Source organism: Candidatus Kuenenia sp., assembly GCF_027493735.1.
GTDB classification, from domain to species: domain Bacteria; phylum Planctomycetota; class Brocadiia; order Brocadiales; family Brocadiaceae; genus Kuenenia; species Kuenenia stuttgartiensis_A.
In genome coordinates this window covers 173,015-230,685 of the sequence record NZ_JAOSKF010000022.1, presented here as the reverse complement: position 1 = coordinate 230,685, position 57,671 = coordinate 173,015, and the positions used below count along the sequence as shown (strand labels likewise).

The following is a 57,671-nucleotide window of genomic DNA, read 5'->3' as shown; positions in this document are numbered from 1 at the left end:
TACCTTGCTTTAAAATATGCGGTTTCTCTGGCATTAAAAGATGAAGCAAAGTTGTATATTATGCATGTAATCGATACCCGTGCATATGATACGGAAATATACAAATTTAGTCCGTACAACCTTGATGAGGCAACGATGGCAAAAATTCACGCCGATCTGTTAAAAAGTCTTCCGGAGGGCACTACCGATTTGTTAGAAGTGGAAACAATTGTTGAAAAGGGGATACCTTTTAACGAAATTGTCAATAAGGGCGAAAAGCTGGAGATGGATATCATTGTAATTGGTACTCACGGCAGGAGCGGCCTCGCCCATGTTATGATGGGAAGTGTGGCGGAAAAGGTTGTACGCAAGGCGCCATGCCCCGTGCTTACGGTAAGAATTCGTCCATCCGCCAACGTTGTCTGAAAAAGCATGCCTACTGTGGCAGGATCTTGTGAATAAAAAAACCATTGCAGCACATGAACATGAATACGTTCTTTGCCGCAATGGTTTTTAAAAAATGATGCCTTTCAAGAGGAAGATTTAACACTTTTGCTTAACGTCATTAAACTTCCTTCCCGTTTGGGGATGCCAGCGAATGCCAGGATAATACTTATACAGAATAACTTCCCGTATGCCTGTCGTGTAATTCACTGATTTTGGATTTATTCCAATTGGATACACGGCTGTAATACCCCACAATTCTTGTTATTCCGTAAAGGCGCGTGGTATTTCCTGTTTCGAGTGAATCTATTACATAGCCCAAATCTTGTCTGATAACCGCATCGATACTGATTGAATATGCACATTCTGCCCTGTGGTTGATAATCTTTATCGAATGTTCTTCCGGTGAATCGCCTTCTATGTCGCCATCTATTTCCAGGAAGTCATGCTGCTCAATCGCCTTATCAAAAGCACTCAGTTTTTCTTCTATTATTAATTGTACCTCTTCTCCATCGCATATAACATGCTTTGCTTCAGGTATTTCTAATACTGCTGTTGTCATTTATCCCTCTTTCTTTTGTTCATAGCCAGAATTTGTCGTTTTCCAATCATACCATACATTTAAACTCACTTATTCCCCCTCCCCCAAAATAACAAATTTCTTATTTTGCCCGCTACACCTCCTCTCATTTGAAGATTCCTGAAATAAAAATACGATAAAACCCTCTTCAATAGCATACTGAATCTTTCTGCGTGCAGTACACAGACAGATAGAAGGATATTTGTACCAAAAAAAAAGGCATTGTCAAGCGAAAACACAATACATTGTATTGTGTTTTCGGTGTTATACAATATATTGAAAAAATAAGCTTTTTTTTAACAGGGACTTACGATTTTTTTTAAGATTTCAAAGAAATCAATTTATTGTGGCGGTTAAACCGACATTTTATGCAATCAACTCAATAGACAGGAAGAAATAACAAAAGACAACCGCAACAAATTGTCGTAACTGCAATTGATAAAATAATTAAGTACTAAAATGGGGTTTTGCCGTGGCTGTCTTCAGCTAGTCAGCATTTTATATTTCGCCGAGAGTATTCCGGTAATTTCCCCGGGAAGAGCATCTCCGAAGACATTTCCGTTTATTGATGAAACAGGCATGATCTCCATAAGAGAGTTTGTAATAAAGACTTCATCTGCCGTGGCTATTTCATGGAGATCAAAGAGTTTTTCTGTCAACTGAATGCCGGTTTCCTTGCATAAATCAATAACAACCCGCCTGGTAATGCCCGGCAAAATATTTGCATTAGTTGAGGGAGTAAAGACTGCCTGGTCTTTCACACAAAAAACATTGCTGACGGAACATTCCGCCACGTTGCCTTCTGTGGTTAAAATCAGTGCGTCATGCGCCCCCGCTTCCAATGCCTCTTTCCTGATGAGATAATGTGTTAAATAATTGAGTGTTTTATGCCTTGAAATAGGACAACTGGCATTTTTTCGTGTCTGTGAAACAATGAGTTTTAACCCTGTTTTATACCATAGTGCCGGATAAGGGACCAAGTGTTTTGTATGAATTACAAAAGTAGGGTTGGTCTCGCGCACGGGGATAAATCCATTGGCATTATAACCGCGGGAGAGTGTTAAGCGTATATACGTGTCGGATAAATGATTTTTTGCAAGAAGCTGACCGATAATATGCCTTATTTGATCGCAGGTGTATCGGAAAGGTATGCAAAGAAATTGCGCCGAATCTGAAAGGCGGGCTATGTGCTCTTCCAGTTTAAAGGGGTTTTTATTATACGCCCTAATGGTCTCGAAGAGGCCATCACCGTAAAGAAACCCCCGGTCAAAGGTGCTGAGAACACCTTTCGTCGCATCAACTATTGTATCGTTTAAGAAGATAGCGTCAGGCATGGGTTAAGTGATTCAATCAAGGCTTTGGCCTTGTGCAATGTTTCTTCATATTCATCTTCTGCGTCAGAGTCTGCAACAATGCCGCTGCCAACCTGGAAATACACTGTTTCTCCTTTCATAATAAAGGTACGTATTGCAATATTCAGGTCTAAATTTCCATTAAACCCAATATACCCTATAGAGCCTGTATATACACTTCTCTGGTATGGTTCAAGTTCATCAATAATTTGCATGGCGCGGATCTTAGGGGCTCCGGTAATAGATCCCCCGGGAAAAGTCGCCCTGAGCAGGTCTATTATGTCGTATCTCTCGTGCAATTCTCCTATTACCGTTGATACCAGATGATGAACAGTAGGATATGTTTCCAACGCTTTTTCTTCTATGACCTTAATAGACCCATAATTGCAGACCCGTCCGAGATCATTACGTTCAAGGTCTGTTATCATGGTAAGCTCCGCATTGTCTTTTTGGCTGGACAGCAAGGCCTGTTTCATCTCTTCATCTTCCAATGCGTTCTTACCTCTTGGCCGTGTGCCTTTTATCGGGCGTGTTTGTACCTGACGATTACAAACACGAAGAAATCTTTCCGGAGAAGAGCTGATTATAGAAACGTCATCAAAGCCAAGATAACATGCAAACGGAGCAGGGTTGATTTTGCGCAATCTTTTGTATAATTCATACGCAGGCATGTCTATACGCGCCTCAATCCTTTGTGATAAGTTTACCTGATACACATCTCCCGCCGAAATATACTTTTTTATTTGCCGGAGGGCTTTCATATAGGAGTCTTTCGTAAAGTTAGACCTTAATTCCGTAGCAACAACCCTGTCCGTATCCCGGTCATTAAACATTTCTCCAGGCTCTTCAGATTTTCCGCACAATACTTCCGTTATCTGCCCTATCCTGTCATTCAATGTATTATCCATGCCAAAGTCAATTACTACCACAAAGCACTTTTCAAGAAGATTATCATAGGAGATAATAATATCGTAAAACCCCATATATATATCAGGCAATTCAAGGTCATCCACAGAGTTATTGGGCAATTTCTCTATGTAATGACAGAGGTCATACCCAAAATATCCTACAGCCCCACCCTGAAAAGGCAGGGAATTACTGATATTTCCCAAAGAATACCGGTTCAATATTTTTCGAAGATATTCAAATGGACTTCCCTCGCACTCCTGACTTCCATCTGTGTCTTTTATAAGTATTTTATGGTGTTTCGTTTTTATTGTTAAAAACGGGCTAAAACCAAGGAAGGAATACCTTGAAATCTCACCGTTAGGCAATGCGCTGTCGAGGAAGAAAACATTTGGGTTTTTTAAAAACCGGCAAAACGCTTCCAGAGGAGCGCATGCCTCCTTCACCTCAAAGGCAGTAACTTTGCCAGTAACGCATGTATCCAACTTCATGATAATTATCTTTGAACCTCATGAGTAATATTTTTTGCAGCTATTGCAGAATACGGGTGACAACACGATATTTCACCGGAAAAGCAATTCTAGGGGGGTTGGAAATTTTTGTCAAGGCAATTCACAGACATAATACGGCGTCACTTTTGCCCTTGTTATTCAATTCTGACTTTGCTAACATCGCCGCTATCTCGAACAATTTTTTTTAACGGAAATGAAAATGTTGCCATCAAACGATAACATACAAAGATTTATCGACAGATATCTTGCCTATATTGAGAATGACAGGAACTATTCGCCGCAAACACTGCGGGCTTACCGAAACGATCTTGGCCAATATCTTTCATTTCTTAAAGGCGAGGGGTGTACAGACCTTGCCGGTGTTACCCGCCTGCAATTACGGAAGTATCTTGCTTTTTTAAAAAAAAAGAATCCTTCCAAAACTACTGTAGCAAGAAAACTGGCCTCCATACGTTCTCTGTACAAATTTTTATGTCAACACGGAATTTTAGAATATAATCCGGTCGAACAGATTAAGACTCCGAAGACAGATAAAAAACTTCCCGGTTTTATGAGTGTTAACGACACAGAGATACTCCTGAATCAGCCAGACACTTGCAATTTATCAGGCTTGCGTGATAAAGCAATCATGGAAACCCTTTACAGCACAGGTATGCGGGTTAGCGAACTCGTGGGAATTAATATTGCGGACATAGATTTTCACAGCGGGATAGTAAAGGTGCGTGGCAAGGGAAGTAAAGAACGCATACTCCCGGTTGGAAATCACGCTTTAAATGCAATACAATTGTATTTGGAGAAAAGAAAGGCGGATAACGAGGCGTTGTTTTTAAATAAATTTCACGGACGTCTTACAGAACGTAGTGTTGCAAGAATGATCGAAAAGTACATGAAAAAAGCCGCCATGCATCTTCGCGTTTCTCCGCACACTTTCCGGCACAGCTTTGCCACCCATCTGCTGGATAACGGCGCAGACTTGCGGGCGGTACAGGAATTTTTAGGGCACAGCAGCCTCTCTACAACACAAATTTACACCCATGTAACCACGGAGCGCCTGAAACAGGTGTATGATAAAACCCATCCAAGGGCATAAATATAATGTATATACCCAATCAAACTGAAACCACTGGCTTCAGTCTGATTGGGTATGGTACCTTTAATTGTGGAATCCGAAACACGAAATACAAAAGATGCACTTGTTTAGAATTTCAAATCATTTTGTCATTAGAATTTGTTTCAGATTTCGTGCATCGTATTTTTTATCTCAGACTTGTTTGGTCCTGGCTAAGTCATGTTAGGTAGTCGGTAGTGCGGTACTACCTCATTCCTCCTGCATTTGGCAGGGTGTTGTCTCTACCATACAATTCCTATACGCGTATACTGCAAAGCTTGTTTAAATAATAATCTTCTTCCCTTCTCCCAGTTTTGCATTGGTTAATTCTTCAAGGAGTTCATTTACCCGTGGTACCATCGCTGTGGGGTCAAAGACTACGCCGTCCTGCATCAGCGCGTTTTCGTATAACTGTGTGATTATTTTACCGACGATCTGCTGATTGTCCGGTATCTCGTTCATCCTTGCCAGGTTTTGAATCATCTTGTTTTTTCTGTTAATTTCCATAATCTTTTTTGGCATTTGATAATTTTTGTCCATCATGTGGATGAGTTTCTGGACGTGAACGCTTGGCGAAGTATCAGGACTTACCAGACAACATGGGCTTTCGCTCAACCGGTGTGATTCCGTGACGTCTGTTACATTGTCTGCCAGGCAGACCTTCATGGTCTTTAAAAGATGGTTAAATATCGCGTCATAGTTTTGCGGTTCTGAAGACGTATCGACAATTCCCTTATCGGCATCTTTCAATACGTCTAAATTTGCCTGATCTGCTGAACGGATGGGTCTTTTTTCGAATTCTCCGAGGCCTGAAAGGAGGAATTCATCGTTGGGGTCGGTTAAGTACAACACCTCGACGCCTTTCTTCCGGAATATTTCCAGATGAGGGCTTTTCTCGATAGTGTCCCGGCTTACGGCGGTAATATAGTATATTTCTTTTTGTTCGGGTTTCATTCTTTCCGTGTATTCTCCCAGCGAAACAAGCTCACCGGCATCTTTGCACTGCGAAGAATTAAACCGCATTAATTGCGCAATTGTTTCCCTGTTCTCAAAATCAAAGTGCACCCCTTCCTTTAATATTCTTCCGAATTGCTTCCAGAAGATTTCATACTTTTCCTTATCGTTTTTTGCGATATCCTGCAAAAGACCCAGAACCTGTTTGATAAGTATGTTCTTCATCTTCTGGATAACCCGGTTGTCCTGAAATGTTTCCCTCGAAATATTCAATGGAATATCGGAAGAGTCCACTACGCCGCGAATAAATCTCATGTATTCCGGCAAAAGCGCCTTGCAGTCTGCCTGTATGAGGATTTTATTGCAATACAGTTGAATGCCGTGTTCCAGTTTTTTTAAAATAACAGATTCATAATTTACCTTCGGGCAATATAGTATACTGTAAAACTGAATAGGCGCCTCGGCGGAGGTATGCAAATGGAAAAGAGGCGCTTCTTCAACGTTCGCAATGAATTTGTAAAACTCCTCGTATTGTTCCGCGGTAACATCTTTTTTTGGCTCTTTCCACAGGGCGGTGACCTGATTTGCCTTTTCGCCGCAGACCATTATCGGAAAACTTACAAAGTTTGAATATTTCCTGATGATGGAGGAAATCCTTGTTTTGTCAGTGTACTCTTTTTCTTCCTCCTTTAAATGGACGATTATTTCCGTACCGCGCCTTTCCTTTTCAATCTGATGCAGAAAATATTTCCCGGTACCGTCAGATCTCCATTCATAAGCAGGTTCTCCCTTTTTATAGGACTTTGTTCTGATCCGTACTTCATCGGCAACCATAAAAACAGAGTAGAAACCCACTCCAAACTGTCCGATTACGTTTGAATCTTTTTTTGCCTCCTCGGATAAATTGGTAATAAATTCCAGTGACCCTGATTTTGCAATGGTTCCCACGTTCTTTACCACTTCATCCTTCGTCATTCCAATGCCGGTATCGATTATGGTAAGGGTTTTGTTTTGTTCGTCCATCTCAATATTGATTTCGAGTGGCAGCTCTTTTCCTTCGTAATCTTCATTGGTAAGCGAATGAAAGCGCTGCTTCGTAAGTGCGTCTGACGCATTGGAAATGAGTTCCCGCAGGAATATTTCTTTGTGCGTGTATAAAGAATGTGAAAGTATGTTAAGTAATTTTTTTATTTCCGCCTGAAATTCAAAGCCTTCTTCTTTTTTCGACTCTTCTGCCATATACCTCTCCTATAAAGAATAAACTATCTGACTAATTATTTAATGCGTAATAATGTTGTTTTTTGAAAAAATCCAATAATAGCGATGTTTGCCGCACGTTGTAGGGGCGAAGCATTTGCTGTAAATTGCCATAAATAAGTTCATACCTAAACGGGCAAATGCTTCGCCCCTACTTTTGATAGTAATAAAAGCTAACACATGCTGTTCAGATTGTCAAGCAAACCGTAACTTATTGTACGATTTAATGATATGGTAATTTCCCGACAATGAAAATATGTGGTGGAAAACTCAAAAAATTGCTTAGTACCTTGAAAATTATCTCTTTGCAATTTGTAACTATTAAGCGTAAACATTACAGCCGAACACTGGCTTGTCCCCTTTTTTCTTCATAATACCGAATTGATTGTTGATCTTGTGGGATATTCCTGTTGTAAAAAGTAAATTGTGCTCTAAGGGAAAAAGATTACAATATAAAGCAATGGACTCATTTCTTAAGGCAACGCTAAGTTAATTTTTGATAGTTTCTGTTATCCCTCAAGCATCTTGATATTGGGGAAAATTCGCGAAAAAAATATTAATAGGGGAGATTTTGTGAAAGTTAATGTGATATTTTTCATTTTATTTGTTGCTCTCGTTTACCTTACGATACCTATATTTGCAATTAGACCCGCAATTGGGCAAACTGCTAAACTGGAAAAGGCAAAAACATATAAGACCGGGGATACGCTGGGTATAGTGATCAAAGACATTTCAACCTCTGTTGACTATGGGAAAGAAGTTGGCTTTGGTTCTGATGATTTTTATAAGAATACCGGAAAACACGCCGCAATCGTAAGGGTTTGGCTTATTAACAAGACTGACAAGACAATAAAAGTAGACCCGGCACATTTCAAGGCAATTACCAATAATGGATTTACCCTGTCGATTGACGATTATATCTGCAAGACCAGAGACCCGTTCCAAATTACAGAACTGGAACCAAAAGAAGAAGTGCAAGGGTTGATTGTTTTTGCACTAAACACGTCGGACGCGGCGTATCGCATAAAAAACATTCTTTACGATGACCAGGATGGAAACAGGATAACAAGGGACTATGATGATGCGGTTCTTTATGGTTTATATGATCACGCAGAAAAAAGAGGAAGATAGTAGACTGAAATATTGTAACATTTTAGTCTTTTGAAACCGGAAATTGCCATTTGTAGTGCGACGAACCTCGTCGCACTGCATGATTTAGTGGCTTAGATATCAAGAGAGGAACGAGCAGCAACTGTTTATTGCAAATGCTTCGTCCCTGCGTATAGTATTCCCCAGTAAAAACTTCTTTTTTTTGTAAGTTTTTCTTTGTGGTTAAAGTAGAGACGCACGGCCTCTTCATTTTCGGTTACGGCTTTGCTGCGCTATGAATTTGATGTTGAATATCATTCTACCCACCGCTTTACATCCTCATGAAGGTGTTACCATTCAATTAAATATTTTTTGACAAAAAAAGTACTTCAGGAGTTTTGGAATTACTGTAAAATTCGGTGATAGGGTAATTTCTTGACAAGGAAAACGTGTGGTGATAGACTCCGAAAACTGTTTATGCAGGGAGAAGTTTCAATAATTTTCATCACTTAAAAATATGCGTGAACGCAATGACATTTCAAGAGATTATTTTAACGTTACAAAAATACTGGGCTGATTATGGGTGTATACTTTGGCAGCCATATGATACGGAAAAGGGGGCGGGAACCTTTAATCCCGCAACGTTCCTTAAGGTACTAGGTCCGGAACCATGGAAATGCGCCTATGTCGAACCTTCCCGCCGCCCGACAGACGGCAGATATGGAGAGAACCCAAACAGATTACAACACTACTACCAATTTCAGGTAATTGTAAAACCCGCCCCCGACGATTCGCAGGGGATATATTTAAACAGTTTGCGGGCACTGGGGATAGACCTCGTAAAACATGACGTGCGATTTGTTGAGGACGATTGGGAGTCTCCTTCCCTGGGTGCGACAGGTCTCGGATGGGAGATATGGCTGGACGGCATGGAAATTACACAATTTACCTATTTTCAACAGGTAGGCGGATTTGAACTTGAACCGATTACCCTTGAACTTACCTACGGACTCGAACGTATTGCAATGTTTATTCAGGAAAAGGAATCTGTGTTTGACCTGGAATGGGTGGAAGGATATACCTATGGCGATATCCATAAGCAGGATGAAGAGCAATTCTCCACTTACAACTTCAAAGTTGCGGACACGTCAATGCTTTTTAAACTCTTTGAATTCTACGAAATTGAATGCCAGAGGTTATTAAAAGAGGACCTTCCGTTGCCTGCGTATGACTATGTTATGAAGTGTTCTCACACTTTCAATTTGCTGGACGCGCGGGGGGCAATTGGCGTTACGCAAAGAACGGGTTATATTAAAAGGGTAAGAAATCTGGCAAGAGGCTGCGCGGAAGGGTACATCCGGCTGCGCGAATCATTGCAGTGGCCTCTTTTGAAGCATACCTCTGCCGCAATCCGGTAATTGTGAAATCCGAAACAAATTCTAATGACAAAATGATTTGAAATTCTAAAAAAGTGCATCTTTCGCATTTCGTGCTTAGTGCTTAGTATTTTTTATCTCATGCTTGTTTGGTTCTGGCTATACCATGTGAGCATTCCCCGATTTTTTGTAATAAAGCGTATTAATTTATGTAGGATGGGTCAAGCGAAGTGCGACCATTCATATATTTTTCTGATGGGTGCGCTAACGTTTCGGTCATCCTGCTCAAAAATGACACGTTACAAAAAATCGGGCATGGCCCCTTTTAGGTATTCAATTGAGTACTGCCATTGTCGTTTGGTTAATCAACAGATTTTGTGAATCGAAAAGCTCCCTGGTGCGGGAAAGGAAATCATCTGTGATTGCTGCAGAATATTGGCTGGAGGTTTTGATTTGGACGCTTCCGTTGTTTGGAGTGGCAATTTCAATGAAAAACGGACACGCGCCCCTGTGTTTTTTAATAAGGTCTTTTAACTGTATCAGTTTGGTTTCGTCAAAATGAGCAGCTTCAAGGCGCAATCCAAAAGATTTTACCAGGCGCTGGAAAGCGTTTTTCCCCGCGATTAGTTCATTTATTTTTACACTCGGCGTTGAGCCTTTATACCCCACATTACCGCAGATAAAAACGACGGCGTCTATTTTTGCCAATGGCTCATATTCCTTCAGTTCTTTGCTAAAGGCGATACATTTGATCGCGCCTTCCATATCATCAAGTGTAATGTACATCATCGGGTCACCTTTTTTGGTGGTGCTTTTTTTGATATCGGTGATAATACCGCCAATAATCACATCAGTCCCCTCCGGCAGTTCAGATATTTCCGAGGAAGAATTGGTGGCCAATAGCTTGATTTTTTCTTCATACTCGCTCAGCGGGCTTGAGCTGAAGTAAAATCCGAGGCTTTCCTTTTCCGCCTGGCGAATTTCATTTTCGTTCCATGGCGTAGTGTTGCTTATTGCGGTGTTTCCTGTTTCAATAACATCCATAGCGCTTCCGATATCGAATAATGCTCTTTGTCCCTTACGCTTCCCCTTGTTTACTGCGCTTCCCAGTTCCATTGCCGAGTCAAGAGAGGCGAGCAGTCTTGCCCTGTCGTCAGACAGAGAGTCGAAGCTTCCTGATTTAACAAGGCTCTCGATGACTTGTTTGTTTACGGTGCGCAGGTCAACTCTCTTGCAGAAATCCAGTATTGAAGAAAATTTACCGCCTTTTTCCCTTGCAGAAACAATAGATTCAATTGCCTTATCGCCGGCATTCTTGACAGAGCCAAGACCGAAACGTATTTTATTTCCTTCAGAGATGATGAAATCGCTGAGGCTCTCATTGACATCCGGTTTGAGTATTTCGATATTCATCCGGCGGCAGTCTTCAATATAATCAATGATTTTTTCTGTATTTTGTTTTTCACAGCTCAATTGGGCAGTCATATACTGTAGGGGATAATTGGTTTTTAAATAAGCGGTTTGGTAAGTAATTACGGCATATGCCGCTGAATGGGATTTGTTGAAGCCATATCCGGCGAAAAATTCCATGAGTTCAAATATTTTTATCGCTGTTTTTTTCGGGATGTCGTTTGAAATTGCTCCGTTTACAAACTGGTCCTTGAATTTTGCCATAATTTCAGGCTTTTTTTTCCCCATCGCCTTGCGCAAATTATCGGCTTCGTTCAGTGTGAATCCTGCCAGGCGATTGGCGATCCTCATTACCTGTTCCTGGTATAAAATGACGCCGTATGTTTCTTTCAGTATCAATTCGAGGGTTGGGTGGATATATTCAACAGCCTCTTTCCCGTGTTTTCTGTTGATGAATGAATCAACCATGCCGCTTTGTAATGGTCCGGGGCGGTAGAGTGCCACTAAAGGCAGGATGTCAGCGAATGTGTCCGGTTTCAGTTTTTTAAGTAACTCCTTAAACCCTTTGCTGGTTTCTACCTGAAAGACCCCTTTTACGTTGCCGCTGGAAAGCATCTGATAGGTTGCTTTGTCGTCTACGGGTATTTTTGCGAGATCAATAATCTCTCTTGTTGTTTCGTGAATCAATTGAAGAGCCCTTTTTATTACCGTTAATTTCCGGACACCCAGGAAGTCGGCCTTTAGCAACCCTATTTTATCTACCAGTATTTCATCGTAATATTGAGTGGTGACGGCATCCCCTTTTTTAGCAAGTGGAACATATTCTGTTAATGGTTCATCGGAAATAACGATGCCTGCCGCATGTACTGAGGCATGACGGCATAATCCTTCCAGTTTCTTTGAAATGTCGAATAATTCCTTAAACTGTTTTTCGGCCTGACAGATCGCTTTTAAAGCCGGTTCCTGTTCCAGGGCTTCTTCTAAGGTGATATTGAGGGTATTGGGAATCAGTTTTGCTATCTTGTCGACTTCAGAAAGAGGAATGTCAAGCACCCGCCCAACATCCCGGATGACAGCCTTTGCTTTCATCGTACCGAATGTAATGATCTGTGCAACGTTGCTATCGCCGCCATATTTTTCCCTTACGTACCGGATAATTTCTTCACGGCCTTCTGCGCAGAAGTCAATATCCAGATCAGGCATTGATATTCTTTCAGCATTCAAAAATCGTTCAAACAATAAATCGTTTTCTATAGGGTCTATGTTGGTGATGTTCAATACATAGGCGACAATACTGCCCGCCCCTGATCCTCTTCCCGTTGCGGGGATGTTGAGGGTATTTGCATAATGAATAAAATCCCATACAATTAAAAAATATTCGACAAAACCCGTTTTTTCTATAACTTTAAGTTCATGGTCCAGTCGTTCGCTGATATGGGGGAGTATGGCGCCGTATTTTCTTATCACCCCTTCTTCGCAGAGTTTTCTCAGATATGCCTTGTTGCTTATTCCTTCGGGAGGCGTAAATTTTGGGAGATGCAGCTTCCCGAAATCCATTTTTACATCGCAGCGTTCTGCAATGTGCAAGGTGTTTTCAAGAGCGTGAGGTATTTCCTTAAACAAGGCGTGCATTTCCTGGTAATTTTTAAAGTAGAATTCGTTCGTATCGAAACGAAGCCTTTGTCTGTCAGATACGCGCTTGCCGGTATTTATGCATAACAATGCGTCATGGGCAACTGCGTCGTCGATATTCATATAATGCACGTCGTTGGTTGCGACGAGGGGAATGTTTAGTGTTTTCCCTATTTTGAACGCCGCGGACACCAATTTTTCCTGTAGTGGGATTTTGTTGTTTTGTATTTCAAGGTAAAAATGGTTTTCGCCAAAGAGTTCCAGGTATTCTATGGCAAGATTCATGGCATCGTCATGGCGGTCAAAGGACAAGTGGCGATTGATTTCAGAAGCCATGCATCCGCTAAGGCAGATAATCCCGGCTGAATGGGATTTCAATAGTTCTTTATCGATTCTCGGTTTGTAGTAAAAGCCTTCCAGATATGCAGAGGTGGAAAGTTTTAGTAAATTTCGGTATCCTTCATAGTTTTCCGCCAGGAGTGTTATATGGCTAAGTGTTTCCTTCCCGTTTTTTGATTCCTTGTCAAGGCGACCGCCTTGCGCAACGTATGCTTCGTAACCTATAATAGGTTTTATTCCAGCGGATTGCGCGGCTTCGTAAAATTCGATTGCGCCGTACATATTACCATGGTCTGTAAGAGCAAGGGCAGGCATTTTAAAATGCAATGCCTTGCTAACGAGGTCTTTTATTTTGCAGGCGCCATCAAGAAGGCTGTATTCACTGTGGACATGGAGATGAACGAAGTTGTTTGTGTCCATAAATTACACCCGATTGAATTTGATGTGGAACGTTGGAAAAGCCTTATAATTCGAGCATGAATATTTCATTGTAAACGCAAGATGTTGTACCCTAACCGATATAAGAATTCAATTTATAGCCATACAACTGAAAAGTCAATATGAAATTCGATTAGTTAGCAACATCATTATGAAAACAGACATCCAAATTTTAATGACAAATTTACTTGAAACTTGTTTTATATTTTGCTAGCATAACCCTCGCCGCATTTTTCGTTTCGTGGAGAAGGGTAATTGGGCGATATTCATTAATATTTCTCTATATTTCTCTGGTAGATGTATCATTTTATATTTATATAACATCAAATGGGTTTTAGAATAAATGCAGAATAAGGGGGTTTTCTATGGCTAGTTGTAGTAAATCTAAGGCGATAATGGTTGTGCTTGTAGGGCTTTTCGGTTTATTGTGCGTTGGCTTTGCGGTTTCTGTCACTGAAAAGTACCGGCTGCAGAAGGAAAGAGTACACGGTCTTGAGAGACAGCTTCGGGCAGGGCGTACGGAGGTATTAAAAGTTCCCGATTTGATGCAAAAATTAGATAAGGTTGAGGCATCTAAGAAGGAAATAGAGGGTACTTTTGCGGAATGTTCAGAAGAAAAAGAAGAGTTGTCCGAAAAGCTTAGCGAACTAGAGGTTGAGGTGGGGTCTTTTGGTGCAGTGAAGGCCGCGGTTGGAATTCAGATTGCAGGACTAGAAACCGTAATAAAGGAGCAGCAACAAAAGGTATCTGAGGCGGAAAAGAACAGCGAGGATCTTGCGGGACAGATTGCCGCCCTTCAGGAAATGCACAGTGCCACCGAAGAGAAATTTAAGTTGCAGATAGACGATATAAAGCGCGGACAGGAAGAGGTAAAAAACCAGCTTATTTACTATACTGAAGCAAAGAAGATTTCTGATATAGAAGTTGAGGAAAAGAAGAAAATTATTCAGGAGTTGGAAGCGGAGTTGGCAAGGTTGAAAAGCGGTGAAGAAACATCTTCAGCGCCGGTAGAAACACGCACGGCAAGCCAAACACAGTGGGATCTGAATCTAACGGGAGAACTTGACAAGACGTTTACATTACTCCGCGAAAGGATATCTTCTCCGACCATGTCGCTCTCCGAAGTCAGCACATTGATTTCCAGAGCGGAACACACCTTAAAAAGGCTGAAGTAACGCTTTAATGTGTGTTTAGAGACAAAATATGATCTACATTAAAAGGGAAATGGATAATTGATTATCTGTTTCCCTTTTTTATTTAGACTTACTGAAAAAACAACACTCTTTCTTAAAGATAATTCAGGTTATGACATTACCAGCGTATCTTCCTATTTTAATTACCGGGGTAAATGGCGTTCCAGGTTACAATGCATTTCGGCATTTTCATTCTCAATATCCTGAGCATGTAGTTGCAATTCGTCCCACCCGATATTGGCCATTGCGCGGGGAGGGAATAATTCCGCTTGACATAGAAGATGTACAAGGACTTGCTGCCTTAATGAAGACGTGGAAGTTTAATTCTATACTGCATGCGGCTGGGTCATGTGCATTGAAATCCTGCGAGTTGAATCCTGAAATGGCGTACCGGGTGAATGTTCAATCGGCGAAGAACATACTAAAGATAATCGGAGACCGTACCATTCGTCTTCTATTTCTTTCCACCGATTTAGTATTTCCTGGGAAATCATCGGGCTGTTACACGGAAAGTGACGCCGTTTCTCCTGTCACGGTATATGGGAAAACCATGGTTATGGCAGAAGAAATTATAGCGCACGAATACCCTTCTGCGGTGATTTTCAGGATATCGCTCCCCATGGGAATTAGTGTTAATGGGCATGCTGGAGCAATAGACTGGATATTGTCACGTTTTAAAAAAAATAATCCGGCAACGTTATATTACGATGAAATCCGGTCTCCTTTTTATTGCGAAGATTTTAATAGCATTGCAGAAATTGCTTTAGAGAACAAAATATGCGGAATATACCACCTTGGCTCTCATCGTTACCTCAGCCTCTATCAAATTGGACAGATAGTCAATAAGGTGGGAGGCTATTCTCCCCGCTTGCTGAAAGGGTGTATGCGCATAGAAGCGGGACCTATGCCTCCCCGGGCAGGGAATGTCGCCATGAGTAATAAAAAACTTCTTGCTGCGTTAGGCTTTGATCCCTTTCGCAAATGGCCATATCATGAAAATCATGTTCCGGACAAACATGACTGGCATTATGACCGTCCAGACCATAAGGTTTTTTACCCGGAACAGATTCATAAATATCTTTATCGAATCCCCATTGCATGTTGAATTGAAATCATGAAAACCCTTCGGGTGATTCATCTGAGGGTAAGGTTGATGTCGGGGCGAAGCATTTGCCATAAATTGTTATAAATGTATTCATACCCAAGCTGGCGATTTCTCGGACAAATGACAACTACAGTGGCCATATCCAAAGGATCACAGGGACAGCGGTTGCCACGACCAGTACAGACAGGGGCAGCCCCATCCGCCAGTAGTCGCCAAACTTGTATCCTCCAGGCGCCATCACAAGAGTGTTAGATTGGTGTCCAATCGGGGTAAGAAATGCACAGGAAGACCCTATGGCTACTGCCATCAGGAAAGGGTCGACAGATAACTCCATACCCTTCGCAAGATTAATCGCTATCGGTGCTGCCAGAATTGCGGCAGCAGCATTGTTGACCAAATTAGACAGAAGCATCGTAGCCGTCATCAGGATAACGAGCGTCATTGCCGGCGATGCGGAACGGCCTACTGCCAGTAATTTGTAAGCAATTAACTGGGAACCGCCTGTACTTTCCAATGCATGGCCTATGGGCAGCATTGCCGCCAGCAACAGGATGATTGACATATCAATGCTTTTGTAGATTTCTCCAGGAGAAATGAGTCCGGCAAGCACCATGGCGGCTGCGCCTCCAGCCAGTGCGGTAGCCGCAGGAAGGAGTTTACAGGCGATCAATGCCAGCGAGACGGCAAAGATGCAGATTGCCAGGAGAACGTTACGCGGTTTGCCGATACGCAATCCACGCGATGCAAGTGGCAGGCATCCCAGGTCGTTCAGCGTGGACGGAAGAGATTCTTCGCGTCCCTGTATCAACAGGATATCTCCGGTGACAAAACGAATCTTGCCTAGCCGCTCCCTCAGGCGGCGCCCCTGACGTGCAACTGCAAGTACATTGATGCCATAACGCTCTCGCAAATCGAGACTCCTCGCCGTTTTTCCGGCGAGCATTGATCCGGGGGCAACCGTAGCCTCAACCAGATTAGGCCCACCCTCGCGGGCCTTTTCTTTATCCTCATTACCGCTGGCTTCAGCGAGCTTAAGTCCGGTAACATCAATCAACGTCTTGAGGCTGTCTGAATCGGCTTCGACCAGCAGTATGTCATTTTCCTTTATGACTTCATACGTTGATGGCATCTGCTGTCTTCGTCCTGTGCGAACCAGGCCTATTACCACAACATCGGCGTCATTCCTGACAGCCGCAATCAGATCGTATAGCGTCCGGCCTGCAAATTTGCAGCCTTCCGGAACAATAAGCTCGGTCAGGTAACTGCTGATCTCGAACAGATCCTCGGCAGAATCCTGTTCCTTGCGCTGTGGCGTCAGTCGCCAGCCGATGATTGAAATAAAGAAGAGGCCGCACATCGTTATGGCTGCACCTACCGGAATAAAGTCAAACATGCCGAATGGCAATGCGCCAGATTGTTCGCGATACGCGGCAATGATAATATTTGGAGGAGTACCGATCAATGTGAGCGTACCTCCAAACAACGACCCGAAGGCAAGTGGCATAAGCAGGAATGAAGGTGAACGACCGCCCCGGCGCGACATCCATATGGCAACTGGCATGAGTAGCGCCAAAGCGCCTACGTTGTTCATAAATCCGGAACACAGGGCTACAATCCCTGTAAGGGTTGCCACCTGGATCATGGGCTGGTTACCCACACGCGTCAATTGGCGTGCAAGTGAATCCACCACAACATCGGCGTCATTCCTGACAGCCGCAATCAGATCGTATAGCGTCCGGCCTGCAAATTTGCAGCCTTCCGGAACAAGAAGCTCGGTCAGGTAACTGCTGATCTCGAACAGATCCTCGGCAGAATCCTGTTCCTTGCGCTGCGGCGTCAGTCGCCAGCCGATGATTGAAATAAAGATGATACCGCACATCGTTATGGCTGCACCTACCGGAATAAAGTCAAACATGCAGAATGGTAATGCGCCAGATTGTTCGCGATACGCGGCAATGATAATATTTGGAGGAGTACCGATCAATGTGAGCGTACCTCCAAACAATGACCCGAAGGCAAGTGGCATAAGCAGGAATGAAGGTGAACGACCGCCCCGGCGCGACATCCATATGGCAACCGGCATGAGTAGCGCCAAAGCACCTACGTTGTTCATAAATCCGGAACTCAGGGCTACAATCCCTGTAAGGGTTGCCACCTGGATCATGGGCTGGTTACCCACACGCGTCAATTGGCGTGCAAGTGAATCCACCACGCCGGCATTGAGCAAGCCGCGACTGAGCACCAGGACTGCTGCCACAGTAATGACTGCAGGGTGCCCAAAACCAGCAAACACCTGGCTAGGCGGTACGAGTCCTGCAACCGCAACAACCAGCAGGGCAACCAGCGCAACTATATCATAGCGCCATCGGTTCCATACGAACAAAACCAGCATTGCCACAAGAACAATAAATAAAATCAACAGTTTTGTATTTACACCAAGCATTTTAAATTCCACAAACTGAAAGATTTAACTTGAAAGAATTATTTGGCGTTCAGGAATTTTACGAAACATGTCCCACATAAACGGCGATGCCCAGACATATACCCAGAACTGCTACGATAGTGTTTATCGCAAGCCCGCATTTTGTCCCATAGCCCATTGGGTACTCTTCGGGTGTGAGCGTTTTAAGAACAACGATGTACTGACGGGAAGAGCAAAAAGCGGCAAACGTACCCAATGCAATAAAGGCAAGCCCCACCCAGAATACCACCCCGGTTTTATCGGCAGTCGTTCTTCCATGGGTAACCGCCTGTATAAGGACACTGGCTCGCTCTATCCCAAAACCAGATGCGATCATGACAATACTGGTTCTACTCCATGCTAACAATGTCCTTTCTGCCGCAAAAAAAACCCGTGGATCTTTGAGTTCAGACATAACCACTCCTTGTCGCTTAACGACCTATATCGGATTTATTCCCGATTTTTGCATAGGCAAAAACTATTTTGCCATTGTTTTGTTGTGCGCTTTGCTCAATAATCCACTTGGTACCAATGGGGCGGCAGGGGAAAACTCCTGCAGCAACGGAATATAAAAAATTAGCCGTTTCCTATCGTGGTCACGATATTAATTATGGGCTTAAAATTGAAAGCCTGAAGTTGCAAGCGTGCCGGATATCTCATTAAGCATGGACAAACATTATTTTTTGCCCGCGATACCCCGAAACCCTCTTAAGCAAAAATATCAATGAGCGTTACCCCCATAAGCCCCAGGCTTATAATGCCATTTACGGTAAAAAAGGCCGTGTTGATTTTTGAAAGGTCTTTTGGTTTTACCAGTAAATGTTCATAAAAAAGCAAAACAGCGGCGAGGCATACGCCTATCAAATAAATAATCCCCAGGTCTGAGTATCTGGGAACGATAAACAACAGTAAGACCATAAAAAATGTAAAATACCGGAGAGTACCAGTGCCCATCGAAGCCCGATTTTTTTGGCAGTGAATACAAGTCCAATTTTTTATCATGCTCAATATCCTGGCACGCGTAAATAATGTCGAAACCTGCCGTCCATAAAACCACGGCAAATGCCAGCAGGAAAGGTGTAATGCCGAATCTCCCCTGAATTCCTATCCATGCCCCTACAGGGGAAAGAGCTAATGCCAGACCAAGCACAAAATGCGATAGATTGGTAAACCGTTTGGTAAAAGAATAACCAAAAATAATAAGTATTGCCAGTGGAGACATGTAAAGGGCAAGACGACTAAGCAGCCCCGCAAATAGAATAAAAAGGCCCGTACATACCAGCGTAAATATCCATACGTTTTTTTTGCCAATTTTCTTCTGCAATTCAACACGATATGCCGTTCGGGGATTTTTGATATCGTAATCAACATCAACAATGCGGTTAAAAGACATTGCGGCGCTGCGCGCCATCGCCAACGCCCCGGCAATCAGAAGTAATTGCCTCAAAGTAGGCATCCCGCCGGCAGCAATAAATGCACTCATTATGGCAAAAGGGAAGGAAAAAATAGTGTGTGAAAATTTAATTAACTCCAGTAGAGAAGAAATTTTTTTGTAGGGAAGAGAAAAATTCATAGTGTTTAATATTTCCTGTATCTTTTGTTGTTATTTAAAAAGTGCCATCGAACCCGGAAGAAAACGGGTACACAGTATCATTAAGGAGCGGGGAAATAATGCCTGGCCTTGTCCATATTTATCGGAGCAAATCTGTCTGTCTGGCCGTTTGTTCATAGGCTTTTGCGTTGCATTGCAAGATTTAGCACCTTATCAGTAATTTGTTTGGCTATATCTTTGACGTAGTCCCATGATTGACAAAAAAAGCCGTTAGCCTGAGATACTCACTTTTGTACCCTCTCTAACGCCAACAGAAATCCGTATATAATAGCCTGTGGTCTTGGAGGACAGCCAGGAATATAAACATCTACGGGAACGACTTTGTCGATCCCGTTTTTAGTGGCGTAGGAATTACTGAAAATACCGCCGCTACACGCACACGTACCCAAGGCTATGACCATCTTTGGTTCCGGGGTGGCATGATACCCCTTGATGAGGGCGGTTTCCAGATTCCTTGTCGGAGGTCCCGTCACAAGCAGGCAGTCTGCGTGGCGCGGAGAGGCAACAATGTCAATTCCGAACCTTTGGAGGTCATGCACAGGATTTAATAAAGCAACGACCTCCCATTCGCATCCGTTGCAAGAACCGGCATCAATCTCCCGTACATGCAATGAGCGTCTGAACATTTTAAATATGTTTTTTTGAGTTTATTACCTAATGTTTCAACGGATTCTTCAGTATTAAACCCTGCCTTAACTAAAAGGTCTTCCTTATTTGTTGCCGCAAGCTCAAAATCATTCGTAATCCTGATAGCTTTGTAAGGGCATACTTCCTCGCACATGCCGCAAAATACGCATTTTGCGTGAGAGAGTTGCAGATATCGTTTTCCCTGTTCTTCTATCCATGTATAAGCATTTGTTGGACATGTCTCCACGCAGACGTTACATGCCTTACATTTTTCGCTATCTATCTCAATCCTGCCCCGGAAATGCAAAGGAGCAGGTTCTTTTTTCCATGGATATCCCGAGGTTGCTATACCAGTTTGAAAACTTTTCTGAAATTTTGTAAACATTTTATGTTCGCCCACGAAATGCTTGGCGCGGCCTTTGGCCGCAACCAAATTCGAAATACGAATGTCGAAATATGAAACAAGTTCAAATGACAAAAACCCAATACTCCAAACTTTACGTAAGCCTCATCTAATCAATGTCTTACGGTTGTGTAGTTTGAAAAACTAGCATAAAAAACAAGAAGTTGATGGATAGTAGTTATGGGCTTAAAATTGAAAGCCTGAAGTTGCAAGCGTGCCGGATATCTCATTAAGCATGGACAAACATTATTTTTTGCCCGCGATACCCCGAAACCCTCTTAAGCAAAAATATCAATGAGCGTTACCCCCATAAGCCCCAGGCTTATAATGCCATTTACGGTAAAAAAAGGCCGTGTTGATTTTTGAAAGGTCTTTTGGTTTTACCAGTAAATGTTCATAAAAAAGCAAAACAGCGGCGAGGCATACGCCTATCAAATAAATAATCCCCAGGTCTGAGTATCTGGGAACGATAAACAACAGTAAGACCATAAAAAAATGTAAAATACCGGAGAGTACCAGTGCCCATCGAAGCCCGATTTTTTTTGGCAGTGAATACAAGTCCAATTTTTTATCATGCTCAATATCCTGGCACGCGTAAATAATGTCGAAACCTGCCGTCCATAAAACCACGGCAAATGCCAGCAGGAAAGGTGTAATGCCGAATCTCCCCTGAATTCCTATCCATGCCCCTACAGGGGAAAGAGCTAATGCCAGACCAAGCACAAAATGCGATAGATTGGTAAACCGTTTGGTAAAAGAATAACCAAAAATAATAAGTATTGCCAGTGGAGACATGTAAAGGGCAAGACGACTAAGCAGCCCCGCAAATAGAATAAAAAGGCCCGTACATACCAGCGTAAATATCCATACGTTTTTTTTGCCAATTTTCTTCTGCAATTCAACACGATATGCCGTTCGGGGATTTTTGATATCGTAATCAACATCAACAATGCGGTTAAAAGACATTGCGGCGCTGCGCGCCATCGCCAACGCCCCGGCAATCAGAAGTAATTGCCTCAAAGTAGGCATCCCGCCGGCAGCAATAAATGCACTCATTATGGCAAAAGGGAAGGAAAAAATAGTGTGTGAAAATTTAATTAACTCCAGTAGAGAAGAAATTTTTTTGTAGGGAAGAGAAAAATTCATAGTGTTTAATATTTCCTGTATCTTTTGTTGTTATTTAAAAAGTGCCATCGAACCCGGAAGAAAACGGGTACACAGTATCATTAAGGGAGCGGGGAAATAATGCCTGGCCTTGTCCATATTTATCGGAGCAAATCTGTCTGTCTGGCCGTTTGTTCATAGGCTTTTGCGTTGCATTGCAAGATTTAGCACCTTATCAGTAATTTGTTTGGCTATATCTTTGACGTAGTCCCATGATTGACAAAAAAAGCCGTTAGCCTGAGATACTCACTTTTGTACCCTCTCTAACGCCAACAGAAATCCGTATATAATAGCCTGTGGTCTTGGAGGACAGCCAGGAATATAAACATCTACGGGAACGACTTTGTCGATCCCGTTTTTAGTGGCGTAGGAATTACTGAAAATACCGCCGCTACACGCACACGTACCCAAGGCTATGACCATCTTTGGTTCCGGGGTGGCATGATACCCCTTGATGAGGGCGGTTTCCAGATTCCTTGTCGGAGGTCCCGTCACAAGCAGGCAGTCTGCGTGGCGCGGAGAGGCAACAATGTCAATTCCGAACCTTTGGAGGTCATGCACAGGATTTAATAAAGCAACGACCTCCCATTCGCATCCGTTGCAAGAACCGGCATCAATCTCCCGTACATGCAATGAGCGTCTGAACATTTTAAATATGTTTTTTTTGAGTTTATTACCTAATGTTTCAACGGATTCTTCAGTATTAAACCCTGCCTTAACTAAAAGGTCTTCCTTATTTGTTGCCGCAAGCTCAAAATCATTCGTAATCCTGATAGCTTTGTAAGGGCATACTTCCTCGCACATGCCGCAAAATACGCATTTTGCGTGAGAGAGTTGCAGATATCGTTTTCCCTGTTCTTCTATCCATGTATAAGCATTTGTTGGACATGTCTCCACGCAGACGTTACATGCCTTACATTTTTCGCTATCTATCTCAATCCTGCCCCGGAAATGCAAAGGAGCAGGTTCTTTTTTCCATGGATATCCCGAGGTTGCTATACCAGTTTGAAAACTTTTCTGAAATTTTGTAAACATTTTATGTTCGCCCACGAAATGCACAAAAAAGTGAGAAAATGGATTTGAGTCTTTGTAACAAATAATTCTTTACAAATCAGTACAGGAATAACATAACTCGAAACTCTTGTTAATCAATGGAAAATCAGGCACAATGTTGCCAGGGACTGCAAAAGGAATTGCCGGCCAGTTACAGAAAGAAGGCGACCTTACTTTATACCTGAACAATTTATTGCCAGGAGCCGTCATGATCCAGTAAATATTCTCACCCCGAGGTGATTCCACATAACTCAAGGCTTGTTTGTAAGGCGGTAGTTCCTTAATCGGGGTTTTCAGAGGGCCTGGCCTCATCTTTTCAAAACATTGCTCGATAATATAGATCGACTGATACACCTCATCGACCCTGACGCGTATCCTTGCAAGTACATCGCCTTCGTAATGGAAAACAGGGATATCAAAATCCACCTCTTCGTAAGCAGCGTAAGGGTGATTAACCCTGGTGTCCTGAACAATGCCGGATGCCCTTGCCGCAACGCCAACGACCCCCAACCCCCGTGCAATCTCCTCGGAAAGTCTTCCTGTAGTTTCAAGCCTGTCTAATAAAGAGGAGGATTTAAACATCATTTTGGTAAGATCTTTGAAGTCCTTTTTAACATGATTGAGTAATGATAAAATATGTTTTTCCAGATCGTCGTTGATATCAAACCGTACTCCGCCGATGGCGAGCATACCTCTTAAATATCGATTCCCCGTAATGGTTTCATTGAGTTGCTGTAAATACTCGCGTATCCTGAATCCATGCGCAATCCCCAGAAGAAAGGCAGTGCCTGCGCATATATTTCCCACATCGCCGATATGATTATAGATCCTTTCCAATTCCATGACAATGGTTCGAATAAATCTTGCGCGTGGCGGTATTTCGATCTCTGCCACCTTCTCTATTGCCTGGCAATAGCCTGTTGCGTGCGAAGCGGCACAAACGCCGCAAATCCTCTCCGCAAGAAATAATGCCTTCGTATATGGCATTGTTTCGAAAATTTTCTCTGTGCCCTTGTGTGTGAAAAATAATTTTGCATCAAGATAAAATATACTATCACCTACAGCGCTAAACCTGAAATGCCCAGGTTCAATGACACCCGCGTGAATGGGTCCTACGGGTATTTCAAAAACACCTTCTCCTTCTACCCTGAAAAACGGCAGCTTTGATTCGAGGTGAGGTATTCGGGTTTGAATATCAAAGTCCTTCCGCAATGGATAAGTATTTTCAGGGAAATTGCCGTGTAATACCAGTGTCTCGGGTCTTGGGTGTCCTACGGGGATAAGACCAAACATGTCCTTAATCTCCCGTTCATACCAATGAGCGGCAGGTATTTGGGGTGTAATCGACGGAAATTCCGGCTGCTGTTCACTGACCGGTATAGTGACAATTAAGAATGTGTCTTCTCTCTGAAGAGAAAAGACGTAGTAAATTTTAAAGTGCTTATCCAGAGTTCTCTCATCGTTACAAATCATGGAAGAAAGCACGGCATTGAAAATATCTTTAATATACAGACATACATTTAAAAGATTTTCCTTTTTCGTTGAGACATATATCTCGTTTTCAAGGAAACTTCTGCTAATAGTAATATTCCCTTTAAATTGACCGGACAGTTTATCAATATGAAGTTGCCTGTTGGTACTCATCATACATTCCTTACAATATTATAAATATTAGTCAGTATTTCGCGCAGGAATGGCGGTACATAGAAGCTGACAACCAGTACGAAAATCAAAAGAAAGCCCATGGACGCAATGGTAAGCTTACTCACCTCACCCTTAGGAACAGATGTTGTGGGTTCACCCAAAACCATCTTGAATATATTGTTTATGAATCCAATAAAAATGAGGGTAATGCATACAACAAGCAATGAACTGAATATAATGATAAATACATTTCCACTTGAAAAGCCGTCTGCAAGCACCAGGAACTCGCTAACAAATATACCAAACGGCGGTGTGCCTGTAATGGCAAAGACAGCAATTATCAAAAAGACACCGGTAACCGGCGTAGTCTTAATAACCCCTTTAATACTGTCCATATCCCTTGTCTTGTATTTCAAAAACAGATTGCCAGCACAAAAAAACAATAGGGATTTTGCTACGGCGTGGTTGAAGGTATGCAGCTCTGCGCCGTAAACACTATACATTCCACCAAAACCTATTCCAAGCGTAATAAAACCAATATGCTCTATACTGCTATAGGCGAACAGACGTTTATAATCCCTTTGCACCAGGATAAAAGGTATTGAAGCAATGACGGAAATAAGGCCAAACACCATGAGGAGTGTACATGAATAATGCGGGCCTACACATTTAGAGGTAATGATGTGGTATCGGATGATGCCATACAGGGAACAATTTAGCAGTACACCGGAAAACAGGGCGCTAATAGGCGAAGGCGCCTGGCTATGTGCATCAGGCAGCCATGTGTGCATTGGGGCAAGACCAGCCTTTGTACCATATCCGATTAGGATAAAAATGAATGCCAGTTTTATGAGATGAGGATCAAACCTGTCCGCTACGGTAAGCAGGCTCGTCCAGTTCAGCATATGCCCAATTTCTCCAAATACGCTTTTTGATGAATAATAGGTGAGTATAACGCCAAACAATGCCAACGTAATTCCCACAGTACAAATGACGATATACTTCCATGCCGCTTCCTGATGCTGTTTTTTATTATAAAAGCCTACCAAAAATGTAGTAGACAACGTAGTCGCTTCAATTGCTACCCACATGATCCCCAGGTTATTTGTTACGCATACCAATAACATGGAGAAGATAAACATATGAAAAAGGAAGTAATACAAGCGTAGCTTCTTTTCCGTAACCACACCTTCGCGAACTTCTTCTTCCATATAGCCAACCGAGTATAATGCCGCTGCAAAACCAACAATGGTAATAATCTGGGTGGTAAGGATACTCAGGGCATCCATATAAAAGAATTCATTTAGCCCATAGAGCGACTGATGCAGATAAATATTGTAGTTAAGAAATATGCTATAGAGTAAAACGAGAAAACTGCCTGCAATGCTGACATATTTTGATATGCTGTGTGTCTTTATAAAAACGCACGCAATGGCGGTTATTACGGGGATGATTAAAAGTAAGAGTATTATCATATTATTCCCGGAGTTCCCTGAAGAAGCCTACATCAATGGAATCGAAGGATTCTTTGATTCTGTAAACATAAACTCCCATAATGATAACACTCACGAGGATATCGAAAAACACCCCCAATTCTACGATGAGTGGCATGCCGTAAGAGGTAGATAAGGCAGCAAAAAAAAGACCATCTTCCATGGTAATAAGTCCAAGTATCTGGGTAATGGCCTTCTTCCTCGTTATCATTGCAAAGAATCCCAAAAGGGTAATAGCGAGTGAAACGGGCAGGCAATGCCGCATAAAGACATTTTCAAATTGGATGATAGGTAAGGTTGCATAGTATGCAATAAGAATGATACCGCAAGAGATCAGCAGCGATAGCGTATAACTAATATAAGACTCTACTTCTTTTTTAATCCTGACCTTGTCAACGATGTAAAAAAGAAATCCAGGGATGACAAAAACCTTAAGTACCAGTGAGATACCCGTAGTAATATAAATGTGATGGATACCGGACAAATAGGCTATAAGACCGCTGGTCAATGTCAGGAGAAAAGACCGAATGGCACTTGCCCATATACAGGTCTTTAAACGACTCGTGCCGATGAGTATAATTGTTGTCATGAGCATTAAAACTGCCAGTACATCAATAATCTGGGAATTTACGATGATGTGTTGTTTCATGATAATTAACTCACCACATAAAATGAAATAATCGCCAAGACAGACAAAACAAATGATGTTCCCAACAGGTTCGGTATGCGGAATAATCGGAGCTTCGAAAATGACAATTCCAGGATAACGATTGCAAAGGCAAAAAATCCGATCTTAACAAGATACCATGCAAAAGAAATAATCATTCCCGGGAAGGTAAGGTCAGTAGCAATCCCCCAGGGTAAGAAGGTATTCACTAAGATAGTCAGTAACAACAGTAGTTTCATAGAAGACGCCCATTCTATCAGGGCCAGATAACGCCCTGAGAATTCAAGTATCATGCCCTCATGAATCATTGTCAATTCCAGATGGGTAAACGGATTATCGACCGGAATCCTTCCTGTTTCTGCAACAATAACGATGGCAAGTGCTGCAAATGCCAAAAGGAGAGACGGATTCAATGATTTGTAATTAAGCAACGTACCGGTGATACTGCTGAGATTCGTGGAGCCAGCCGTTAAGGAAACCGTAAATATAGAAAGCATCATGGCCGGTTCTGCCATGGAAGATATTGTCATCTCCCTGCTCCCGCCCATTCCCCCAAAGGCGCTCCCGGTATCAAGGGAAGATAATGCCAGGAAAAATCTCCCCAGGGCAAACAGGTATACAATCAGGATAATGTCGCCAGTGAAATCCAGCGGAACCTGTGCGGACAAAACAGGTATTAACAATGCTATTACCAGGATCGAAACAAACACTACATAAGGAGTCGCGCTGAAAATCCACGAGGCCGTTTCTGAAACCACGACATCCTTTTGGAGCAGTTTGATGAGGTTATAATAAGGCTGAAACATGCTGGGACCCCTCCTGCACTGCCAATATGCCTCCATCTTATTGATAAACCCTTTAACGAGTGGCGCTAGTCCTGCAATAACGAGAATTTGCAGGGTGGTAAGTATAATGTTTGTAATCATTGTTGCTATATATCTTTGTTAAGACCGAATGTCACATTTAATGCCCTATCCGCGGTATCCAACCGGGCAATCTCCCCGATAGCTTTTTCAATATCTATGAATCTCACAGTTGCAAGATTATCAGTCATTATTATGGAATCTGTAAGGATACATGCTGTTTTACCATCTTCTGAATCCTTGTTTATCCGAATACGGCTTGGATGTCCTTCTTTGGACAGATTGCTTGTAATCATGGCGACAATTATCTATTATCTGTTCTATTGCTTTTATATCAGTATATAACAGACAATATGGCAATCAACAATGTTACAAATATATAGGCAAGGTACACATGAATACTCCCGGTATGCACCCACCGTATCTTATTTGATATATTTAAAACATAGCTGGAAACAGGATTATAAAAATATTTTTCGAATATAGGCGTTATCTCGCCAAGATAGGTTATAGATTTAGCGAAATATTTAGGGACTGAATATGTTGTGCTAATCTCAAACCGGGGTCTGTACAGATTACCAAAGATGACCTTGAACGGTTTTGTGAAGGCCGTTGCCGTATAACCAAACCTGGGCTCCGGTGTTATGCCACAAGTCCATGTCTCATAGATCCTCTTTGTGAAGCCCGGCCTTAACATGGTCAAAAACCCGAAGGTGATCACTAAAAGGATTAAGCCAAATATCGGCGCGCTTTTTGGAGATAAATCTGTAAAATTAGTATGGATTGACTTTGTTTGCAACCAATCATATGAAGTAATAATATTTATAATATTTGTGCCCAGCAGATGTGTATTTACCTGATTAATGGTTGCCATAATCGTTGCCGGGAAAAGACCCATAAACACACACATCGAGGCCAAAATGCCCATACTTACAAGCATAACCAGGGGAACCTCCTTTGCCTTTCGCGTATGCTCAGAACGTGGCAGGGCAAGAAATGAAACCCCAAAGGCCTTGACAAAACACATAGCCACTAGTGCCCCGGTCAAGGCAACAATTGCCCCACAAATAACCGTCATTACTTTGAAAAACACCGATGGGATGTAAAAGCCATTCAGTAGGGATTGGAATATAAGCCACTCACTCATAAATCCATTCAGCGGCGGGATAGCAGAAATGGACAAGGCGCCCACAAGAAATAATGGGGCAGTAACCCGCAGCCGTTTAATCAGGCCGCCTAATTCTTCAATGTTTTTTGTGTGGGTTGAATAATAGATATTTCCCGCACAACCAAAGAGCAGACACTTAAATACTGCATGATTAATCAGGTGATAAAGTCCTGCCATCATAGCAAGGGAAGACAATGTCATGAGATTGTAGGACTTAAAAATCATCGACAATCCGATCCCTATAAGGATGATGCCGATATTTTCCACACTGCTGTAAGCAAGCAACGTTTTGATGTCCCTTTCCATAAGGGCGTAGAGTATTCCCAAAATAGCAGAAGAAGCGCCCGCGACAAGAACGATAAACCCCCACCAGGGCGGACAAGGCGTTAGAAATTCGAAATAAAATCGTATAAAGCCATAGATAGCCGTTTTGATCATCACGCCCGACATGACCATCGAGACGTTACTCGGCGCTGCAGGATGTGCCATAGGAAGCCAAAGATGGAGGGGGAAGATGCCTGCCTTTATTCCAAAACCAATAATTATTAAAAAGAATACAATATTTTTGTATATAGGGGGCATATGCGCACCAATATGCCTGAAATCGTCAAAGCTGAATGTAAATGCCTCACCTGCATAGGCAAACATGATAAAAAAGGCTACAGCTATAAGCCCTGCGCCAATGTGAGACATCACGAGATAGACATAACCTGCTTTTCTGTTGGTAGGATTCTCATGTTCAAAGATGACGAGGAAAAAGGAGACCAATGTCATAAGCTCCCACACTATCATAAATACTAATGCGTTATTGGCAGTTACCACCAGAAGCATAGATACAAGAAGGAGATTATAGGCAAATCCCAGAAACCGGGTATCGCGTTTATTTACGTATAATTTGGTATATCCCATCGAATAGATCGAGGCTACAAAACCAATGACAGATATGACAAGCATAAAAAATGAGGATAGAGGGTCTAATAAAAAATTGTATCTTATAATGGCATGGTATATTAAGAAATCAAAATGTATTATTAGGCCGTTAGTCAACACAGAGATAGACAGGACAATGCTAAAGCAGGAAGCAATAGCTGCACAAATAAGCGAAATATAATTCCCCACCGCTTGCCACTTGAAAAAACATAAGGCAAACAGGGCGCCTATCGCATACAAGATTATCGATATTACAAATAAATGCTCAGCCATGGTTTATTGTATCTGCATCTAAAAATGCATTAAATGCAGCGTGAATCATATGAGTAATAGTAAAATTACAACCTAAAATTCTACAAAAATAATTTTCGCACAGTGAAAAATTGACTTTCTACCATGCTTTTGCTTTACAAAATACATCAATAACATTCGTTTGTTTAAAAATCTACACAAAAATACTTTTAAGTTGTAAATTCACAATGATACAATTTGTGATTTGTCAATGCGTTGAGGCCAATTATTTTCCAGAACATTTCTCTTTACGCCTAAACAAAAAGATCTTTACCGAGAGTCCGGAAAATACCACTGCCATAGTGACAGCAATAATAATTTCTCATCAGTAAAAATGTCAAAATGACAATAATGAAAATTATTGACGAGTTTAATCATTTTTTTATAAAATATTACCAACTCTAAAATAACAACATACGTATAAGTGCCCTATCTAATAAACGATATGATTATGCTGCACCATAGTTAATCAAACAAATAAACCCAAAACACGCAACATTTCAGCCTGTGAAAACAGCGAACAACCTTATTCCGAGATTGAGGCATAATATTTGCGTAACCGTCTTGCTATCTATTCTTTAAAAAATATTTTAAGAGGATAATAGGGTCATGGTGGCATTATATCATCCTGATGCAGATAGTTTTTCGCTTCTTATTACGGACGATGATAAATCGTGCCGCGATAGTTTGCGGGAAATACTGGAACTAAAAGGCTACACCACTTACCTTGCAAGTTGTGGCAGAGAAGCGATAAAAATAGCCCGGTCTGAAGAATTGCACGTGTTGATTTTAGACGCACATCTTCCCGACTATAGCGGCCTGGAGACATTTAATATCATTAAGAAGGAAATAAGCATTTCCATTCCCTGTATATTTATCTCGGGAGATATATCAAAAGAACTGCAGATAAATCTTATTAACGCTAACGCTTATACACTGATACCGAAGCCCATCAATGTTAATATCTTCAGGGACTCCGTAGAACAGGTTATAGAGAAATACTACTGGAAATAATTTTTTAGTAGCACCATTTCACGCATTAAAACAGACAAAAAGCACTATTCTATTTTTTTAGGGATAATTTTAAGCGAGAGGAGATCTAAGTTATGAATGTAAAACCTTTGGGAGAAAAAATCTTATTAAAACGCCTTGAAGCGGAAGGAAAGACCGCCGGAGGAATCTTACTGCCGGAAACGGCAAAAGAAAAACCGAAGCAGGGAACAGTAATCGCTTTGGGAGACGGTAAACTGCTAGAAAATGGTGAACGGGCACGCTTCCAGGTGAAAAATGGCGATAAGGTGTTGTTTAATTCATATGGCAGCACGGAAGTAAAGATTGATGGCGATGAATATTTATTAATGTCAGAGGATGATATCCTTGCAGTGATTGATTAATTTTAGGGAGGAAGAAATGGCAGCAAAAAAGATTATTTACGGGCATGAAGCCATGGAATCGGTGAGACAAGGAGTCAGAAAACTGGCGCATGCCGTCAAGGTTACGTTGGGTCCTAAAGGCAGGAATGTTATTATTGAAAAAAGTTTCGGGTCGCCAGTGGTAATCAACGATGGCGTTACCGTTGCAAAAGAAGTAGAGCTGGAAGACCCATACGAAGACATGGGTGCAAAACTGGTAAGAGAAGCTGCTTCAAAAACAAATGACATGGTAGGAGATGGCACTTCTACCGCCACTATTCTGGCGGAAGCTATTTTTGAAGAAGGTTTAAAAAATATCACTGCGGGCGCAAATCCTGTTGACGTTAAACATGGCATTGAAAAATCTGTTGACGCCCTGTGTAATGAACTTTCCCGGATGAGTATCAAGATTTCAGGAAGGAAAGAGATATCTCAAATAGCGACAATTGCCGCAAATAATGACAGCGAAATTGGCAATCAAATAGCCGATGCCATGGAAAAGGTGGGGAAAGATGGCGTTATAACCGTCGAGGAAGGTAAAAGCCTGGAAACAACGGTAAAGCTTGTCGAGGGCATGCAATTCGACAGGGGATATCTCTCCCCCTATTTTGTCACATCGCCCGACACAATGGAGGTAGTATTTGAAAACCCTTATATCTTAATACACGAAAAGAAGATATCGAATATAAAAGAACTGGTGCCATTATTAGAAAAGATTGCCAAGTCCGGTAAGCCGTTATTAGTAATAGCAGAAGACGTTGAAGGAGAAGCGCTTAGTACGCTCGTAGTAAACAAGCTCCGCGGAACCTTTCATTCTGCTGCAGTGAAAGCGCCCGGCTTTGGCGATAGAAGAAAGGCGATGATGGGAGACATTGCGGCACTTGTCGGCGCAAGGGCAATTTTTGAAGATTTGGGAATACCGCTTTCCAGCATAGAACTTGCCGATCTAGGCACTGCAAAAAAAGTGGTTATTGACAAGGAAAATACCACCATCACAGAGGGCGGGGGAGATACAAAAGAGATACAGAGCAGAATTTCTCAGATAAAGGCAGAAATAGAAACAACAACCTCCGATTACGACAAGGAAAAACTGCAGGAAAGACTGGCAAAACTCTCCGGCGGTATCGCACAAATCAATGTAGGCGCCGCAACGGAAGCAGAAATGAAGGAGAAAAAATCGAGGGTAGAAGATGCAATGCATGCCACCAGAGCCGCAGCGGAAGAAGGTATTTTGCCCGGGGGTGGCGTAGGGTTAATAAGGGCGTCCAGCGTTTTAGATGGGCTCTCTGTGAAAGGTGACGAGCAGATTGGAGTAAACATCGTTCGCGCTGCTATTGAAGCGCCTATCAAACAAATTGCAAAAAATGCCGGACTGGAAGGAGAGGTTATACTGCAAAAGGTAAAGGAAGGTACGGGGAACTTTGGATACGATGCCTTTCAGGGTAAATTTGCAGACATGGTCAAAATAGGCGTTGTTGATGCAACAAAGGTTATAAAAGTTGCCCTAAAAAATGGAGCAAGTATCGCCGCCTTACTGCTTACTACAAATGCGATAATTGGAGAAGTACCGGAAGAGAAAGAAGGTGCCGGAGCATCAACTCATAAGCATTAATTGACATAGTTAACATGAAGGAAAAGGCGTTGCGTGCAAACATGCAACGCCTTTTTTTATTTTAATAAATTGCATTTTCATAATCATTCATTATCATGGACGCTAAAATAACGTCCTATTGATAGCGCATGTAATCCACGTAAGCCCACAACCAAAGATAACCTCTCCTTTTTTCTCCCTGACAAGGAAGAGGGATAAAGAGGTGGCAAATACTTGCAGGAAAATACGTTTTTACCAGGTAATACGATAGCTACTAAACTTCGGAGCAACTGCCTGCCGGGTAACTTTCGGGAAATGATATCAATGAAGAAAAAATACTCACACTTCTCAAATAACTAATTTGCGTGACATTTTTATGACAACAGATAGCCGCTATAAGCAATATCAATCTCCTCTTTCTGAAAGGTATGCAAGTAAAGAGATGTGCTATATCTTCTCAGACCATTACAAGTTCAGCACGTGGAGAAAACTCTGGATAGCGCTCGCCGAAGCACAGCATGAACTAGGATTGCAGACTGTTACAGAAGCGCAAATCAGTGAAATGAAACGTTTTCAGGATACCATTAATTTTGAGATGGCAAGAGAATACGAAAAGACCCTGCGACACGACGTAATGTCTCACATTCACGCATACGGAGAACAGTGTCCTGCGGCAAAGCCCATTATCCACCTTGGTGCGACGAGTGCTTATGTACAGGACAACACAGACCTGATCCAAATGAGGGACGCACTAAACCTTCTCCTTGCAAAACTAATTAATATAATAAAAATCCTCTCTGACCAGGCAATAGCCTATAAAGAAGTTGCGGCTTTAAGTTTTACCCATTTCCAATCTGCACAGCCAACAACTCTGGGAAAACGTTTTTGCCTGTGGCTGCAGGATTACCTTTTCGATATCGAAGAGATTGAAACCAGGGTTGAGAAACTGCGTTTTCTTGGCGCAAAGGGAACGACCGGTACGCAAGCAAGTTTTATGTTGCTTTTTAATAATGATACCGAAAAGGTCAGGAAACTAGACGAACTTGTAACAAAAAAAATGGGATTCGACCGCTTTTACCCGGTGACGGGGCAAACTTACCCGCGCAAAATTGATAGTCAGATAATGTTTTGCCTGGCAGGCATTGCACAATCATCATACAAATTTTCCAATGATATCCGGTTGTTGCAGCATATGAAGGAAGCGGAAGAACCGTTTGAGAAAGACCAGGTTGGGTCTTCCGCAATGGCGTACAAAAGAAATCCCATGCGCTGTGAACGAATAGCGGCTCTTGCTCGTTATGTTCTTTGTAACTGCTTAAACCCGGCATTTACCGCGGCTTCACAATGGTTTGAAAGGACATTGGACGATTCTGCCAATAAGCGAATTTCAATCCCGGAGGCATTTCTTGCAGTTGACGGCATCTTAAATATTGTGCTAAACGTTGCTGCAGGATTGAACATCTATCCACAGGTTATTGCCGGCAATCTTCAAAATGAATTGCCTTTTATGGTCACGGAAAATATACTTATGGAAATAGTAAACGCCGGAGGTGACCGACAGGAGTATCACGAAAGGATTCGAAAACACGCAATAGCATCCGCAGAGAGGATGAAAAAAGAGGGCGTCGAAAACGACCTGCTGGAAAGAATCGCAGAAGACCCTGCCTTTTTCAGAATACGGGCAAAGATGGGGGAGATTTCTGACCCTCACAGGCTTACCGGAAGATCCGTACAGCAAGTGGAAGAGTTTATAACACAGGTAGTTTCACCCATTTTAAAACAAAATAGCCAGCGTATTGATAAAAAATTGATACCAACGCTGCACGTATAAAACAATACCGCTATTACAAAACATGCCTCTTCAGAGAAAACAATCGGCATACTCGCCCGCTTTCGTGTTGATCACGGACAGAAAGCAGAGCCGGCTGCCATTAATCAACGCTGTAAAACTAGCGCTAAAAGGTGGCGTTAACACAATACAACTGAGAGAAAAAGACTTGCCAACCAAAGATATTTATTCCCTGGCATGCGAACTAAGAACGATAACGCATGGTCTTAATGCAAGTTTGATTATTAATGACAGGGTTGATATTGTTCTTGCGGCAAATGCGGATGGTGTTCATTTGGGATGGCAGTCCATGCCGGTTAGCAGAGTAAGAAATCTCATTGGTTTTGAAAGAATAATTGGCATATCCGCACATAATATGCAGGAGGCCCTGCAGGCGCGGGATTCCGGTGCGGATTATATAACCTACGGCCCTATATTCAAGACGCCTTCTAAAGAAGGGGTAGTAGAACCAACAGGCACAGAATCGCTCAGGAAATTAAAAGAAAAAATCAGAATCCCCGTAATTGCGCTGGGCGGCATTACTGTAGATAATGCAGAAAGTGTTATGGAAAGCGGGGCAAACGGCATTGCCGTTGTATCAAGCATACTGAAATCGGATAATCCGGAAAATACCGCACTGAGACTGTACTCCATAATACAGCATCATAGTAAAATGTCGGGCTGAAATTAAAAAATAACCCAAGCTGGCATAGCCATAATCAAACAAGCAAAAGGCACGAAACACGAAATACGAAACAAATTCTAATGACAACTGGAAATTGCCATTTTTTTTGTTTGTTGGTGTGGGAGGTTTGGTCTCTTTTTTTTTTTTTTTTTTTTTTTTTTATTTTTTTTTTTTTTTTTTTTTTTTTTTTTTTTTTTTTTTTTTTTTTTTTATTTTTTTTTTTTTTTTTTTTTATTATTTTTTTTTTATTTTTTATTTTTTATATAAATATATTTAAGTAACAAAAAGGAAAGAAGAAAGGGATGAAAGTGCAAAGAATTTTTGGTATTAAAAGAAAAAAAGAAAGAATTGGAATATTAATTATATTTGAAAAAAAATTATACTATAAAAAAAAAAAGACCCAGCACGCAGACAACGCAAACCCGAGGCAAAGAAAGTGCAGTACAGGCGAAAAAGAAGCGAAAAGCAAAAGAAAAACCAAAGAGAAAAGGATCCAAACTGGTAATAACTCCCGAAACGATGAAACCTAAAGAAGAAAAAGAGCAGGAAGAAAAAAATATATTGTAAGAATGCATAAAAAAAAAGAGCTAAATTTTTGGAGATGGAGCTGGATGTAAGGGGGGAGGCACACCAAGGAACCACGAGGGGATAAAATTCAAAAGATTCAATTCAGAAGAAGAAAAAGGAAGAAGTAAGGAATAAGAATATGGAATGAAAGTGATTATATATAAAAAGATGATGAGTATACACCATCATGCGAATAGCACCAACCAACTACAACACCACCCTACAGATTCTAATTTTAGTGTTTGTGGTTGTTGTAGCTTCGGGGAGTGGCGGGGACAACCCAAAAAAAAAAAAAAAAAAAATAATATTTAATTTTATTTTTTTTATTTTTTTTTTTTTTATTATTTTTTATTTATCTATACCTATAATAAAAAAAATAAAAAAAAAAAAAAAGAGAAAAAAATTTAGAATAAAGGTATAATTTTATATTTTGTGTTGTTATTATTGGGGAGATGGGAGGGAGGAGAGTGGAGGAGGAAGGGGAGTAAGGAGAAGGGGAGGAAGGAAAACAAAAGGAAACAGCAAAAGAAACAAGCACCAACCAACAGAACAGAAACGCAACAAAAAAAAACAGAAGCACCGAAAGGAAAAGAAAAAAGGCAGAAACAAAAACGAGTAGATTGAGTTGTTGGGGTGTTTTTTATGAGCGTCTTTCATTTGCCCCTCCAATCATCTCTCAGTATATATCTATTAATAACAATGAAGCCAGAAGGGAAAAAGGAGAGAAGGAAGAAAGAGGGAGGAAGAGAGGAAAGTAGAGGGAGACCCCACCAACCCCCAACAGACACCCCCCCACCAAAACAACAAAAAAACAACAAAAAAAAAAAAATAAAACTAACATCTCTCATCCCGCTCTGCGTCTTTTCATTTTTATTATATAAAATAAAAAAAAAAAAAAGAAAAGAAAGGGGAAAGCTTACAGATTTCAGACTCAAACTAACCAACAACACAAAACAAAAAAAAAAAAAAAAAGGAAAAAAAGAGGAGAATTTTAATTTAATTTATCACCACAACAAGCACACAAACAAAAAAAGAACCTTTTGTGCGACACGAGCGACCAGGAGGAAAAAGAGAAAAAAAACAAAGAAGCACGCATTCGAAGGGATCCTTATTTTTATTTTAGTTTATTAAGGTATATTTTATATTGTAAGGGATTTTTGTTTTTTTTGTGTTTATTTCCACACTACAGCCGAACCATCACCTCTTTCCTTTTCTAAAAAAATTTTTCTCTATAACATAAACAAAAACAAAAAAGCAAAGAACAAAATCTTCTCACTAAAAATAATTTATTTTTTTTTTTTTTTTTTTGTGATCTGTGTTTGTTTTTTTTTTTTTTTTTTTTAATTTAAATAATTAAAATAAAGGGAGTGTGTTTTTATTTTTTGGGGGGGGGGGAAAAAAAATGCCCGTCATTTTTTTAAATAAAACCCAAAAATTATATTTCAAAAAAAAGGAAAAATTTTCGTTAATAAAAAATTTTTTTTTTTTTTTTGGTTTAATTTTTAAAAAAATTTATTTATAGGTTCTTATAATAATGGAAAGTAGTAAAGGGAAATCGACGCGTGTTAAAATGGATTTTTTCTGCTCGGTCAAACTAGCCGTAATAATTATCCTGTTAATGGCCGTTGCATGTGTGCTGGGAACATTCATTGTTCAGGGAAGGTCATTTGAAGAATATACGGCACGGTATGGATATGGACTTGCTACGGTTGTTCGAATAACACAATTAAATAATGTTTTTTATTCACATTGGTTTTCGTTACTTTTGGTAATGCTGTGCGCAAATCTCATATGTTGTACTATAAGGAGATGGCGGAACACCTTTCTGCAAACTGGTTTTGTGCTTACGCATCTCAGTTTGATCTTGATATTGTTGGGTGGGGTGATTAAGTTTCAGATGGGGGTTAAGGGAGGTGTAAATGTTTATATCGGGAAATCGGTTGATTACTTTTTAACGCAAAAAATAGACAGTATGGGCCGGACGGATTATATTAAAAAACCTCTGCCCTTTACAATTGCGCTCGACAACTTCATCCTCGAAAAAAATGAACCAAAATTTCAACTTACAACGTATGTTAAAGATAAAGATAAACAGAAGATATTAGAGGTAAAGGTTGGTAAAAGACAGCGGATACCCGGCTCAGAGTATAATGTGGTCATTAATGACTATGTTCCGGACGCAGAGTTACGACAGGAACCTGTTAATGAATCAGACAGGCCGGATAACCCGGCTGTCTTTATTAAACTCCTCGGGTCGGAAAGAGCCCTTGCGGAAGGTTGGCTACTGGCGCACGCAAATAATTATCATGATGAAAAGAAGCAAGACTTGCGGCTGGAATATATCTGGTTGCCTTCTAAGCAGGAATTTGATAACGCAGTAACTACGGTACAAAATGTTGATGCAAAAATAACGGCTTCTGTTCCTGATCTCGGAATTCTTCAGGATTATTCGCTGGAATTGAATAAGACATTTAAACTAGGTGCATCGGAGTACTCACTGCGAATATTGGAATATGTGCTTAATTACGGAGACAAAAGGCCTGTTAGCGAACAGCCGGCAAACAATCCTGCCGTACACGTTGAAATAGAAGGGCCTGACGGCTTAGAAAAACGCTGGATATTTGAAAGTTTTCCTGATTGGGATAAGATGCATCCCTTAAAATATGAGAACATAAAGATTTCCTGTAGCGGTATTGCAAAAGCGCATATGACAAGAAACGTAATCAGGGTCTGTCAGGCTCCCGACGGAAACCAAAAACTCGTTTACATAAAGGATAAACAGATATTAGAAACCATGCCGTGGGAATTGAACAAACAGTATTCGTTTGCGAATAATGATCTTCAGCTAATAATTACCAGATATTTCCCTTCTTTCAACATAAAACAAGATGTAGTCAAAAAATCTGACCAGGTGGGTACTCCAGCCATACACGTGAGAATCAATGGACCACGCGGGAAAAAAGAAGAGTGGTTGTTTGCAAACAGTAAATACGCTACATGGTATAAAGATAATAACTTTGCAGTTCTTTACGAATCTACCGGGGAATCTATTAAACATTACGTTAGTGATTTGAGGATAGTAAAAAACAACCAGACTATAATAGAAAAATCAATCAAGGTAAACGACCCTTTAAAATACGATGGTTACGCAATTTATCAATCCAGTTATGATCCTGAAAAGTTGAGTTATTCTGGTTTGCAAATAGTAAAAGACCCCGGTATTCCTGTGGCTTATGCCGGTTTTGCAGCATTATGTGTTGGCGTTGTATTTATATTTTACGTAAAACCTTTTTGCGTAAAAAACTAAAAAAAAGAAAATGAGGTGGCGGAAAATGAGTATAGTTAATCTTACTTTAATTGTATATGTATTAGCGGCAATCGCTTATATTGTAAGAGAAATATGGATGTCTGTTCCTGCTAAATGGACATCACTAGGGCTTCTTATCCTGGCATTTTGTTTTAACTTAACGCTCGTATTAAAACGTTCCATAGAAGCGGGGCATCCGCCGTTTTCCAATCTATACGAATCTCTTATATTTTATGCGTGTTGCACCGCCTTTGTGTATATAATCTTTGAATTTATTTATGATTTCAGGGTGGTAGGCGCATTATCCTCTGTTCTTGCAATGCTTATTTTGCTTTATGCGACCCTTCAGGACGACACAATAAGACCAATCATGCCCGCATTAAAAAGCAATTGGATGTTAGTACACGTTATAACCTATATGCTCGGATATGCCGCTTTTGGCATTGCGTTTGTTACCAGCATAATATATCTGGTTGTAAAACCCTTTTCTAAGAAACAAGTCGATATTAAGTCCGGCGGATCCGGCAAGGAAATGTCGGTTAGGAATTTTGATAAGCTGAGTTACAAAATCGTTGCTTTCGGATTTCCCTTTCTTACCTTGGGAATGGTTACCGGCGCAGTATGGGCGAAAAAGGCTTGGGGAGACTACTGGTCGTGGGATCCAAAGGAGACATGGTCTTTGATTACATGGCTTGCGTATTTGGCCTATCTGCATACCCCCCTTGTTTTGCCCAAAATGAAAGTAAGCAAATCAAAGATGGCCGTTATCTTATCGTTCTGGTTGTTGGTTTGTTTTGGTATTGTAAACTTCACCTTCGTTGGTTTAAATTATTTACCTTCGGCGGAAGATAGCGCACATGTTTACGGTGCAAAGTGATTCTTTAACTGTTTGATTTTTTCACCTATGTCAAATGTTAGAGCGCACGTATATATCCGGGGCCATGTTCTGGGAGTGTTTTTCCGTGCCACCACAAAAGAGAAGGCCTCAGAGTATGGAATACATGGTTGGGTGAAGAATTGTACCGATGGCCGGGTAGAGGCGGTCTTTGAAGGTAAAAAAGAGGCGGTTGATAAAATAATCGATTGGTGCTGGAAAGGCCCCGCGGGCGCTTTTGTTGAAGAAATGCAAGTTCATAAGGAAGAACATTCCGACGCATTTGACGGATTTTCTATAATATTTTAGCGTGCTTGATATCATAGCAACAAATACGGGTATCATTGTTTTCGTCAAAGTGCAAGCCGGTTCAGGCAAGGATCGTATCGTGGGGAATCTGGGAGGACGTCTGAAGTTAGCGGTCTCTGCAGCACCTGAAAAGGGCAAGGCCAACAAGGCAGTAGTTGAATTGCTGGCAGAAACATTTCATATTAATTCGTCTTCTATACACATCATTTCTGGAAAGACTTCCCGGGACAAAAAAATAATGATAGAGGGCGTGACTCCTGAAAGCATAAATACTTTATTGAATTTTAATTTATAGAAAACCCCGCCAACCATCATGGATTATAAAAAAACACTTAACCTGCCTGCTACCAAGTTTTCAATGAAAGCAAATTTACTCGAAAAAGAGCCTCTTATTCAGAAAAAATGGGAAAAGGACGTGCTCTATGAACAAATTCGCGCAGCACGAACAAATAAGAAAAAATATATACTGCACGACGGCCCTCCCTATCCTACGGGTGAATTACACATTGGAACGGGGTTGAATAAAATATTAAAAGACTTTATTGTGCGTTTTTTCACGATGGAGGGATACGATGCCCCTTACGTTCCAGGGTGGGATTGCCATGGGCTTCCTATTGAACATCGAGTTATGCAAGAGGTTGGAAGTGAAGTTAAACATCTCACAAAGACGGAAATACGCAAAAAATGTAAAAAATATGCGGAGAAATTCGTCACTATTCAAAAAAAACAATTCAAGGCGCTAGGTGTACTCGGAGACTGGGAACATCCATATCTTACCTTCACCCCCGCGTACGAAGCGGGCGTTATTGAGGTATTTGCAAAACTCGTTGAAAACGGTTACGTATACAGGAGCAGAAAACCTATCCATTGGTGTACACGTTGCGCTACTGCCCTCGCAGAGGCGGAACTTGAATACCATGACAAAACAAGCCCTTCCGTCTACGTACATTTTAAGATAAAGGACACGCTTAAAAACTTTTTCCCTGATGACGGGAACGAAGGTGTTTCTTTAATGATCTGGACAACTACACCGTGGACACTACCGGCAAATCTGGCAATAGCACTACACCCTGGTTACGATTACACGGCAATCCGTTATTTTCACCCCAAAACAAATAAAAAAGAGGTTTCCTTACTGGCTGATGGCCGTATCGATGAAGTACTGCAATCATTGGGCATAAAAGACTTTAAAAAACTTGGTACAGTAAAGGGGATCGAGCTGGAGGGGGTAAAATATCAACATGCTTTCATGGATAGAACGGGTTTTGTCGTCATGGCAGATTATGTTACTTTATCTGACGGCACGGGTTGTGTTCATATAGCGCCGGGGCACGGTCAGGAAGATTTTATTACGGGCATTAAATACCATTTGCCTGTTCTGAGTCCCGTTAATGCTGAAGGCGTCTTCACGGGTGAAGCAGGTGAATTTGCCGGTCAAAACATTATAGAAGGCAATACCTCTATAATTAATAAACTTGATGCAGTCGGAGCGCTTCTTCAGAAAACAAATATAACCCACTCATACCCCCATTGCTGGCGTTGCAAAAACCCCGTAATATTCAGGGCCACGGAGCAGTGGTTTGTTAATCTCGACCACAATAATTTACGCAGCACTGTTTTAAAGGAAATTAAAAACGTAAAATGGATACCTTCGTGGGGTGAAAACAGAATGGAAAAAATGGTATCCGACCGACCCGATTGGTGCATTTCGCGGCAGCGTTCGTGGGGTGTGCCGATACCGGCCTTTTTTTGTAAAAATTGCGGACAAGAACACATTGACGCAAAGACTATTTTCTTTGTGCGGGACAAATTTGAAGCGGAAGGAGCGGATGCATGGTTTTTTAAGGATGCATCTCATTTCCTGTCCCAGGATGCTCAATGTAAAAAATGCGGAAGCGTTCATTTTGAAAAAGAAATGGATATCTTTGACGTATGGTTTGAATCCGGCTCAAGCCACAATTCCGTATTAAGAAAACGATCAGAATTAGAATATCCTGCCGACCTTTACCTGGAGGGAACCGATCAGCATCGCGGATGGTTTCAGCTTTCACTTATTCCTTCAGTCGGTGCATGGGGAAAGGCGCCCTTTAAATCCGTTTTGACACATGGATTTGTCGTTGATGAAATGGGCGAAAAGATGTCAAAATCTATCGGGAATTTTATTTCCGTAGAGGATATTTTAAAGGAATTTGGAGCGGATATACTGAGATTATGGACATCTTCCATGGATTATCAGCACGACATGGGGGTATCCCGCAATTTAATCAACAGATGTTCAGATGCGTACCGACGCATTCGCAATACCTTCAGATATTTACTCAGTAATCTTTACGATTTTAATCCACACGAAAACGCCATACCTCACGATGCTTTGCTGGAGATTGACCGCTGGGCAATACATAAAACACAGGAATTGATAAAACAGATTACTGTTAATTACGAAACCTTACAGTTTCACAAGGTATTTCATAGCATCCACAACTTTTGCGCGGTAGAAATGAGTTCGTTTTATCTCGATATTTTAAAAGATCGTCTCTATACCTTTGCGAAAGACTCGAGGGAACGACGTGCGGCACAAACTGCCCTCCACACCATTTTACTTACCCTGGTAAAACTCTCCGCTCCCATCATCGTTCACACGGCTGAAGAAGTCTGGTCAAATATTGAATTTAAGGATGAAGACCTTTGGAGTATTCATTTAACAACATTTCCAAAATGTAATCCTGCATGGACTGATGCTTCGTTAAATCAAAATTGGGAAAATCTGATAAATATCCGTACCGATGTGGCGAAAGAACTGGAAAAAATGCGTGCGGCAAAAGCCATTGGTAATTCATTAGAGGCATCGGTGTCCCTTTTTACCGAAAATGAAGACCGTTACAAATTTCTCATAAAATATGAAAACGACCTGCCGGCATTATTTATCGTATCGGAAGTAAAGGTACGCCGCAATGGCATTGGCAAAAATGCGGTAAAAGGGGAGTTAACACAAGATATTTGGATTGAATGTGACGTATCACAACATAAAAAATGTGAACGATGCTGGAATTACAGGGAAAGCGTTGGAACGGTCAAAGAGTTTCAAACCCTCTGTGGTAGGTGCGCTGATGTTCTGACGGACTTCCGCTGAACAAGGAGCGTCAAAGATTCAAAAACCCCTTCCATAATAACAGCATCGCTAATAATAATTCCCAAATTTTAAAAAAGTGAACCGCAGTAGAAAGGAGATGTAAATGGAATTCATTTTTAAATTAATCACGTTTACAGCAGCTATTGTTGCCCTTATATTACTTGCAAAGGCAAGGCATGGCAAGACGGTTACGCCTGCTATTGTATCACTGGTCGTATGCCTTGGTTTTGACCTTCTGGAAGAAATATCCTTATTTTATAAAAAGAAGCTCACCATCGAAGTGGCCACTCTTGAAACATTTACTGCAATTCTTGTAATTATAACCCTGATATATGCCTTTCTTCTTAGAAGGGAAGAAAGATTCCTTGGATATGCAATACTGTGTACTGCCTTGACAGCAACCCTCTGTGGTCTTGAACTCATCTTCTTCCTTTTCATAAAAAATTTAGGCATAGGTATTGTGTAATCTGAAAAAGAACCAGAGAATCTTTACGGGCAAGGCAGCATAACGCCCGGAGAGGCATTACTACAGAGTTCCCTCTACCGGCGAGGGAAGTTTGAAAGCGGAAAGGTAACATGGGCAGCTTGCGGCCAAACCATTATTACACGGCTATCCCTGCATCTACAGCTCCCAATTCGGTGTGTAAGACCTCCCATTTCTTATAAAGGTCGTTTAACTCTGCGGAAACTGATTTATGTTGTTTATTGATGATAATATGCCTTTCCTTGTCATTATATAATTCGGTATCTAAAAGGGTTTGGTCAAGTTCTTTTTTTTGCGTTTCAAGGTAGGAGATTCTTTCCTCGATTTTTTGAAGTTCTTTTGTGAACTTTCTTCTTTTAGCGTTTTGTTCCTTTTTTTGTAAAAATATCTGCTTTTGAGTGGTTATCCCTGAAGATTTTAATTCTGGCGCTTCCTGTCCCGCCGTTTTATGTGTTCCTGACCGTAATTCCGCCTCTCTTTTTTCTAAGAAATCCTTAAAACTGCCCAGATGAATGAAAAGATTTCCCTCTTTCAGTTCATAAACCTTTGAAACGAGTCCGTCCAGAAAGTCTCTGTCGTGGGAAACAATTAAAAGACTTCCCGGGTAATTCAGTAACGCCTCTTTGAGTACTTTTTTGGTAGTGATATCAATATGATTTGTGGGTTCATCCAGCACGAGGAAATTCGTTGGTTTTAAAAGAGTTTTTGCAAGGCACAGACGCGATTTTTCTCCGCCGCTTAAAACGTTTACCGTTTTAAACACGTCATCTCCGGAGAAGAGAAATGCCCCCAGAAGGTGTCTTACGTGCGGCATCATAGAAAACGGAGCAATGGATTCGACTTCCTCCAATACCGTATTGTCACCCTGGAGGCTTTCCGCGGTTTCCTGTGCAAAATAGTCAGCGAGCACATTGTGTCCGAAAGTGGCAGTACCGCTTTGGGGCGTATGCAAACGGTTTATAATGCGTAATAATGAGGATTTTCCAGAGCCGTTTTGCCCTACGAGCGCAACCTTTTCTCCCCGTTCTATGGAAAGGCAAACTCCCTGAAATACCCATTGATCTGCATATTTGCAGGAAACGTCTTTCACTTCAAGGACGCTTGCACCGCTTTGTTTTGCAGGAGGGAACCTGAAGGTAACCCTGTGAACCGTGTTTTCAGGCAAGGTCTCTTTTTCCATTTTTCCAAGCATTTTGATTCGGCTCTGTACCTGTGACGCCTTTGTATTTTTTGACCGAAATCGCTCGATAAATCTTTCTACTTCTTTAATTTTCTTCTGTTGATTGACATAGCGTGAAGTTTGCAGCCCACTCCTTTTTTCTTTTTCGGTTTCATAAAAAGAATAATTGCCGTGATATTCAGTGATATTCCCCTTCTCAAGCTCCCAGATACCAGAAACATTCCGGTCTAAAAAAGCCCTGTCATGGGAAATAATAATCAACCCCCCGTTTAATTCCTTAAGGTACTGCTCAAGCCAGAGAATAGAATCAACGTCAAGATGGTTTGTGGGTTCGTCCAGAAGCAGGATATCCGGTTCTTGCAGCAACAGCCTGGCTAAGGCAACACGCATCCGCCACCCACCGCTCAGGGCGTCAATATCTTTCCTGAAATCGGCGTCCTTAAAACCGATGCCTTTTAATACCTTTTCAATTTCAGCATTCATTTTGTTTGCGTTCACCACCGATAACTGATGTAGCAGGTGTGTGTGCCGGTCAAGGAGTAGCTGGCGGTCTTCATCGGTAAGGGAAGGGCTGTCAAGGTCTTTATGTACCGCATCTATTTGCCGGTTCAAATGGTGAATGTCTTCAAAGACGGAACCCGCCTCCTCAAAAACAGTTTTTTTGCTGAACGCAAAACATTCCTGAGGCAGGTATCCTGTTTTCACGCCTTTCGCATAAATAATACTCCCGGAAGAGGGTTCAATATATTTGCAGATGAGCTTGAAAAATGTGGATTTGCCCGCGCCATTGGGTCCGATTAATCCAATGCGGTCGTTCAATCGAATTTGCAGAGAAAGCTCGTCAAAAATGACGGTAGAGCCAAAATTCAGACAAACGTTATGAAAACGAATCATTTTTTATCACCATAGTTATTAAAAGATACATTTTTACCTTTGCCGCACAGGGCAAACCTAAACAGACGGTCAGAAGACGGACTTCATTGCGCTGCCGGAAATTTACCGGTATTACAAGAATACGAAATCACAAAGTATGTATCAATGCCGTTTTTAAAAAAAGGTGTTGCCAAAAGGCTTCGCAGGCACGGATTGTCATGATTGATGGGTAACAGCGTGCACATGCGGGATCTGCTATGTTTTTTTATGTTGGAAGTATGCCCCCCCCAACGCCTGTCGGGGATATGTGTTATAACCATAAAAGTTGAAGCTTTTTTCCAAAAAACTAACGTACTGTTTAAAAACTGAATTTTTGTCAGGTTTTACTGTTTTTAAATCAGGATTTTTATGATATCCTATTTTACGTTTTTGAGTTTAATAATCAATTACTTTGATAAATAATGGAGAAATAAAATATGGTATTTTGGATTGCGACGCTCATATTCCTTGTATCTTTCGGGTTAATTGTCTCTGAAAAGATCGACAAAACTAAAGTGGCGCTCATTGGCGCAGGTTTGATGATCCTCCTTAAGATTGTCAGCCAACATGAAGCCTTTTATGAGGAACATTATGCTATAGATTATAATGTAATATTTTTGCTAATAAGCATGATGATTATTGTCAATATCCTTAAGAAAACAGGGATATTTCAATTTGTTGCTATTAAATCAGCAAAACTTGCGCGCGGGAAACCGTTTCTGATCCTCATTTTCTTTGCTTGTATAACGGCAGTTGCTTCCGCGTTTCTTGATAATGTTACCAGTGTTTTGCTTCTTATTCCCGTAACGTTGTTCATTGCGGAGGAGTTGGAATTGGATCCCTTTCCTTTTTTGATTACCGAGGTTATGGCATGCAATATTGGCGGTACTGCAACGCTTATTGGCGACCCCCCCAACATTATGATTGCCAGTAAGGTACATCTGACTTTTATGGATTTTATTTATCATTTAACACCTGCTGTATTCTTCATATTCGGGGGATTTCTCCTGACTGTCCGGTTTCTTTTTGCGAAAAAGATGCATGTAAGGGAAGACGTAAGACAGAAGATACTTGCAATGGACGAATATGCCTTAATTAAAGATGTTGGTTTATTAAAAAAATCACTTGGCGTGCTGGGCATGGTTATCCTTGGATTTATTTTTCATGGGGTATTTCATTACGAGCCGGCGACAATAGCACTGGTCGGCGCTGCTGTGCTGCTGATCATTTCTAAGGAAGATGTGCACCATGTGTTTCGGGATTTAGAGTGGTCTACGCTTTTCTTTTTTATGGGACTTTTTATTATTGTGGGGGGCGTTGTAAAGGTAGGTCTTATTTCAAAGCTTTCTGAAGGATTGATTGCACTGACGCAGCCAGGTGTGGAAAGCATGTTCACGTTATCGATTGTCCTGTTGTGGTTTTCCGCGATAGGTTCGGCGATTGTTGATAATATTCCTTTTGTTGCAAGTATGATTCCACTTGTAAAGGACACGGCAGAGGTGGTATTGCCGCAAGGATGGGATATTACGCCGGTGCTTCAGCATCCAACCCTTATGCCCGTATGGTGGTCGTTAGCGTTGGGCGCTTGCCTTGGTGGGAACGGTACCCCCATTGGCGCCTCCGCAAATGTTATTACCATAGGTCTTTCTGAAAAAGCAGGGTACCCGATAACCTTCAGAAAATTTCTCATCTATTCAATACCAATTACTTTAGAAACATTGGTATTGGCGACTATTTATGTTGTAGTCAGATATTATGTGTTCATCTAAACCCTAAGCTGGCTGTACCAGCTTAGATAGTTTAATGGAAGTGGCGGAACTATTACCTGTGATTCAGATACTGTTTGCAAATCTGTTGAATATGGTTCACGATATTACCTAACGGATAAAATTCTAACAATCCCTGCCCCAAGGTGTAGATGTGCCTCCATATTCCTATTCTGACTGCGTACATTGCGGCAAGACCATTGCAAAAAAAGAAGACGCCATTATAAATGCCAACGGCGTTATTTTTTGCTGCTGGGGATGCGAAACCGTTTATTCAATTCTTAAAAAAGAACATTTCTCACTCATAAACAAACCTCACGCTGGCAGTTCCGAATATGATATTCTGGATAATGAATCTTTTTTAAGAGACTATTCAGTGTTGCAGGATGGCAGGCAAGGCATGAGATTTTTTGTCGAAGGGGTGCAATGCACCTCCTGCCTATGGATCATCGATCAGATTCCCTATTGGATTCCAGAGGTTGAAACTGTTCATTTGAACATGAGCCAAAATACCTTATTTGTGTCGCTAAAGAGCCCGGGGTTTTTCGGAAAAGTGGTATCCACCCTTGCGGCGTTAGGCTATAAAACATATCCGATCAGGAATACCGGCGAAGCAAGGCATTTCCAGAAAAAGGAAAACCACAGGCAGTTAATGAGGCTAGGCGTTGCAGGCGCCTGCGCGGGCAGTATTATGCTCTACTCGTTCGCCATTTATTCCGGGCTGACGGGCCCTATGGCTCAGGTGTTTCAGTATATAAACCTGGCATTTTTTCTTCCTGTGCTCTTTTACTGCGCCAGGCCGTTTTACGTAAATTTATGGAGGTCTTTCCGGGCGTGGCGGCCAAGCATCGATTTGCCCATTGTGCTTGCGGTGGTCATAGGTTTTGTTTTAAGCCTGCTTCATCTGATTCAGGGGCGTCAGGATCTTTATTTCGATTCGCTTTCCGTATTAATTTTTCTGTTATTGGCAAGCAGATATCTTCTGAACAGGACACAACAGAAATTTTTAAATAGTTCCTGTTTATTATCATTTTTTGAAGCACAAATATGCCGGAGATGGAACGAGGGCCGCCATGCCTATGAAAAGGTGTCTGCCAGCCATTTAAATGCCGGCGATAAAATCCTTGTTAACGAAGGAGAACGTATCCCGGCAGATGGGGAAATGATAAATGATTGGGTTAATATAAATCCCTCTGTTTTGACAGGCGAAAGCCTTCCGCAAAAACTTTTCAAAGGGGCAAAAATCTATGCCGGAACACAGGTGGTTTCCGGATACGCAGAAATTCTTATAGAACATACAACCGGTGGCAGCCGCATCGGAAGGATATTAAAAAAGGTTGAGGAGCAAATCTACAACAAAACACCCTTAATTTCACTGACGGACAAGGCTGCCCACTATTTTACGATCTTCATCCTCTCGTTGGGAATGCTGTTCTTCTTATTTTACAGCGTTATTGACATTGCCGAAGCGGTAAGACGAACGCTTGCCCTCATCATACTTGCATGTCCCTGCGCCTTAGCATTTGCAACGCCGCTGACGCAAAGCCTATCCTTAAAAAAAGCCTCAAAAAAGGGGTATCTGATAAAAAATGCCGAATCACTTGAAAAACTAAGCAGGGTCAAAAACGTTTTTTTTGACAAAACAGGAACCATTACACAAGGGCAATTTGAGTTCTTAAAATGGAAATCTCCTCAGTCTGGCGAGTTTGTTAATTTTATGCCCGATACCATAACCCTTAATGCTATATATTCAATCGAAACACATTCTCCGCATCCCATTGCAAGGGCGTTGGTAAAGCAACTTGAAAAAGTCTGTGATGTGAAATTGCCTGTTTGTTCTTTAAAGGAAATTCCAGGGAAGGGTATTTCAGGAACAGTTGAAGATAATCATTATAAATTAATTTCCGCATTACCTGATGACGGCAATGACGATTCCGGCATTATAGCCAGTACCGTTGCTATATACCGGAATGAATTGCTTGTTGCCTATGCCTGTTTAGGGGACAAACTTCGCAAAGATGCAAAAGAAACAATAACTGCATTAAAAAAATCAGGCATAAAACCACATATAGTTTCAGGGGACAACGACTCCACGGTGCGGAATGTTGCAAAAAAACTAGGGCTGGCAGATGACTCTCTCTATGCAGGGGTTTCACCGGAAGAGAAAAGCACGATCGTCAATAAAGTTTCAAATGCTCTTATGGTAGGTGATGGAGTAAACGACGCCCTTGCCATGTCATCCTGCTCCATTGGCATTGCCGTTCAGGGCAGCGTAGCGGCGAGTTTGGTCGCTGCGGACATCTATTCAGCGAAGGAGGGGGTTTCTCCTGTTTTAGACCTGATTTTATTAAGCAAAAACACTATCTCTATTATCAAGAGAAACCTTGTCATTTCCTTTCTTTATAACTTTGCCGGTGGAATAGCCGCTCTTTTCGGCGTTATCTCGCCCCTTGTTGCGGCAATACTTATGCCTGTAAGTTCTCTCGTTATACTGCTTTCTACGGTAGCAGGCACAAAATTTACCAGAAAATTCAATAAATGGCTCCCCGCAAACATTCGTTAAAAATATTCCTTAATTCCTGTATTGTTGCAGCGCTGAATGCGGCTGTTTCCAGCATCCGGCGTGCTCCCGAGAGTAAATGAAACTGTCTTTTGTTAAACACGACGGGCGTTCCGGGATGATAGCAGGTGTTAAACTCCTCCACAAGTTTTTCATAGACAACGTCCAGGCCTTCCTTTTTTTGGGCGGAAATGTAATATACCGGAGATGCGATTTCCGATTCAATGATCTTTGTGTCTAATTGAGCGGGAAGGTCGGTTTTATTTATCAATGGAATGATGGTGTACGCACGCTGCCTTTCGTATGCTTTTGCCATTTTCCACGATTTCAATGCATCTAATATCTCCCTATCCTCATGATCGAGGGGCTTTGAATTATCAAATATAGCAAGCACCTTGTCCGCGCGTCCAAGCTGTTCCCGCGTCATTTCAATACTCATGGATTCCACGGTATCTTCTGTCTTTCTTATGCCTGCGGTATCTACAATTTCAAAGGGGATATCTTCGATAGAGATATATTCGCTTGCGTAATCACGCGTTGTTCCGGGTTCATGGTGCACAATCATTTGTTCTTCGCCGAGTACAGCGTTCATCAGTGTTGATTTTCCGACATTGGGCTTGCCAAGGATTACAATAGCCTGCGGGGATATTAATGCCATGCCGAACGGGGCGGTATTGAGCAGGGCGTCAATGCTGTGCGTCAGTTCTTTTAAAGGGAAAATGACTTCTTCCTCTGTATTGTGCCCTTCTGCGGAGGCGCATTCCATTTGTTTTGTAATGTCCATGCATTTGTGAAGCGTTTTTGACAATGCGCCGTTGTATTGGTCTAAAAGCACTTTTGCGCATAGTTTTGTGCGTGCCGCAACAAGTTCCGGCAACGCCTCCTTTTGAATAGCATCTATTTGGTCGTTTTCGAGCGCCTGTGCTGCCAGCCCTTCCCATGTTTCTTTTTTTGCCCCATGTGAAACAATCAGCTCATATACCCGCATGAGAATCCGAATGCCGCCGTGGCAATTTATTTCAACCACGTCTTCGCCGGTGAAACTGTTCCCTTGTTTTTCTACATTTAAAATAACCTCGTCGATCCTTTGATTGCCACTGACGATATGGCCGTAGTAAAGTTTGCCGTTTTCCGCATTGCAAAGGTCTTTTATGTGTTTCCCTTCAAAGATGTCATTCGCCATATTTAAAGCCTTAGGCCCGGAAACAACTATCTTGCCAATGCCCCCTTCGCCAATGGGAGTCACAATTGCGGCAATTGTTTCATGAGATAACTGGATATTCATTATTTGCTGACTATATTTTTATTGTTATGCTCTGGCAATATTTTGATGGGCCAATTCCTGCCTCACTTCGCCTGCGATGTATGCCGATCCGGTAATACAGAGTAAATCGTCAGGGGAGGCGGCATGTTGCGCTGCAATTACCGCATCTCTGGCGCTATTGCATATCTCCGCCCTTTTTCCATAGACGGCCTTTATCTTTTTGGCTAATTCTTCGGGCGGCACGGCGCGGGAGTTCGTGCTCTTTGTAACGAAAATATCATTTGCGCAAGGCACAATCTCTCGGAGAATGTTGTCTATGTCCTTATCCTGTGAAAATCCTAATATGACAACCAGTTTATTGAACGTGAAATGTTCAAATAGGGTCTCCCGCAATGCCGCCATTGATTCCACGGTATGGGCAAAATCCAGTACGATCAATGGTGTTTCCCCAAGAACCTCTATTCTCCCGGGACAACGTACGTGGGTAAACGCCTCACGTATGGTTTCGTTGTCGATTGAGATTTTGCCATGCTCACGCAGGACATCCAATGCCCCCAATGCCATCGCGCAGTTTTTTGCCTGATGTATTCCCATGAGTGGAATAAACAGATTCCCGTATACGCCTTGCCATGTTTTTATATTACACAGCAAACCCCTTGAGTTCTTATTTGTATAGGGCTGTGCGTCGTCTATCCTGATATCTTTGCCCAGTAGATAGAGTGGTGCTCCTTTTTCCATACAGACCTCTTTTATCACAGAAAGGGCTTCCGGTTTTTCTGCAGCAGAGATTACCGGTATGCCTTTTTTAATAATTCCAGCTTTTTCGTAGGCTATGCGGGGGATAGTGTTTCCCAGAATATTGACATGGTCGAGACCGATGTTGGTAATAACCGATACGAGCGGTAGTACTACATTGGTAGCATCTAAGCGCCCCCCCATTCCCACCTCCAGAACGGCCATCTCCGCCTGTTTTTCTTTAAAATAAAGGAAGCATATCGCCGTAAGCGTTTCAAAAAACGTAGGCGATTCTGCAGGAGTAGTATTTCTCAATCGCTGAATATCTGGCACGAGGACATTTAATGCTGCGGTAAAATCCTCTTCGGGTATCTTCGTATGATTTAACTGAATTCGTTCTTTAAGGTTTGTTAAATGGGGGGAAGTGAAAAGTCCGGTTTTATAACCGGCACGCTGAAGGACGGTTGACAACATAATTGCCGTAGACCCTTTTCCTTTTGTGCCTGTTATATGGAGGGAGGAAAATTCCCTGTGCGGATTACCAACTTGTTCAAGCAGGCGAACCATCCTGTCCAGATTGAAGGTCGAAGTATTATATTGGTAACTGATTAACTTTTCATAGTCGAGAGACGTATTGAGAAAAGCACACGCCTCTTCGTATGATCGTAAGCATAGGGTATTTCGGGCAATCATATTAACCGACATTCAGGAAATATCGTATAGGTAAACAAATCTATTTTCGAAAACATTACAGACCGGGGGCGAAGCATTTGCCTGCGTACAGTGTATAACACGTTCCCCATAACAAGGTTGATGCATGTGCAGCATTTAACCCTTCCTTCCCTTCCCTATGCAGGCAAATGCTTCGCCCCTACGTAGTTTTGTAAAAAAGTTGCAGTCATAAAAGTGTATCACCTCATATACTGTGAGTCAACGACACAAAACCCCTTATTTTGTGTCTCTATCCGTACGATTGAAAGTATTTGACCAAATATCCTTATTGTGTTATCATTTAGCCTTTTATAATACTTTGATTCATTACTTGTTGTCGGAGAATATACGCCACTATGGAAGAAGAATTAACCTATGCGTTAATAACGCCTTACAGTCTTTTAAAGAGTCGCACGGGTGGTATTTTGGGCCGGTTGCTCTCATTATCAAATCTTGAAGTTATCGGGGCGACAATGTTTGCTCCTGGCGATGAGTTTGTTGAGAAATATTGCGAAACCATCGGTGAACAGGAAGGAAAGTCCTCGTGGAAAGAGGTTATGATTAATTATATTAACAGCAGCCTGAGAAAGGGAAACAAGTTTGGCATTACCAACAGGGCGGTGCTGCTGTTCTTTAAAGGACATAATGCCATTAAAAAATTAAAAGACGATGTAATTGGCCCTATTTCAAGTTTTCAGGGGCATACTATCCGCGGCAGTTTTGGCGATTACATAGAACGTTCTGACGGTACGGTTGAGTATTTTGAACCTGCGGTTTTGACTGCCGCCGACCATAACTCTAACAAAAAACAATTGAAATTATTTACGGATTATTTAACAAACGACGGCGGAATTCTGGAAAATATTGTTTCATTTTCCGAAGGGGCAAAGCCGGAAACAACATTGGTAATATTAAAACCTTTTGAGAAGCAAAGCCCGTTACCTGGCAATATCATTGATATGTTTTCGAGAACGGGTTTGTTTATCGTGGGCATAAAATTGTTGTCGATGAGCATCGCCCAGGCGGAAGAGTTTTACGGTCCGCTGGTGGGCATATTTGAAGAAAAGCTAAAGCCCAAACCCGAGAAAATTGCGGCGCAGCTTAGAGAAGGTCTCAAGTCCATTTTCTCTTTTGAAATCCCGGATGTGACGATTAATGAACATGCAACGCAATTAACAGAGCAGTTAAAAGGGATAAATGCAAAACACGAATTCAATAAAATTGTGCATTACATGACGGGACTGGACGTGGCAAAGGCAACAGAAGCGGAGAAAAAAAATCCCGGTACCGCCCGCTGCCTTGCCCTTTTGTATCGCGGGCCGAATGCAATCAATGAAATAAGAAATATTTTGGGGCCTACCGACTCGAAAAAAGGCGAGCCGGGCAAGGTGCGCAGAATCTATGGGGAGGATATCATGAAAAATGCCGCCCATGCCTCGGATTCTGTGGAGAATGCGGAACGGGAAAGAAAGATTATCGGGTTGTGGAAAAGCGAAAGCGTGAAGGAACTAAAGACGCTGATAGAAGATTATTTAAGCAATAAATAATCAAAAATGATTATCAGAAAGATAACGGTAGGTCCATTGCAGGTATGTACTTATATTGTGTATGATGTTTCTGCTGAAGCGTTGATTGTTGACCCTGGCGCCGACCCGGAAAAAATTATTGCATTTATTAATGCATTGAAACTGCTCCCGAAACATGTCGTAATTACCCATGGACATGGAGATCATATTGGGGCAAACGCCTCATTGAAAGAGGCCTTTCCTGAATTGCAGATTTGCGTTCATGAAAAAGACCATGACATGCTGCCTTACCCTGCGAAAAACCTCTCGATCCTTGCCGCTTTTTATGGCGGTGCAACCGTGCGGTCTCCATATGCAGACCGTACACTGAAAGAGGGTGATACCATCTCTGCCGGTAAATGCATTTTTGAAGTAATTCACACCCCGGGCCACACACCAGGTGGAATATGCCTTTATCGTAAAGATCCGGAAAAGGGGCAACCTCCCGTATTGTTTTCCGGAGACAGTCTTTTTAAAAACGGAATAGGCCGCACGGATTTTCCGGGTTGCAGCCAGGAAACGCTTATACAATCGATTAAAAATAAATTACTTGTCCTTGATGAAAAAACAATCATCTATCCTGGACATGGACCCTCTACCACATTGGCAGAAGAGAAACAACATAATCCTTTTCTCCAGTAAGAAAGTAGCAGATGACCGAAAGAAAAGAAAATATAAAAGATTTGTTCATTGAAGAAGAAATGAAGGATTCGTATCTCAGCTATGCCATGAGCGTTATCATGAGCCGGGCCCTTCCGGACGCCAGAGACGGATTAAAGCCTTCCCAGAGGCGCATTCTCGTTGCCATGAACGATCTTAACCTCAGCCCGCGTGCAAAATTCAGAAAATGCGCCAAAATTGCCGGAGATACTACAGGAAACTACCATCCCCATGGCGAACAGGTAGTGTACCCCACCCTCGTCCGTATGGCGCAGGATTTTAATTACCGCTACCCCCTAATTCAGGGACAGGGGAATTTTGGCTCAATTGACGGGGACCCACCTGCCGCAATGCGATACACAGAAGCACGCATGACGGACGTGACAATCACGATCATGGAGGACCTTGAAAAGAGAACGGTGGATTATACCCCCAACTACGATGATACCCGCACAGAACCGGTTGTGCTGCCGTCAAAATTTCCCAACCTGCTTTGCAATGGCTGTTCCGGTATTGCCGTTGGCATGGCAACAAGCATCCCGCCGCATAATACAAATGAAATATGTGACGGCATTGCCATGGTTATTGACAACCCCGAAGTCACCATAGAAGAATTGATGACGGTGATCACAGGCCCCGATTTTCCTACAGGAGCGCAAATTTGCGGAACAAGCGGGATTAAGGAAGGGTACAAAACCGGCAGGGGAACGATAATCGTACGGGCGAAGGCACATGTTGAAACGTCAAAAACCGGAAGAAAGAGCATTGTCGTAACGGAAATCCCCTACCAACTCAACAGAGATAATATTTTGGAACGTATCGCCCTCCTTGTTCGAGAAGAACTGCTCAAGGGGATTTCTGATGTCCGAAACGAAAGCGACAGACACGGAAGCCGCCTGGTAATCGACCTGAAAAAGGGAGAAGATGAAGAGGTAGTTTTAAACCAATTGTATAAACACACAAAACTGCAGGACACTTTCAGCATTATTATGATTGCGCTGGTGGACAATCGTCCGGAAACACTTAATCTGAAACAAATGCTGATATGTTACATTGAACATAGAAAAGTTGTTATTGTTAAAAGAACAAGGTTTTTACTGGAAAAAGCACAGAACAGGGCGCATGTGCTTGAAGGCTTAAAAATAGCCTTAAATAATATAGACCGGGTAATTGAACTGATTAAAACCTCGGATACCGTAGATGCGGCGCGAAGAGGGCTTATCTCTACGTTTTCTCTCTCGGAAATACAGGCGAACGCTATCCTGGATATGAGACTGCAAAGGCTTACAGGTCTTGAGCAGGGAAAAATTGACGCCGAATATGAAAAACTGTGTGCGGATATAAAAGAATACCAGTCGATATTGGCAAATGAAAAGTTAGTGTTGGATATTATAAAAAAAGACGTTGCGGAAATAAAAGAACAATTTGGCGACAAACGCCGGACGGAAATTGTAGGCGCCGTGGGCGATTTAGAGAGAGAAGACCTTATTACGGAAGAAAATGTAACGGTCATTATCAGCCATGAAGGCTATATAAAGCGGCTGCCATTAAGCGCCTATCGTAAACAACAGCGTGGCGGGAAGGGAGTTATCGGGGCGGAAATGAAGGAAGGGGATTTTGCCGAACACCTGTTTGTAGCATCAACCCATGACTATATCCTCTTTTTTACGGATCAGGGCAAGGTGTACTGGCTGAAGGTTTATGATGTTCCTCAAATGGGTAAAATTACAAAAGGAAGGGCGCTCATTAACCTGCTGGAATTAAAAGAAGGAGAAAACGTAACCTCCTTCATTCCTGTCCGCAATTTTGACGATAGGCAATTGGTCATGGCAACCAGCCACGGCATTATCAAAAAGACCGTGCTCAAGGCGTATGGCAATCCGAAAAAGGGCGGTATTATAGCAATTAACCTCGATGAGGGCGACACATTAATCGGGGTAAAATTAACCAACGGAAAACAAGACCTCATACTCGGAACTGAACAGGGGAAGGCGGTGCGTTTTTCGGAGGAAGACGTAAGATCGGTTGGACGTGTTTCGCGCGGAGTAAAGGGTATAAAGCTTAAAAATGGTGATAAAGTA

At 41.8% G+C, this 57,671-nt stretch carries 46 protein-coding genes (2 of these 46 running past the window's edge); 25 read left to right on the top strand and 21 right to left on the bottom strand.

All coding sequences use genetic code 11. From position 1 onward, the window contains the following. Window positions 1-405 carry the 3' portion of a universal stress protein gene (locus tag M5U24_RS16060; protein ID WP_164994486.1) on the top strand. Its footprint begins 51 nt before the window's first position, so 405 of the gene's 456 nt are visible here — the last part of the coding sequence; the start codon falls outside the window, past its left edge; it ends in the stop codon at window positions 403-405. Between the two features lie 187 nt (window positions 406-592). Here the strand turns inward: M5U24_RS16060 and M5U24_RS16055 are convergent, their stop codons facing one another. The 3 genes from M5U24_RS16055 to pabB all read right to left on the bottom strand — a co-directional run bounded on the left by M5U24_RS16055 (window position 593) and on the right by pabB (window position 3,752). Next, window positions 593-985, bottom strand: a complete 393-nt coding sequence (locus tag M5U24_RS16055; protein ID WP_099324803.1) for an anaerobic ribonucleoside-triphosphate reductase — start codon at window positions 983-985, stop codon at window positions 593-595. A 500-nt stretch (window positions 986-1,485) separates the two neighbouring features. Beyond that, window positions 1,486-2,337, bottom strand: coding sequence for an aminodeoxychorismate lyase (gene pabC, locus M5U24_RS16050; protein WP_169703202.1), 852 nt, complete (start codon window positions 2,335-2,337; stop codon window positions 1,486-1,488). Beyond that, on the bottom strand, window positions 2,316-3,752 hold the full coding sequence (pabB, locus tag M5U24_RS16045) for an aminodeoxychorismate synthase component I (RefSeq protein ID WP_205713363.1): 1,437 nt from the start codon (window positions 3,750-3,752) through the stop codon (window positions 2,316-2,318). The genes pabC and pabB overlap by 22 nt, the downstream gene beginning before the upstream one ends. A gap of 220 nt (window positions 3,753-3,972) precedes the next feature. On the opposite strand from pabB, the gene xerC reads away from it, so the two are divergent. Continuing rightward, a complete protein-coding gene (gene xerC / locus M5U24_RS16040) occupies window positions 3,973-4,863 on the top strand; it encodes a tyrosine recombinase XerC (protein WP_230405732.1) in 891 nt (296 codons plus the stop codon). Window positions 4,864-5,163: 300 nt separating this feature from the next. On the opposite strand, the gene htpG is transcribed toward xerC, so the two are convergent. Then, window positions 5,164-7,074 (bottom strand): molecular chaperone HtpG, encoded by a 1,911-nt coding sequence (htpG, locus tag M5U24_RS16035; RefSeq protein WP_164994488.1) that lies wholly within the window; start codon window positions 7,072-7,074, stop codon window positions 5,164-5,166. 591 nt (window positions 7,075-7,665) lie between these two features. On the opposite strand from htpG, the gene M5U24_RS16030 reads away from it, so the two are divergent. Together M5U24_RS16030 and M5U24_RS16025 are read left to right on the top strand one after the other, a co-directional pair. Continuing rightward, window positions 7,666-8,223 carry a DUF4352 domain-containing protein gene (locus M5U24_RS16030; RefSeq protein ID WP_164994489.1) on the top strand — a complete coding sequence of 186 codons (558 nt, stop codon included), beginning with the start codon at window positions 7,666-7,668 and terminating at the stop codon, window positions 8,221-8,223. Window positions 8,224-8,711: 488 nt separating this feature from the next. After that, window positions 8,712-9,599: a glycine--tRNA ligase subunit alpha gene (locus tag M5U24_RS16025; RefSeq protein WP_164994490.1), complete on the top strand. Its 888-nt coding sequence runs from the start codon at window positions 8,712-8,714 to the stop codon at window positions 9,597-9,599. A gap of 291 nt (window positions 9,600-9,890) precedes the next feature. Here M5U24_RS16025 and M5U24_RS16020 read toward each other — a convergent pair whose 3' ends face one another. Beyond that, window positions 9,891-13,358: a DNA polymerase III subunit alpha gene (locus M5U24_RS16020; RefSeq protein WP_164994491.1), complete on the bottom strand. Its 3,468-nt coding sequence runs from the start codon at window positions 13,356-13,358 to the stop codon at window positions 9,891-9,893. A gap of 383 nt (window positions 13,359-13,741) precedes the next feature. On the opposite strand from M5U24_RS16020, the gene M5U24_RS16015 reads away from it, so the two are divergent. Both M5U24_RS16015 and M5U24_RS16010 read left to right on the top strand, forming a co-directional pair. After that, on the top strand, window positions 13,742-14,551 hold the full coding sequence (locus tag M5U24_RS16015) for a hypothetical protein (protein WP_157820447.1): 810 nt from the start codon (window positions 13,742-13,744) through the stop codon (window positions 14,549-14,551). A 130-nt stretch (window positions 14,552-14,681) separates the two neighbouring features. Beyond that, entirely contained in the window at window positions 14,682-15,674 is a 993-nt protein-coding gene (locus tag M5U24_RS16010) for a sugar nucleotide-binding protein (protein ID WP_099324782.1), read from the top strand. Between the two features lie 127 nt (window positions 15,675-15,801). Here M5U24_RS16010 and M5U24_RS16005 read toward each other — a convergent pair whose 3' ends face one another. Continuing rightward, on the bottom strand, window positions 15,802-17,031 hold the full coding sequence (locus tag M5U24_RS16005) for an SLC13 family permease (protein WP_230405779.1): 1,230 nt from the start codon (window positions 17,029-17,031) through the stop codon (window positions 15,802-15,804). On the opposite strand from M5U24_RS16005, the gene M5U24_RS16000 reads away from it, so the two are divergent. Further along, window positions 17,003-17,458 (top strand): hypothetical protein, encoded by a 456-nt coding sequence (locus M5U24_RS16000; protein ID WP_298202984.1) that lies wholly within the window; start codon window positions 17,003-17,005, stop codon window positions 17,456-17,458. The two genes, M5U24_RS16005 and M5U24_RS16000, sit on opposite strands and share 29 nt — an antisense overlap. Window positions 17,459-17,524: 66 nt before the next feature. Continuing rightward, on the top strand, window positions 17,525-18,034 hold the full coding sequence (locus tag M5U24_RS15995; RefSeq protein ID WP_298202983.1) for a hypothetical protein: 510 nt from the start codon (window positions 17,525-17,527) through the stop codon (window positions 18,032-18,034). A gap of 141 nt (window positions 18,035-18,175) precedes the next feature. Here M5U24_RS15995 and M5U24_RS15990 read toward each other — a convergent pair whose 3' ends face one another. From M5U24_RS15990 to hyfB, 12 genes are all read right to left on the bottom strand, one after another. Continuing rightward, a complete protein-coding gene (locus M5U24_RS15990; protein WP_099324781.1) occupies window positions 18,176-18,550 on the bottom strand; it encodes a DUF202 domain-containing protein in 375 nt (124 codons plus the stop codon). A 408-nt stretch (window positions 18,551-18,958) separates the two neighbouring features. After that, entirely contained in the window at window positions 18,959-19,708 is a 750-nt protein-coding gene (locus M5U24_RS15985) for a 4-hydroxybenzoate octaprenyltransferase (protein ID WP_298202958.1), read from the bottom strand. A 263-nt stretch (window positions 19,709-19,971) separates the two neighbouring features. Continuing rightward, window positions 19,972-20,373, bottom strand: a complete 402-nt coding sequence (locus M5U24_RS15980) for an NADH-quinone oxidoreductase subunit B family protein (RefSeq protein WP_298202957.1) — start codon at window positions 20,371-20,373, stop codon at window positions 19,972-19,974. After that, window positions 20,292-20,759 carry a 4Fe-4S binding protein gene (locus M5U24_RS15975; protein ID WP_298202956.1) on the bottom strand — a complete coding sequence of 156 codons (468 nt, stop codon included), beginning with the start codon at window positions 20,757-20,759 and terminating at the stop codon, window positions 20,292-20,294. Before M5U24_RS15975 ends, M5U24_RS15980 begins: the two co-directional genes overlap by 82 nt. 309 nt (window positions 20,760-21,068) lie before the next feature. After that, window positions 21,069-21,923: a 4-hydroxybenzoate octaprenyltransferase gene (locus M5U24_RS15970; protein WP_298202955.1), complete on the bottom strand. Its 855-nt coding sequence runs from the start codon at window positions 21,921-21,923 to the stop codon at window positions 21,069-21,071. Between the two features lie 264 nt (window positions 21,924-22,187). Next, entirely contained in the window at window positions 22,188-22,976 is a 789-nt protein-coding gene (nuoB, locus tag M5U24_RS15965) for an NADH-quinone oxidoreductase subunit NuoB (RefSeq protein WP_099327005.1), read from the bottom strand. Window positions 22,977-23,045: 69 nt separating this feature from the next. Further along, window positions 23,046-24,641 carry an NADH-quinone oxidoreductase subunit C gene (locus M5U24_RS15960; RefSeq protein ID WP_230405733.1) on the bottom strand — a complete coding sequence of 532 codons (1,596 nt, stop codon included), beginning with the start codon at window positions 24,639-24,641 and terminating at the stop codon, window positions 23,046-23,048. Then, on the bottom strand, window positions 24,638-26,113 hold the full coding sequence (locus tag M5U24_RS15955; RefSeq protein ID WP_099324778.1) for a hydrogenase 4 subunit F: 1,476 nt from the start codon (window positions 26,111-26,113) through the stop codon (window positions 24,638-24,640). The genes M5U24_RS15960 and M5U24_RS15955 overlap by 4 nt, the downstream gene beginning before the upstream one ends. A gap of 1 nt (window position 26,114) precedes the next feature. Beyond that, window positions 26,115-26,780, bottom strand: a complete 666-nt coding sequence (locus tag M5U24_RS15950) for a hydrogenase (protein WP_099324777.1) — start codon at window positions 26,778-26,780, stop codon at window positions 26,115-26,117. A gap of 5 nt (window positions 26,781-26,785) precedes the next feature. Beyond that, complete coding sequence (locus M5U24_RS15945; RefSeq protein WP_099324776.1) at window positions 26,786-27,724, bottom strand: NADH-quinone oxidoreductase subunit H; 939 nt, start codon at window positions 27,722-27,724, stop codon at window positions 26,786-26,788. Between the two features lie 5 nt (window positions 27,725-27,729). Further along, window positions 27,730-27,957, bottom strand: coding sequence for a hypothetical protein (locus M5U24_RS15940; protein ID WP_099324775.1), 228 nt, complete (start codon window positions 27,955-27,957; stop codon window positions 27,730-27,732). Window positions 27,958-27,995: 38 nt separating this feature from the next. Then, window positions 27,996-30,032: a hydrogenase 4 subunit B gene (hyfB, locus tag M5U24_RS15935; protein WP_099324774.1), complete on the bottom strand. Its 2,037-nt coding sequence runs from the start codon at window positions 30,030-30,032 to the stop codon at window positions 27,996-27,998. Window positions 30,033-30,659: 627 nt separating this feature from the next. Here hyfB and M5U24_RS15930 point away from each other — a divergent pair. The 12 genes from M5U24_RS15930 to M5U24_RS15875 all read left to right on the top strand — a co-directional run bounded on the left by M5U24_RS15930 (window position 30,660) and on the right by M5U24_RS15875 (window position 44,219). Beyond that, on the top strand, window positions 30,660-31,064 hold the full coding sequence (locus tag M5U24_RS15930; RefSeq protein ID WP_099324773.1) for a response regulator: 405 nt from the start codon (window positions 30,660-30,662) through the stop codon (window positions 31,062-31,064). A gap of 92 nt (window positions 31,065-31,156) precedes the next feature. Continuing rightward, a complete protein-coding gene (groES, locus tag M5U24_RS15925; RefSeq protein ID WP_099324772.1) occupies window positions 31,157-31,444 on the top strand; it encodes a co-chaperone GroES in 288 nt (95 codons plus the stop codon). Window positions 31,445-31,460: 16 nt separating this feature from the next. Beyond that, window positions 31,461-33,074, top strand: coding sequence for a chaperonin GroEL (gene groL / locus M5U24_RS15920; RefSeq protein ID WP_099327004.1), 1,614 nt, complete (start codon window positions 31,461-31,463; stop codon window positions 33,072-33,074). Between the two features lie 355 nt (window positions 33,075-33,429). Next, complete coding sequence (gene purB / locus M5U24_RS15915; protein ID WP_099324771.1) at window positions 33,430-34,884, top strand: adenylosuccinate lyase; 1,455 nt, start codon at window positions 33,430-33,432, stop codon at window positions 34,882-34,884. 64 nt (window positions 34,885-34,948) lie between these two features. Next, window positions 34,949-35,566, top strand: a complete 618-nt coding sequence (gene thiE / locus M5U24_RS15910) for a thiamine phosphate synthase (RefSeq protein WP_197705375.1) — start codon at window positions 34,949-34,951, stop codon at window positions 35,564-35,566. Window positions 35,567-35,932: 366 nt separating this feature from the next. Continuing rightward, window positions 35,933-36,133, top strand: a complete 201-nt coding sequence (locus M5U24_RS15905) for a hypothetical protein (RefSeq protein ID WP_298202954.1) — start codon at window positions 35,933-35,935, stop codon at window positions 36,131-36,133. Window positions 36,134-37,667: 1,534 nt separating this feature from the next. Next, complete coding sequence (locus tag M5U24_RS15900) at window positions 37,668-39,440, top strand: cytochrome c biogenesis protein ResB (RefSeq protein ID WP_298202952.1); 1,773 nt, start codon at window positions 37,668-37,670, stop codon at window positions 39,438-39,440. A gap of 25 nt (window positions 39,441-39,465) precedes the next feature. Beyond that, window positions 39,466-40,317 (top strand): c-type cytochrome biogenesis protein CcsB, encoded by an 852-nt coding sequence (gene ccsB / locus M5U24_RS15895; protein ID WP_157820446.1) that lies wholly within the window; start codon window positions 39,466-39,468, stop codon window positions 40,315-40,317. Window positions 40,318-40,344: 27 nt separating this feature from the next. Further along, window positions 40,345-40,623, top strand: a complete 279-nt coding sequence (locus tag M5U24_RS15890; RefSeq protein WP_099324764.1) for an acylphosphatase — start codon at window positions 40,345-40,347, stop codon at window positions 40,621-40,623. Between the two features lies 1 nt (window position 40,624). Continuing rightward, the gene (locus M5U24_RS15885; protein WP_099324763.1) at window positions 40,625-40,918 is read left to right on the top strand and encodes a DUF167 family protein; all 294 of its coding nucleotides are present in this window, start codon (window positions 40,625-40,627) and stop codon (window positions 40,916-40,918) included. Window positions 40,919-40,936: 18 nt separating this feature from the next. After that, a complete protein-coding gene (gene ileS, locus M5U24_RS15880) occupies window positions 40,937-43,753 on the top strand; it encodes an isoleucine--tRNA ligase (RefSeq protein WP_099324762.1) in 2,817 nt (938 codons plus the stop codon). Window positions 43,754-43,856: 103 nt separating this feature from the next. Further along, a complete protein-coding gene (locus M5U24_RS15875; protein ID WP_099324761.1) occupies window positions 43,857-44,219 on the top strand; it encodes a hypothetical protein in 363 nt (120 codons plus the stop codon). A 136-nt stretch (window positions 44,220-44,355) separates the two neighbouring features. Here the strand turns inward: M5U24_RS15875 and M5U24_RS15870 are convergent, their stop codons facing one another. Continuing rightward, window positions 44,356-46,311 carry an ABC-F family ATP-binding cassette domain-containing protein gene (locus tag M5U24_RS15870; RefSeq protein WP_099324760.1) on the bottom strand — a complete coding sequence of 652 codons (1,956 nt, stop codon included), beginning with the start codon at window positions 46,309-46,311 and terminating at the stop codon, window positions 44,356-44,358. Between the two features lie 455 nt (window positions 46,312-46,766). Between M5U24_RS15870 and M5U24_RS15865 the strand changes: the two genes are divergently transcribed. Both M5U24_RS15865 and M5U24_RS15860 read left to right on the top strand, forming a co-directional pair. Beyond that, the gene (locus M5U24_RS15865; RefSeq protein WP_099324758.1) at window positions 46,767-48,098 is read left to right on the top strand and encodes an ArsB/NhaD family transporter; all 1,332 of its coding nucleotides are present in this window, start codon (window positions 46,767-46,769) and stop codon (window positions 48,096-48,098) included. Between the two features lie 151 nt (window positions 48,099-48,249). After that, the gene (locus M5U24_RS15860) at window positions 48,250-50,658 is read left to right on the top strand and encodes a heavy metal translocating P-type ATPase (protein ID WP_099324757.1); all 2,409 of its coding nucleotides are present in this window, start codon (window positions 48,250-48,252) and stop codon (window positions 50,656-50,658) included. Here M5U24_RS15860 and M5U24_RS15855 read toward each other — a convergent pair. Further along, a complete protein-coding gene (locus M5U24_RS15855) occupies window positions 50,627-51,940 on the bottom strand; it encodes a GTPase (protein WP_099324756.1) in 1,314 nt (437 codons plus the stop codon). The genes M5U24_RS15860 and M5U24_RS15855 overlap by 32 nt on opposite strands. Before the next feature lie 24 nt (window positions 51,941-51,964). Then, window positions 51,965-53,359 (bottom strand): folylpolyglutamate synthase/dihydrofolate synthase family protein, encoded by a 1,395-nt coding sequence (locus M5U24_RS15850; protein ID WP_099324755.1) that lies wholly within the window; start codon window positions 53,357-53,359, stop codon window positions 51,965-51,967. A gap of 362 nt (window positions 53,360-53,721) precedes the next feature. Here M5U24_RS15850 and M5U24_RS15845 point away from each other — a divergent pair, with 362 nt between their 5' ends. The 3 genes in view from M5U24_RS15845 to gyrA are tightly spaced (at most 11 nt apart) and all read left to right on the top strand, a layout consistent with a single transcriptional unit that may run on beyond the window. Beyond that, on the top strand, window positions 53,722-54,912 hold the full coding sequence (locus M5U24_RS15845) for a nucleoside-diphosphate kinase (protein WP_099324754.1): 1,191 nt from the start codon (window positions 53,722-53,724) through the stop codon (window positions 54,910-54,912). 6 nt (window positions 54,913-54,918) lie between these two features. Next, window positions 54,919-55,572 carry an MBL fold metallo-hydrolase gene (locus M5U24_RS15840; RefSeq protein WP_099324753.1) on the top strand — a complete coding sequence of 218 codons (654 nt, stop codon included), beginning with the start codon at window positions 54,919-54,921 and terminating at the stop codon, window positions 55,570-55,572. 11 nt (window positions 55,573-55,583) lie between these two features. Continuing rightward, on the top strand, window positions 55,584-57,671 hold the 5' portion of the coding sequence (gene gyrA, locus M5U24_RS15835; RefSeq protein ID WP_164994494.1) for a DNA gyrase subunit A. The gene runs 429 nt beyond the window's last position; only the first 2,088 of its 2,517 coding nucleotides appear in the window; it begins with the start codon at window positions 55,584-55,586; its stop codon lies off the right edge, out of view.

Coding starts and splice junctions, on each gene's coding strand:
- M5U24_RS15985 (WP_298202958.1), bottom strand. CDS start 19,708: ATGAATTTTTCTCTTCCCTACAAAAAAATTTCTTCTCTACTGGAGTTA.
- M5U24_RS15940 (WP_099324775.1), bottom strand. CDS start 27,957: ATGATTACAAGCAATCTGTCCAAAGAAGGACATCCAAGCCGTATTCGG.
- pabB (WP_205713363.1), bottom strand. CDS start 3,752: ATGAAGTTGGATACATGCGTTACTGGCAAAGTTACTGCCTTTGAGGTG.
- xerC (WP_230405732.1), top strand. CDS start 3,973: ATGTTGCCATCAAACGATAACATACAAAGATTTATCGACAGATATCTT.
- ccsB (WP_157820446.1), top strand. CDS start 39,466: ATGAGTATAGTTAATCTTACTTTAATTGTATATGTATTAGCGGCAATC.
- M5U24_RS15995 (WP_298202983.1), top strand. CDS start 17,525: ATGATTGAAATAAAGATGATACCGCACATCGTTATGGCTGCACCTACC.
- groES (WP_099324772.1), top strand. CDS start 31,157: ATGAATGTAAAACCTTTGGGAGAAAAAATCTTATTAAAACGCCTTGAA.
- purB (WP_099324771.1), top strand. CDS start 33,430: ATGACAACAGATAGCCGCTATAAGCAATATCAATCTCCTCTTTCTGAA.
- hyfB (WP_099324774.1), bottom strand. CDS start 30,032: ATGGCTGAGCATTTATTTGTAATATCGATAATCTTGTATGCGATAGGC.
- htpG (WP_164994488.1), bottom strand. CDS start 7,074: ATGGCAGAAGAGTCGAAAAAAGAAGAAGGCTTTGAATTTCAGGCGGAA.
- M5U24_RS15890 (WP_099324764.1), top strand. CDS start 40,345: ATGTCAAATGTTAGAGCGCACGTATATATCCGGGGCCATGTTCTGGGA.
- M5U24_RS16055 (WP_099324803.1), bottom strand. CDS start 985: ATGACAACAGCAGTATTAGAAATACCTGAAGCAAAGCATGTTATATGC.
- M5U24_RS16020 (WP_164994491.1), bottom strand. CDS start 13,358: ATGGACACAAACAACTTCGTTCATCTCCATGTCCACAGTGAATACAGC.
- ileS (WP_099324762.1), top strand. CDS start 40,937: ATGGATTATAAAAAAACACTTAACCTGCCTGCTACCAAGTTTTCAATG.
- M5U24_RS15845 (WP_099324754.1), top strand. CDS start 53,722: ATGGAAGAAGAATTAACCTATGCGTTAATAACGCCTTACAGTCTTTTA.
- M5U24_RS15850 (WP_099324755.1), bottom strand. CDS start 53,359: ATGTCGGTTAATATGATTGCCCGAAATACCCTATGCTTACGATCATAC.
- M5U24_RS15840 (WP_099324753.1), top strand. CDS start 54,919: ATGATTATCAGAAAGATAACGGTAGGTCCATTGCAGGTATGTACTTAT.
- M5U24_RS15855 (WP_099324756.1), bottom strand. CDS start 51,940: ATGAATATCCAGTTATCTCATGAAACAATTGCCGCAATTGTGACTCCC.
- groL (WP_099327004.1), top strand. CDS start 31,461: ATGGCAGCAAAAAAGATTATTTACGGGCATGAAGCCATGGAATCGGTG.
- M5U24_RS16010 (WP_099324782.1), top strand. CDS start 14,682: ATGACATTACCAGCGTATCTTCCTATTTTAATTACCGGGGTAAATGGC.
- M5U24_RS15930 (WP_099324773.1), top strand. CDS start 30,660: ATGGTGGCATTATATCATCCTGATGCAGATAGTTTTTCGCTTCTTATT.
- nuoB (WP_099327005.1), bottom strand. CDS start 22,976: ATGTTTACAAAATTTCAGAAAAGTTTTCAAACTGGTATAGCAACCTCG.
- M5U24_RS16025 (WP_164994490.1), top strand. CDS start 8,712: ATGACATTTCAAGAGATTATTTTAACGTTACAAAAATACTGGGCTGAT.
- M5U24_RS15990 (WP_099324781.1), bottom strand. CDS start 18,550: ATGTCTGAACTCAAAGATCCACGGGTTTTTTTTGCGGCAGAAAGGACA.
- M5U24_RS16000 (WP_298202984.1), top strand. CDS start 17,003: ATGATTGAAATAAAGAAGAGGCCGCACATCGTTATGGCTGCACCTACC.
- M5U24_RS15975 (WP_298202956.1), bottom strand. CDS start 20,759: ATGTTTACAAAATTTCAGAAAAGTTTTCAAACTGGTATAGCAACCTCG.
- M5U24_RS15950 (WP_099324777.1), bottom strand. CDS start 26,780: ATGAAACAACACATCATCGTAAATTCCCAGATTATTGATGTACTGGCA.
- M5U24_RS15865 (WP_099324758.1), top strand. CDS start 46,767: ATGGTATTTTGGATTGCGACGCTCATATTCCTTGTATCTTTCGGGTTA.
- M5U24_RS16005 (WP_230405779.1), bottom strand. CDS start 17,031: ATGTGCGGCCTCTTCTTTATTTCAATCATCGGCTGGCGACTGACGCCA.
- pabC (WP_169703202.1), bottom strand. CDS start 2,337: ATGCCTGACGCTATCTTCTTAAACGATACAATAGTTGATGCGACGAAA.
- M5U24_RS15945 (WP_099324776.1), bottom strand. CDS start 27,724: ATGATTACAAACATTATACTTACCACCCTGCAAATTCTCGTTATTGCA.
- M5U24_RS15870 (WP_099324760.1), bottom strand. CDS start 46,311: ATGATTCGTTTTCATAACGTTTGTCTGAATTTTGGCTCTACCGTCATT.
- M5U24_RS15960 (WP_230405733.1), bottom strand. CDS start 24,641: ATGATGAGTACCAACAGGCAACTTCATATTGATAAACTGTCCGGTCAA.
- M5U24_RS15875 (WP_099324761.1), top strand. CDS start 43,857: ATGGAATTCATTTTTAAATTAATCACGTTTACAGCAGCTATTGTTGCC.
- M5U24_RS15955 (WP_099324778.1), bottom strand. CDS start 26,113: ATGATAATACTCTTACTTTTAATCATCCCCGTAATAACCGCCATTGCG.
- M5U24_RS15980 (WP_298202957.1), bottom strand. CDS start 20,373: ATGTTCAGACGCTCATTGCATGTACGGGAGATTGATGCCGGTTCTTGC.
- M5U24_RS16015 (WP_157820447.1), top strand. CDS start 13,742: ATGGCTAGTTGTAGTAAATCTAAGGCGATAATGGTTGTGCTTGTAGGG.
- M5U24_RS15970 (WP_298202955.1), bottom strand. CDS start 21,923: ATGAATTTTTCTCTTCCCTACAAAAAAATTTCTTCTCTACTGGAGTTA.
- M5U24_RS15900 (WP_298202952.1), top strand. CDS start 37,668: ATGGAAAGTAGTAAAGGGAAATCGACGCGTGTTAAAATGGATTTTTTC.